This is a genomic window from Streptomyces sp. SCPE 10 (assembly GCF_051980735.1).
In the GTDB taxonomy this organism is placed as follows: domain Bacteria; phylum Actinomycetota; class Actinomycetes; order Streptomycetales; family Streptomycetaceae; genus Streptomyces; species Streptomyces misionensis.
Genome location: NZ_CP197069.1, coordinates 2,878,883 through 2,933,866, shown reverse-complemented (window position 1 = coordinate 2,933,866; position 54,984 = coordinate 2,878,883). Strand labels below are relative to the sequence as shown.

Annotated in this window: 56 protein-coding genes (2 of these 56 only partly in view); 31 read left to right on the top strand and 25 right to left on the bottom strand. The window is 72.0% G+C overall.

All coding sequences use genetic code 11. From position 1 onward, the window contains the following. Both ACSP97_RS13740 and ACSP97_RS13735 read right to left on the bottom strand, forming a co-directional pair. Positions 1-506 carry the beginning of a non-oxidative hydroxyarylic acid decarboxylases subunit C gene (locus tag ACSP97_RS13740; protein WP_355144958.1) on the bottom strand. 925 nt of this gene lie to the left of the window's left edge, so the window shows 506 of its 1,431 coding nt (coding positions 1-506); the start codon lies at positions 504-506; its stop codon lies off the left edge, out of view. Positions 507-582: 76 nt separating this feature from the next. After that, positions 583-1,173, bottom strand: coding sequence for a non-oxidative hydroxyarylic acid decarboxylases subunit B (locus ACSP97_RS13735; protein ID WP_358295739.1), 591 nt, complete (start codon positions 1,171-1,173; stop codon positions 583-585). A 168-nt stretch (positions 1,174-1,341) separates the two neighbouring features. On the opposite strand from ACSP97_RS13735, the gene ACSP97_RS13730 reads away from it, so the two are divergent. Beyond that, a complete protein-coding gene (locus tag ACSP97_RS13730) occupies positions 1,342-2,205 on the top strand; it encodes a helix-turn-helix domain-containing protein (RefSeq protein ID WP_440557716.1) in 864 nt (287 codons plus the stop codon). 18 nt (positions 2,206-2,223) lie between these two features. Here the strand turns inward: ACSP97_RS13730 and ACSP97_RS13725 are convergent, their stop codons facing one another. Genes ACSP97_RS13725 through ACSP97_RS13715 form a run of 3 tightly spaced genes read right to left on the bottom strand, consistent with a single transcriptional unit; the run spans position 2,224 to position 3,501 of the window. After that, on the bottom strand, positions 2,224-2,445 hold the full coding sequence (locus tag ACSP97_RS13725; RefSeq protein ID WP_440557714.1) for a DUF397 domain-containing protein: 222 nt from the start codon (positions 2,443-2,445) through the stop codon (positions 2,224-2,226). Between the two features lie 17 nt (positions 2,446-2,462). Beyond that, positions 2,463-2,690 carry a DUF397 domain-containing protein gene (locus ACSP97_RS13720; protein ID WP_440557712.1) on the bottom strand — a complete coding sequence of 76 codons (228 nt, stop codon included), beginning with the start codon at positions 2,688-2,690 and terminating at the stop codon, positions 2,463-2,465. Then, entirely contained in the window at positions 2,677-3,501 is an 825-nt protein-coding gene (locus ACSP97_RS13715) for a helix-turn-helix domain-containing protein (RefSeq protein WP_440557710.1), read from the bottom strand. Before ACSP97_RS13715 ends, ACSP97_RS13720 begins: the two co-directional genes overlap by 14 nt. 128 nt (positions 3,502-3,629) lie before the next feature. Here ACSP97_RS13715 and ACSP97_RS13710 point away from each other — a divergent pair, with 128 nt between their 5' ends. Further along, complete coding sequence (locus ACSP97_RS13710) at positions 3,630-3,842, top strand: hypothetical protein (RefSeq protein WP_440557708.1); 213 nt, start codon at positions 3,630-3,632, stop codon at positions 3,840-3,842. Then, positions 3,839-4,171 carry a hypothetical protein gene (locus ACSP97_RS13705; RefSeq protein WP_388289216.1) on the top strand — a complete coding sequence of 111 codons (333 nt, stop codon included), beginning with the start codon at positions 3,839-3,841 and terminating at the stop codon, positions 4,169-4,171. The genes ACSP97_RS13710 and ACSP97_RS13705 overlap by 4 nt, the downstream gene beginning before the upstream one ends. A gap of 80 nt (positions 4,172-4,251) precedes the next feature. Here the strand turns inward: ACSP97_RS13705 and rbsD are convergent, their stop codons facing one another. The 5 genes from rbsD to ACSP97_RS13680 all read right to left on the bottom strand — a co-directional run bounded on the left by rbsD (position 4,252) and on the right by ACSP97_RS13680 (position 10,150). Next, entirely contained in the window at positions 4,252-4,632 is a 381-nt protein-coding gene (gene rbsD / locus ACSP97_RS13700; protein WP_355144944.1) for a D-ribose pyranase, read from the bottom strand. Then, complete coding sequence (locus ACSP97_RS13695) at positions 4,629-5,531, bottom strand: ribokinase (protein ID WP_382012457.1); 903 nt, start codon at positions 5,529-5,531, stop codon at positions 4,629-4,631. The genes rbsD and ACSP97_RS13695 overlap by 4 nt, the downstream gene beginning before the upstream one ends. 89 nt (positions 5,532-5,620) lie before the next feature. Beyond that, positions 5,621-7,570 (bottom strand): ABC transporter permease/substrate-binding protein, encoded by a 1,950-nt coding sequence (locus tag ACSP97_RS13690; RefSeq protein WP_355324734.1) that lies wholly within the window; start codon positions 7,568-7,570, stop codon positions 5,621-5,623. Then, positions 7,560-9,080 carry a sugar ABC transporter ATP-binding protein gene (locus tag ACSP97_RS13685; protein WP_391870093.1) on the bottom strand — a complete coding sequence of 507 codons (1,521 nt, stop codon included), beginning with the start codon at positions 9,078-9,080 and terminating at the stop codon, positions 7,560-7,562. Before ACSP97_RS13685 ends, ACSP97_RS13690 begins: the two co-directional genes overlap by 11 nt. Then, on the bottom strand, positions 9,077-10,150 hold the full coding sequence (locus ACSP97_RS13680) for a LacI family DNA-binding transcriptional regulator (protein ID WP_355144936.1): 1,074 nt from the start codon (positions 10,148-10,150) through the stop codon (positions 9,077-9,079). Before ACSP97_RS13680 ends, ACSP97_RS13685 begins: the two co-directional genes overlap by 4 nt. Before the next feature lie 300 nt (positions 10,151-10,450). Between ACSP97_RS13680 and ACSP97_RS13675 the strand changes: the two genes are divergently transcribed. From ACSP97_RS13675 to ACSP97_RS13665, 3 genes are all read left to right on the top strand, one after another. Next, complete coding sequence (locus tag ACSP97_RS13675) at positions 10,451-12,793, top strand: helix-turn-helix domain-containing protein (protein WP_440557704.1); 2,343 nt, start codon at positions 10,451-10,453, stop codon at positions 12,791-12,793. Between the two features lie 45 nt (positions 12,794-12,838). After that, on the top strand, positions 12,839-15,112 hold the full coding sequence (recD2, locus tag ACSP97_RS13670) for an SF1B family DNA helicase RecD2 (RefSeq protein ID WP_440557702.1): 2,274 nt from the start codon (positions 12,839-12,841) through the stop codon (positions 15,110-15,112). A 178-nt stretch (positions 15,113-15,290) separates the two neighbouring features. Continuing rightward, positions 15,291-16,580 carry a citrate synthase gene (locus ACSP97_RS13665; protein ID WP_070027445.1) on the top strand — a complete coding sequence of 430 codons (1,290 nt, stop codon included), beginning with the start codon at positions 15,291-15,293 and terminating at the stop codon, positions 16,578-16,580. Positions 16,581-17,163: 583 nt separating this feature from the next. Here ACSP97_RS13665 and ACSP97_RS13660 read toward each other — a convergent pair. The 3 genes from ACSP97_RS13660 to ACSP97_RS13650 form a co-directional block, all read right to left on the bottom strand. Beyond that, the gene (locus ACSP97_RS13660) at positions 17,164-19,431 is read right to left on the bottom strand and encodes a heavy metal translocating P-type ATPase (protein WP_440557700.1); all 2,268 of its coding nucleotides are present in this window, start codon (positions 19,429-19,431) and stop codon (positions 17,164-17,166) included. Between the two features lie 96 nt (positions 19,432-19,527). Beyond that, complete coding sequence (locus ACSP97_RS13655) at positions 19,528-19,767, bottom strand: heavy-metal-associated domain-containing protein (RefSeq protein WP_364724229.1); 240 nt, start codon at positions 19,765-19,767, stop codon at positions 19,528-19,530. Positions 19,768-19,840: 73 nt separating this feature from the next. Further along, on the bottom strand, positions 19,841-20,779 hold the full coding sequence (locus ACSP97_RS13650; RefSeq protein ID WP_382014134.1) for a PrsW family intramembrane metalloprotease: 939 nt from the start codon (positions 20,777-20,779) through the stop codon (positions 19,841-19,843). A 165-nt stretch (positions 20,780-20,944) separates the two neighbouring features. On the opposite strand from ACSP97_RS13650, the gene ACSP97_RS13645 reads away from it, so the two are divergent. Then, on the top strand, positions 20,945-21,988 hold the full coding sequence (locus tag ACSP97_RS13645; RefSeq protein WP_440557697.1) for a zinc-dependent alcohol dehydrogenase family protein: 1,044 nt from the start codon (positions 20,945-20,947) through the stop codon (positions 21,986-21,988). Positions 21,989-21,996: 8 nt separating this feature from the next. On the opposite strand, the gene ACSP97_RS13640 is transcribed toward ACSP97_RS13645, so the two are convergent. Continuing rightward, positions 21,997-22,197 carry a helix-turn-helix transcriptional regulator gene (locus ACSP97_RS13640; protein ID WP_440557695.1) on the bottom strand — a complete coding sequence of 67 codons (201 nt, stop codon included), beginning with the start codon at positions 22,195-22,197 and terminating at the stop codon, positions 21,997-21,999. A gap of 369 nt (positions 22,198-22,566) precedes the next feature. On the opposite strand from ACSP97_RS13640, the gene iolC reads away from it, so the two are divergent. The 8 genes from iolC to ACSP97_RS13600 all read left to right on the top strand — a co-directional run bounded on the left by iolC (position 22,567) and on the right by ACSP97_RS13600 (position 34,112). Then, on the top strand, positions 22,567-23,517 hold the full coding sequence (gene iolC, locus ACSP97_RS13635; protein WP_355144921.1) for a 5-dehydro-2-deoxygluconokinase: 951 nt from the start codon (positions 22,567-22,569) through the stop codon (positions 23,515-23,517). Positions 23,518-23,543: 26 nt separating this feature from the next. After that, the gene (locus tag ACSP97_RS13630) at positions 23,544-24,428 is read left to right on the top strand and encodes a Cgl0159 family (beta/alpha)8-fold protein (RefSeq protein ID WP_435799088.1); all 885 of its coding nucleotides are present in this window, start codon (positions 23,544-23,546) and stop codon (positions 24,426-24,428) included. A 7-nt stretch (positions 24,429-24,435) separates the two neighbouring features. Then, positions 24,436-25,257, top strand: a complete 822-nt coding sequence (iolB, locus tag ACSP97_RS13625; protein ID WP_440557693.1) for a 5-deoxy-glucuronate isomerase — start codon at positions 24,436-24,438, stop codon at positions 25,255-25,257. Beyond that, positions 25,254-27,122 (top strand): 3D-(3,5/4)-trihydroxycyclohexane-1,2-dione acylhydrolase (decyclizing), encoded by a 1,869-nt coding sequence (gene iolD / locus ACSP97_RS13620; protein ID WP_440557691.1) that lies wholly within the window; start codon positions 25,254-25,256, stop codon positions 27,120-27,122. Before iolB ends, iolD begins: the two co-directional genes overlap by 4 nt. Positions 27,123-27,139: 17 nt before the next feature. Continuing rightward, positions 27,140-28,642 (top strand): CoA-acylating methylmalonate-semialdehyde dehydrogenase, encoded by a 1,503-nt coding sequence (mmsA, locus tag ACSP97_RS13615; RefSeq protein WP_355144913.1) that lies wholly within the window; start codon positions 27,140-27,142, stop codon positions 28,640-28,642. A gap of 395 nt (positions 28,643-29,037) precedes the next feature. Further along, positions 29,038-30,438, top strand: a complete 1,401-nt coding sequence (locus tag ACSP97_RS13610) for an APC family permease (protein WP_355144911.1) — start codon at positions 29,038-29,040, stop codon at positions 30,436-30,438. Between the two features lie 174 nt (positions 30,439-30,612). Further along, on the top strand, positions 30,613-33,264 hold the full coding sequence (locus tag ACSP97_RS13605) for a CocE/NonD family hydrolase (RefSeq protein ID WP_440557688.1): 2,652 nt from the start codon (positions 30,613-30,615) through the stop codon (positions 33,262-33,264). Next, positions 33,261-34,112, top strand: coding sequence for an ABC transporter permease (locus tag ACSP97_RS13600; RefSeq protein ID WP_440557686.1), 852 nt, complete (start codon positions 33,261-33,263; stop codon positions 34,110-34,112). Before ACSP97_RS13605 ends, ACSP97_RS13600 begins: the two co-directional genes overlap by 4 nt. 78 nt (positions 34,113-34,190) lie before the next feature. On the opposite strand, the gene ACSP97_RS13595 is transcribed toward ACSP97_RS13600, so the two are convergent. Together ACSP97_RS13595 and ACSP97_RS13590 are read right to left on the bottom strand one after the other, a co-directional pair. Continuing rightward, positions 34,191-34,598: a rodlin gene (locus ACSP97_RS13595; RefSeq protein ID WP_355527654.1), complete on the bottom strand. Its 408-nt coding sequence runs from the start codon at positions 34,596-34,598 to the stop codon at positions 34,191-34,193. A 209-nt stretch (positions 34,599-34,807) separates the two neighbouring features. Then, positions 34,808-35,218 (bottom strand): rodlin, encoded by a 411-nt coding sequence (locus ACSP97_RS13590; RefSeq protein ID WP_355324702.1) that lies wholly within the window; start codon positions 35,216-35,218, stop codon positions 34,808-34,810. A 237-nt stretch (positions 35,219-35,455) separates the two neighbouring features. On the opposite strand from ACSP97_RS13590, the gene ACSP97_RS13585 reads away from it, so the two are divergent. The 10 genes from ACSP97_RS13585 (at position 35,456) to ACSP97_RS13540 (ending at position 41,981) form a co-directional block, all read left to right on the top strand. After that, entirely contained in the window at positions 35,456-35,866 is a 411-nt protein-coding gene (locus ACSP97_RS13585) for a rodlin (RefSeq protein WP_355324699.1), read from the top strand. 284 nt (positions 35,867-36,150) lie between these two features. Then, positions 36,151-36,378: a chaplin gene (locus ACSP97_RS13580; RefSeq protein ID WP_355144899.1), complete on the top strand. Its 228-nt coding sequence runs from the start codon at positions 36,151-36,153 to the stop codon at positions 36,376-36,378. 161 nt (positions 36,379-36,539) lie between these two features. Then, positions 36,540-37,229, top strand: a complete 690-nt coding sequence (locus tag ACSP97_RS13575) for a chaplin (protein WP_440557683.1) — start codon at positions 36,540-36,542, stop codon at positions 37,227-37,229. A 167-nt stretch (positions 37,230-37,396) separates the two neighbouring features. Next, entirely contained in the window at positions 37,397-37,636 is a 240-nt protein-coding gene (locus ACSP97_RS13570) for a chaplin (RefSeq protein WP_355324693.1), read from the top strand. A gap of 219 nt (positions 37,637-37,855) precedes the next feature. Further along, the gene (locus tag ACSP97_RS13565; RefSeq protein ID WP_440557681.1) at positions 37,856-38,647 is read left to right on the top strand and encodes a hypothetical protein; all 792 of its coding nucleotides are present in this window, start codon (positions 37,856-37,858) and stop codon (positions 38,645-38,647) included. Positions 38,648-38,797: 150 nt separating this feature from the next. Beyond that, entirely contained in the window at positions 38,798-39,088 is a 291-nt protein-coding gene (locus ACSP97_RS13560) for a hypothetical protein (RefSeq protein WP_355145103.1), read from the top strand. A 155-nt stretch (positions 39,089-39,243) separates the two neighbouring features. Continuing rightward, positions 39,244-39,732, top strand: coding sequence for a DUF5949 family protein (locus ACSP97_RS13555; protein ID WP_355144891.1), 489 nt, complete (start codon positions 39,244-39,246; stop codon positions 39,730-39,732). Between the two features lie 222 nt (positions 39,733-39,954). Further along, positions 39,955-40,470: a hypothetical protein gene (locus tag ACSP97_RS13550; protein ID WP_382009373.1), complete on the top strand. Its 516-nt coding sequence runs from the start codon at positions 39,955-39,957 to the stop codon at positions 40,468-40,470. A 148-nt stretch (positions 40,471-40,618) separates the two neighbouring features. Beyond that, positions 40,619-41,131: a tyrosinase family oxidase copper chaperone gene (locus ACSP97_RS13545; protein WP_355144887.1), complete on the top strand. Its 513-nt coding sequence runs from the start codon at positions 40,619-40,621 to the stop codon at positions 41,129-41,131. Beyond that, entirely contained in the window at positions 41,115-41,981 is an 867-nt protein-coding gene (locus ACSP97_RS13540; RefSeq protein ID WP_355324687.1) for a tyrosinase family protein, read from the top strand. The genes ACSP97_RS13545 and ACSP97_RS13540 overlap by 17 nt, the downstream gene beginning before the upstream one ends. A 72-nt stretch (positions 41,982-42,053) precedes the next feature. On the opposite strand, the gene ACSP97_RS13535 is transcribed toward ACSP97_RS13540, so the two are convergent. The 6 genes from ACSP97_RS13535 to ACSP97_RS13510 form a co-directional block, all read right to left on the bottom strand. After that, positions 42,054-42,332: a chaplin gene (locus ACSP97_RS13535; RefSeq protein WP_440557679.1), complete on the bottom strand. Its 279-nt coding sequence runs from the start codon at positions 42,330-42,332 to the stop codon at positions 42,054-42,056. A gap of 123 nt (positions 42,333-42,455) precedes the next feature. Beyond that, the gene (locus ACSP97_RS13530; RefSeq protein WP_440557677.1) at positions 42,456-43,415 is read right to left on the bottom strand and encodes a D-2-hydroxyacid dehydrogenase family protein; all 960 of its coding nucleotides are present in this window, start codon (positions 43,413-43,415) and stop codon (positions 42,456-42,458) included. A gap of 99 nt (positions 43,416-43,514) precedes the next feature. Beyond that, positions 43,515-45,671 carry a tetratricopeptide repeat protein gene (locus ACSP97_RS13525; RefSeq protein ID WP_440557675.1) on the bottom strand — a complete coding sequence of 719 codons (2,157 nt, stop codon included), beginning with the start codon at positions 45,669-45,671 and terminating at the stop codon, positions 43,515-43,517. Then, on the bottom strand, positions 45,668-46,087 hold the full coding sequence (locus ACSP97_RS13520; RefSeq protein WP_355144878.1) for a hypothetical protein: 420 nt from the start codon (positions 46,085-46,087) through the stop codon (positions 45,668-45,670). Before ACSP97_RS13520 ends, ACSP97_RS13525 begins: the two co-directional genes overlap by 4 nt. A gap of 163 nt (positions 46,088-46,250) precedes the next feature. Then, complete coding sequence (locus tag ACSP97_RS13515; RefSeq protein ID WP_358678445.1) at positions 46,251-46,439, bottom strand: hypothetical protein; 189 nt, start codon at positions 46,437-46,439, stop codon at positions 46,251-46,253. A 395-nt stretch (positions 46,440-46,834) separates the two neighbouring features. Continuing rightward, positions 46,835-48,343: a serine/threonine-protein kinase gene (locus tag ACSP97_RS13510; RefSeq protein WP_440557673.1), complete on the bottom strand. Its 1,509-nt coding sequence runs from the start codon at positions 48,341-48,343 to the stop codon at positions 46,835-46,837. Between the two features lie 171 nt (positions 48,344-48,514). On the opposite strand from ACSP97_RS13510, the gene ACSP97_RS13505 reads away from it, so the two are divergent. Further along, on the top strand, positions 48,515-49,270 hold the full coding sequence (locus ACSP97_RS13505; RefSeq protein ID WP_440557671.1) for a hypothetical protein: 756 nt from the start codon (positions 48,515-48,517) through the stop codon (positions 49,268-49,270). Between the two features lie 248 nt (positions 49,271-49,518). On the opposite strand, the gene ACSP97_RS13500 is transcribed toward ACSP97_RS13505, so the two are convergent. Continuing rightward, positions 49,519-49,899: a hypothetical protein gene (locus ACSP97_RS13500; RefSeq protein ID WP_440557670.1), complete on the bottom strand. Its 381-nt coding sequence runs from the start codon at positions 49,897-49,899 to the stop codon at positions 49,519-49,521. 67 nt (positions 49,900-49,966) lie between these two features. Next, positions 49,967-50,344 (bottom strand): hypothetical protein, encoded by a 378-nt coding sequence (locus ACSP97_RS13495; RefSeq protein ID WP_358273968.1) that lies wholly within the window; start codon positions 50,342-50,344, stop codon positions 49,967-49,969. Positions 50,345-50,595: 251 nt separating this feature from the next. Here ACSP97_RS13495 and ACSP97_RS13490 point away from each other — a divergent pair, with 251 nt between their 5' ends. Both ACSP97_RS13490 and ACSP97_RS13485 read left to right on the top strand, forming a co-directional pair. Next, on the top strand, positions 50,596-51,021 hold the full coding sequence (locus ACSP97_RS13490) for a DUF4259 domain-containing protein (protein WP_440557669.1): 426 nt from the start codon (positions 50,596-50,598) through the stop codon (positions 51,019-51,021). 40 nt (positions 51,022-51,061) lie between these two features. Further along, positions 51,062-51,466 (top strand): hypothetical protein, encoded by a 405-nt coding sequence (locus tag ACSP97_RS13485; RefSeq protein WP_388289154.1) that lies wholly within the window; start codon positions 51,062-51,064, stop codon positions 51,464-51,466. Positions 51,467-52,665: 1,199 nt separating this feature from the next. Here ACSP97_RS13485 and ACSP97_RS13480 read toward each other — a convergent pair. Then, positions 52,666-53,421 carry a GntR family transcriptional regulator gene (locus ACSP97_RS13480; RefSeq protein ID WP_440557667.1) on the bottom strand — a complete coding sequence of 252 codons (756 nt, stop codon included), beginning with the start codon at positions 53,419-53,421 and terminating at the stop codon, positions 52,666-52,668. Positions 53,422-53,499: 78 nt separating this feature from the next. Here ACSP97_RS13480 and ACSP97_RS13475 point away from each other — a divergent pair, with 78 nt between their 5' ends. From ACSP97_RS13475 to ACSP97_RS13465, 3 genes are all read left to right on the top strand, one after another. After that, positions 53,500-53,778 (top strand): hypothetical protein, encoded by a 279-nt coding sequence (locus ACSP97_RS13475; protein ID WP_440558422.1) that lies wholly within the window; start codon positions 53,500-53,502, stop codon positions 53,776-53,778. Between the two features lie 523 nt (positions 53,779-54,301). Then, positions 54,302-54,526, top strand: coding sequence for a hypothetical protein (locus ACSP97_RS13470; RefSeq protein ID WP_093676705.1), 225 nt, complete (start codon positions 54,302-54,304; stop codon positions 54,524-54,526). Beyond that, a protein-coding gene (locus tag ACSP97_RS13465; RefSeq protein WP_440557665.1) for a GntR family transcriptional regulator crosses the window boundary here: on the top strand, positions 54,523-54,984 show its 5' portion. Its footprint extends 282 nt past the window's final position; 462 of the gene's 744 nt are visible here — the first part of the coding sequence; it begins with the start codon at positions 54,523-54,525; its stop codon lies beyond the right edge, outside the window. The genes ACSP97_RS13470 and ACSP97_RS13465 overlap by 4 nt, the downstream gene beginning before the upstream one ends.

Genomic DNA, 54,984 nt, shown 5'->3' with positions numbered 1-54,984 from the left:
ACCTCCAGGCGGTAGGTGCCGACGTTCTGCTTGCCGAAGTTCTCGGGGTCCTCCGGGTCGCGGGAGACCACGGCGGCCTTGTCCAGGTAGAAGCCGCCGTCGCCGTCGTTGAGGCGGAACAGCGGGAGGATCGAGAAGAGGTCGACGCCCTCGCCCTCCTGGGTGTTCTCCCGCCAGGGGGCGTCCTCGCGGCGCTCGGGGGCGACGGGGAAGGCGTCCCAGCGGCGGGCGAACTCTTCCACCTGCTCCTTGACCGGGGTGTGCTTGGGCAGGCCGAGGGCGAGCGCGTGGTTGGCCCAGGAGCCGTGCACGTTCAGGGCGATACGGGCGTCGGTGAAGCCCTTGACGTTGTCGAACCAGAGGGCGGGCGCGCCCTCGCCGATGCGGCCGGTGGCGTTGGCGGCCGCGGCGAGGTCCGGTTCCGGGAGGACTTCCTCGCCGATGCGCAGCAGCTGGCCTTCCTTCTCCAGCGTGCCGAGGAAACCGCGCAGGTCGTCGTAGGGCATGGGACTCCTTCGGGGACGTCCGGACGACGGGTCCGGACACGGGGTTGCGGGGGAGGGGGGCGCCGCGGGGCGGGCGTCAGGAGGCGGACCTGAGGTCCCGCGCGGCACGCATGCCCTCCCACCGCTTGGCGGCGGGGGCGGGCAGTTCGAACTGGTCGAGGACGCGGGCGACGATGTGGTCCACGATGTCGTCGACGGACGCCGGGTGGTTGTAGAAGGCGGGCATCGGCGGCACCATCTGCACACCCATGCGGGCCAGCGCGAGCATGTTCTCCAGGTGGATCTCGCTCAGCGGGGTCTCGCGGGGGACGAGGACGAGTTTGCGGCGCTCCTTGAGGACGACGTCCGCCGCGCGGCCGACCAGGCCGTCCGCGTAACCGGCGCGGATCCCGGCGAGGGTCTTCATGGAGCAGGGGACGATCACCATGCCGTCGGTCCTGAAGGACCCCGAGGAGATCGTCGCGCCCTGGTCGTCGGGGTTGTGCACGACGTCCGCCAGCTCGGCGACCTCGCGGGCCGTCCGGCCGGTCTCCAGCTCGATCGTGGTGCGGGCCCACCGGCTGAGCACGAGATGGGTCTCCACCTCGGGAAGCTCCGCGAGGTTCTCCAGGAGCCGCACGCCGAGGACGGCCCCGGTGGCCCCGGTCATCCCTACGACCAGTCTCATACGCGGGCTCCCTCACCTTTTCCGCACGGCTCGTGCACATCGCCGTGCACACCTGTGACCTGCACCGACGTCTCCACGCTAGGAGCGGTCGGGAGGCCGTCGGAGGTAGGCTCGGGACTAGCCATGGGAAGAAACGGACAGCCTTCCGGGCAGCCGGAACCTCGGCCGGTGATCCGGGACCTGGAGTTCCGCCGCACCGCCGGCTCCCCGCCGGGCCTCGAACTGGTCAACCTCGCCGAGCTGGACCGGCGTGCCCGCAACCATGGCAACGACCCGTACGCGCCGCTGCGCCCCGCCTTCCACCAGCTGGTCGCGGTGCGCTCCGGGAGCCTCACGGTGTCCGTGGACTTCACCACGCACACCCTCGACGCGGGTTCCTGGCTGTGGATCCGGCCCGGGCAGGTGCAGCGCTGGGGGCGGGACCTGCCGGTCTCCGACGGAGTGGTGGTCGCCTTCCCGGCGGGCTTCCCGGACGCGACCACGGTCGCGGCGGCCTTCGCGCGCCCGCCGTACGCGCCGGGGCCCGTGCGCCCGGCGGGCACGGACGCGGAAGGTCTGCGCCGGGCGCTCGACCACCTGCGGTACGAGTACGACGCGATGGCCCAGCTGCCGCTGGAGTCCCATGTGCAGGCGCTGCGGCATCTGCTGGCGGTACTGCTGCTGCGGCTGGCCAAGGCGCGGGGCGCGGCCCCGGACGCGCCGGTCTCCAACCAGGCGTTCCGGCGTTTCCACGCGGCCGTCGAGCGGGACTTCGCGGTCACGCGCCGGGTGGAGGACTACGCGGCGGCCCTCGGCTACAGTCCGCGCACGCTCACCCGGGCCACGACGGCGGCCACCGGGATGTCGGCGAAGCGGTACATCGACGAGCGGGTGGTGCTGGAGGCCAAACGGGAACTGGCCCACAGCGGGCTGCCCGCCACCGCTATCGCCGCCCGGCTGGGCTTCACCGACCCCAGCGACTTCACCAAGTTCTTCCGCCAACGCACGGGAACCACCCCGGCGGCGTTCCGCCAGCAGGCCGCCGGGGTGTGAGGCGGCCCGTCACACGGGTCAGGCGAGGCGCCCGCCCTTCACGGCACCGACGAAGGAGGCCCAGCCACCGGGGGAGAAGAGCAGCGCCGGGCCGTCGGCGTTCTTGCTGTCGCGGACGGGGACGGTGGTGTGGCCGGAGGCAACTTCGAGGCAGTCTCCCTGACCCCCGCCGCTGTGGCTGGACTTGAACCAGCCAGTGAGGATGGGTGCGTTGGAGAGGGTGTGGTCATTGCTCGGCATGGCGTGTCCTTCCGCTGTCAGCCCTTGACGTGTCCGTCTTTGATCGCGCCGACGAAGGAGGTCCAGCCGCTCAGGGAGAAGAGGAGCGCTGGGCCGCCGGGGCCCGCTTTGCTGTCGCGGACGGGGACGGTGGTGTGGCCGCGAGCTACTTCCAGGCAGTCGCTTTGACCGCCGCCGCTGTGGCTGGACTTGTACCATCCGGTGAGGGTGGATGCGTAGGAGACAGTGTGTTCATTGCTCAGCATGTGCGTATTCCTCTGCTACCGCTCTGACGAAAGCGAGCGAGTCTTCCCGGGACAGCGCCTCGCTCAGTGCAAGGTCGTAAGCCGTCCGGCACTGTGCCACCAGGGCAGGGTTCTTCATCAAGTTGCCGCTGATGAAACCTTCAACGTAGGCCACAGGGGCAGTGTTCTCGAAGCTCAGGAGCGTGAGCATGCTCTGGGCGAGAGCGTGAGCCCCGGCGCTGTGCGGCAGCACGTGGAACCGAAGGCGCCCCGCCTCGGCCATGTCCGCGATCTTGTGGAGCTGTTCGGCCATGACGCGGTGGCCACCTACGCGGCGTCGCAGCACCCCCTCGTCGAGCAGCGTCCACACAACAGGCTGCGTTGGGCTCTCCAAGATCTGGGCACGCCCTGTTCGGAGGGCAACTGACCTGTCAAGTTCCTCGGCTGCGCAGTGGGATCTGTATCCCTTGAATACGGCACGTGCGTAGTCGGGGGTTTGGAGCATGCCGGGAACGAGCGAGAGCGCGAACTGCTGGATCTGCGTTGCCTTGCGCTCAAGTTCGGCCATGGCGGCAAAATAGCTTGCCCACGTGGAGGTCAGTTCCTTCAGCCAACGCGTGAAGAAGCCGTCCGTGTTCAGTGCCTGATCGATCCGTTGCACGTCGTCGTCACTCGGCAACCGCCTGCCCGCCTCGTAGTGACTGATCAGAGTGGGCGAGCACACAACATGGTGAGCCAGTTCCGCCTGGGTGAGTCCGGCTGCCCTGCGCTGTGACCGAATCTCCTCCCCGAACTCCTCACGCGGTGTTCGAGACCTGTGGTGTCCGCCCATCGACCAACTCCCTTGCATGACAAGTGGGATGTCAACTCGGCACCCCTGGCAAGCCTAGCCACCGCCACCCCACTCTGTGACTGATTCGCCACACACCGCAGTCATCGCAGAAGAAAAGGCAGGTCGGCATGACACGACTTCTCGCCCGGCTGGTCGAGCCCTTGCTGAGGCTCCTCCTGCCCGCCCGTGGGCGCCGCCGGCGCCGCGGGCCGCTGTACCCGTCGTACTCGTGCCCGTACGTCGGCGGTCCCATGGCGTACCGGCAGGGCCAAGCCCCCCTCCGCGGCGAGGACAGTCCTCTCGTCCGCCCCTACCTCGACCTCGTGGAGACCTACGCGTGAACGAACGTCTGCTTCCCTGGACCGGTTCGGAGGGGAAGCCCTGCTACCTCGTCGGCGACGGCACCGGGTACGTCTCCCGGGTCGCCGACCAGGTCGAGCGCGTGCAACTCGGCATGGCGGACGGCTTGTTGGAGCACACCGCCGAACTCCTCGCCGGGCCGGGGCGGAAACTGACCGGTGAGGAACTCCACTACCTGGTCCACCGCCTCGTCGAGTCGCTGAAGGAGGTCAAGCGGATCGCGGACAGCAGGGGCGCCCGGCTGAGGAACGTCCCGGAACCCGTGCCGGAGAATGCCAAGAAGTCCGACGCGGCTCCGACCACCGGGTGAAGGGCCCGGCGGGGGCCCGCGACCACTGCGCGCCGTGAAGGCCCGGTACGCCCGGGCCGGGGCCCTGAGGGTTCCGGGTTCTAGAAGAACACCCCGCAGCGCAGCAGCACATTGGCGTACGGGCTGGCCTCCCCGGTGCGGACGATCAGCCGGGCCCCCGCCGACAGCTCCTTGAGCCGCTCGTGGGGCACGTAGGCCAGGCCGGGCAGCCGCCGCTCCAGCAGCTCCCGATGGGCCCCGCGCAGCTCCCGCGCCGCCGTCGCCCCCTCGACCACCAGCTCGTCCAGCAGTCCGTCCAGGACCTCCGCGAAGGACGGCACCCCGGCCCGGAAGGCGAGGTCCACCACGCGCGGACCGTCCGGGATCGGCATGCCCGCGTCGCACACCAGCACCCCGTCGGTGTGCCCCAACTCGGCCAGCGCACCGGCCAGATGACGATTGAGGATGCCCGACTTCTTCACAGCGCCCGGACCTCCTCGGCCGTCGGGTACGACTCCTGCGCCCCCGGCTTCGTCACGGCCGCCGCGCCGACGCGCGCCGCGTACCCGGCCGCCTCCGCGAGGCTCGCGCTCGTGCCCAGCCGCCACGCCAGCGCGGCCGTGAACGCGTCGCCCGCGCCCGTGGTGTCCACCGCGTCGACCTTCACCGACGCCACCCGGGTCGCGCCCGAGCCGTCGTGCACCAGCGCGCCCTCGGCGCCGAGCGTCACCACCACCGAGCGCGGGCCCAGGGCCAGCAGCCCCCGCGCCCAGTCCTCGGGCTCCTCGCCCGCCCCGGCCCCGCCCAGCAGCACCCGCGCCTCGTGCTCGTTGACGATCAGCGGGTCGCAGGCGGCCAGCACCTCGGCGGGCAGCGGGCGCGGCGGGGACGGGTTCAGCACGAACCGGGTGCCGGACGGCAGGGCGCGCACCACCTCCTCGACCGTCTCCAGCGGGATCTCCAGCTGGGCGGAGACCACGCGGGAGGCGCGCAGCAGGCCCTCGGCCGCCCGCACGTCCGCGGGGGTGAGGCGGGCGTTGGCACCCGGCGAGACCACGATGCTGTTGTCCCCGGACGGGTCGACGGTGATCAGCGCGACGCCGGTCGGCGCCCCGCCGGCCAGTACGCCCGCCGGGTCCACCCCGGCCGAGCGCAGGGAGTCGAGCAGCAGCCGGCCGTGGCCGTCGTCGCCGACCCGGGCCAGCAGGGCCGTACGGGCCCCGAGCCGGGCGGCGGCCACCGCCTGGTTGGCGCCCTTGCCGCCGGGGTGCACGGACAGGTCCCCGCCGAGCACCGTCTCCCCGGCACCCGGCCGCCGTTCGACACCGATCACCAGGTCGGCGTTGGCCGAGCCCACGACCAACAGGTCGTAGTCGTACATCACTTGACTCCCATGAGAGAGGAACCGGGGCGGACGGCCGCCACCTGTGGTGTACGACCGCCCGCCCGAGTCTTCCGCGTCTTCTTCCGTCAGCCGCTGAAGCCGGCCACGTTGTCCTTCGTGACCACCTTCACCGGCACCTTCACCATCTGCTCCACCTTCTTGCCCTGGGTCGCCTTGAGCGCGTTGTCCACGGCGATCCGGCCGAGCTGGGTCGGCTGCTGGGCGACGGAGGCGTAGAGCGTGCCCGCCTTGACCGCCTTCAGGCCGTCGGGGGTGCCGTCGAAGCCGACCACCGGCACCGACGTACCGGCCTTGGAACCCAGGGCCTTGATCGCGCCGAGCGCCATCTCGTCGTTGGCGGCGATCACGCCCTGCACGTCCGGGTGGGCCTGGAGCAGGTTGGACATCACGTCGAGGCCCTTGGTGCGGTCGAAGTCGGCCGGCTGCTGCGCCACCACCTTGATGCCCGGGTAGGCCTTGAGGCCGTTGGCGAAGCCCTGCGCGCGCTCCCGCGCCGCCGAGGTGCCCGCCTGACCCTGGAGGATCACGATCTTGCCCTTGCCGCCCAGCTTCTCGGCGATCGTCTTGGCCGCCTGCTCGCCACCGGCGATGTTGTCCGAGGCCACCAGGGCGTTCACGGTCGCCTTGTTGACGCCGCGGTCGACCGCGATGACCGGGATGTTCGCCTTGTCGGCGGCCTTGACCGAGTTGCTCGCCGCATCCGAGTCCACCGGGTTGACGATGATCGCGCCCAGGTGCGAACTGGTGAAGTTCTGGAGCTGGTTGGCCTGCTGCGAGGCGTCGTTCTGCGCGTCGGTCACCGTCAGGTCCACGCCCAGCTTCTTCGCCTCGGCCTGCGCACCGGAGCGGATCTGCACGAAGAACGGGTTGTTGAGGGTGGACAGCGACAGACCCATCTTCGGCTTGTCCGACGCCGAGGAGCCGTTGTGCAGGAAGGAGGTCGCGCCGACGATCGCCACCGTCACCACGGCCGCGAGCCCGTACGTCGCCGCCTGCTTGCCCTTGTTGCCGCCGCCACCGGTGGTCACCGGCGTGGCGCCCGCCTTGCGGCGCACCGTGTCGAGCAGCACCGCCAGCGCGATGACCACACCGATCACGACCTGCTGCCAGAACGCCGAGACGTTGAGCAGGTTGAGGCCGTTGCGCAGCACCGCGAGGATCAGCGCGCCGACCAGGGTGCCCGACGCCTTGCCGGTGCCGCCCGCGAGCGAGGCACCGCCGATCACGACCGCGGCGATCGCGTCCAGCTCGTAACCGTCGGCGGCCTGCGGCTGCGCGGAGGACAGCCGGGAGGCCAGCACGATGCCGGCCACGGCCGCGAACACACCGGACAGCGCGTAGATCGCGAGCTTCTGCTTCTTCACCCGCAGGCCCGACAGGCGCGCGGCCTCCTCGTTGCCGCCGATCGCGTACATCGAGCGGCCGATGTAGGTGCGGCCGAGCACGAACGCGGCCAGCAGCCCCATCACGATCATGACCAGCACCGGCACCGGCAGCCAGTCGCCGAGGGTGTCACCGAGGTGCGAGACCGAGTCCGGGAACGGGATCGGCACACCGCCGGAGATCACCAGCGCCAGACCGCGGCCCACCGACAGCATCGCCAGCGTCGCGATGAACGGCGGCAGCTTGCCGTAGGCGATCAGGAAGCCGTTCACCAGACCGGCCGCCACACCCGTGGCGACCGCCAGGACGACGGCCAGCGCGACCGGCACCCCGTGCTGGGTGGCGCTCCAGGCCAGCACGGTCGCCGACAGCGCGGCCACCGAGCCCACGGACAGGTCGATGCCCGCCGCGACGATCACGAACGTCACACCGAAGGCCAGGATGGCGGTCACGGCCGCCTGGACGCCGATGTTCAGCAGGTTGTCCGTCGTCAGGAAGTCGCCGGACAGCGCCGACAGGGCGATGACCAGGACGATCAGCGCGGTCAGCGCGCCGTTGTCGAGCAGCAGCCGGCGCAGGCCGCCCGGGGCGCCACTCGCGCCCGTCGTGCTCTTGAGCGTGTCAGCGGCCACGGGTGGCCTCCTTCTCAGCGGTGGGGGTGGAAACGGCGAGCGCCATCACGGCGTCCTGGGTGGCCTCGTCGGCCGCGAGTTCTCCGGCGATCCGGCCCTGGGCCATCACCAGCACCCGGTCGCTCATGCCGAGCACCTCGGGCAGGTCGCTGGAGATCATCAGCACGGCGGCGCCGGCCGCGGTCAGCTCGTTGATCAGCTGGTAGATCTCGACCTTGGCGCCGACGTCGATACCGCGCGTCGGCTCGTCGAGGATCAGCACCTTGGTGTCGGCCAGCAGCCACTTGCCGATGACGACCTTCTGCTGGTTGCCGCCGGACAGCGTGCGCACGTGCTGGCCGAGCCCGGCCATCCGCACGCCGAGCTGCCCGGCGATCCGCTCGGCCGCCGCGTGCTGCGCCTTGCGGTCGACCAGCCCCGCCCGGGACGCCGAGCGCATGGTCACCAGACCCAGGTTCTCCTCGACGGAGGCGTCGAGCACGAGCCCCTGCCCCTTGCGGTCCTCGGGCACGAGCCCGATCCCGGCCGCCATCGCGGCGTTCACGTCGAAGCGCCGCAGCGCGTTGCCGCCGACCCTCACGGTGCCGTCGTCGTACGGGTCCGCGCCAAACACGGCCCGCACGACCTCGGTCCGCCCGGCGCCCACGAGCCCGGCGATGCCGACGACCTCGCCGGCGTGCACCTCGAAACTCACGTCGTGGAAGACACCGTCGCGGGTGAGCCCCTCGACGCTGAGCAACGCGGCGCCCTTCTCGGGGCGTCGGCGCGGGTACTGCTGCTCGATGGAGCGCCCGACCATGAGCCGCACCAGCTCGTCCTCGGGGGTGGTGGCGGGCACCTGCCCGACGCTCCTCCCGTCCCGGATGACGGTGACGCGGTCGCCGAGGGCGGCGATCTCGTCGAGGTGGTGGGTGATGAACACGATGCCCACCCCGTCCGCGCGCAGCTGCCGCACGATGGCGAACAGCTTCTCGACCTCCTCCGAGGTCAGCACGGCGGTCGGCTCGTCCATGATCAGGACTCGCGCGTCCAGGCTCAGCGCCTTGGCGATCTCCACCATCTGGAGCCGGGCGATGCCGAGTTCGCGCACCCGGGTACGCGGCGAGACCTGCACGCCGACCCGTTCGAGCAGCTCGGCGGCGTCGGCCTCCATGCGCCCACGGTCGATCATCCCGAACCGGCGCGGCTGGCGGCCGAGGAAGATGTTCTCGGCGACCGTCAGGTCCGGGACGAGGTTGAACTCCTGGTAGATGGTGGCGATCCCGAGCCGCTCGGAGTCCTGCGCACCATGGATGCGCACCTCCTCACCGCCCACGAGGATCCGCCCCGAGTCGGGCGTATAGGCACCGGAGAGCATCTTGATGAGCGTGCTCTTGCCGGCGCCGTTCTCACCGAGCAGCACATGCACCTCGCCACGGCGCAGGTCGAAGTCGACACCGTCGAGCGCGACCACGCCGGGAAAGGTCTTGCGTATGCCCTCGATGCGCAGCAACTCGTCCGGGTTGCTCACGGCGTGCTCCTTTGCACTGGGGGGAGGGGCGGGGTGGGGAAAGCGGGGGCCGGAACCGGCCGGGGGCCGGCCGGTTCGGCGGTCTCACCGCAGGAGCGGCGGACGACGAGCCGGGCGGCGAGGGTGACGGACGCGGCGGTCCGCCCCTCGATCCGGTCCACCAGGGCCCGTACGGCGGCCCGGCCCAGCTCGCCCGTGGGCTGGGCGATCGCGGTGACCGGAGGATCGGTGTGCACGAACCACGGGATGTCGTCGAACGCGGCGAGCGCGATGTCGTCCGGCACCCGCAGCCCGCGGGCGCGGACGGCGTCGAGGGCGCCGAGCGCCATCAGGTTGTCGGCCGCGAAGACGGCGTCCGGCGGCTCGGGCAGGTCGAGGAACCCCTCGGTGACCCGGCGCCCGCTGGCCGCCTGGAAGTCGCCCTGGCCGGTGTGGACGTCGGGAAGGGACAGCCCGTACTCGGCCAGCGCGGCCCGGAACGCCTCGACCCGCTCGCTGCCGGTCGTGGTCGCCGCCGGTCCCGCGATGATCGCGACCCGGCGGTGGCCCAGCCGGTACAGGTGCGCCACGAGGTCCCGCACGGCGGCCCGTCCGTCGGCGCGTACGACGGGGACGTCGACGCCGGGGATCCAGCGGTCCACGAAGACCATGGGGGTGCCGGCCCGCGCCGCGTCCAGCATCAGCGGCGAGCCGCCGTCGGTGGGGGACACCAGCAGCCCGTCGATCCGCCGGTCCAGCAGATTGCGCACGTGGTGGTCCTGGAGGTCGGGCCGCTCGTCGGCGTTGCCGATGATCACGCTGTACCCGAGCGCCCGGGCCTCTTCCTCCACGGAGCGGGCCAGCTCGGTGAAGTACGGGTTCAGCACGTCGCTGATGACGAGGCCGAGGGTGTGCGTCTGGTCGGTGCGCAGCGAACGGGCGACGGCGTTCGGCCGGTACCCGAGCGCCTCGACGGCGGCCAGCACGCGGCCGCGGGCGTCCGCACTGACCGACGGATGCGCGTTCAGCACACGCGAGACCGTCGCGACGGACACGCCCGCCGCGGCGGCGACATCCTTGATGCTCGCCACCTCCGGCCCACCTCCTTGTGAACTCGTGACGCTTGGAATCGATTACATCGAGACGCGAGAAACGATTGGAATCGATTACACAGGCAGTGACAAGAGGGTGTGGGTTGGCCGAAACGCAATCGTGACCTGGCGGGAAAATGATGGCTCGTCACGGCCGGGGCGGGCGGGCGGCGCGGCGGAGCGGTCATGCCGTGGGCAGGATCCGGCATACGGTGCGATGTGGGATGCTTCGGTGGAAGCTTCACCCAACGTGATGGGCAGCGGACCACCGGCGAGATCGCGGAGCGACGGGAACAGGGCATGGGTGAGGCGGTGGAAACCGGCGGCGGATCGCCGGCCGGCCGGATGGTCCGGGAGGCGCGGCAGGGCCTCGGTCTGACGATCGAGGAACTGGCCGAGGCGTCCGGCGTATCGGTGCGCACGATCAGCGACGTGGAGCGGGGCCGGAGCCAGCGCCCCCAGCGCGGGACGCTCACCGCGCTCGCCCAGGGCCTCGGCCTGGACGAGGCGGCCCGTGCCGCACTGCTGGCCGTCGTCCGCGCGGGCCGTCCGGCGGCCGGCACCCCCGCCCGGGGCAAGACGTCCCCCTGCACCCTGCCCAGGGGCGTGCGGGACTTCGTCGGGCGGCACGCGGAACTGTCCGCGCTGCGCGCCCTGGCGCAGCGGGCCGCCGAGGGGCGGGGCCCGGACCGGGACGTGCCGCCGGTGGCGGTGGTGTCCGGTCCGCCGGGCAGCGGGAAGACGACCCTCGCGCTCCGGCTCGCCGAGGAGTTCGCGCCCTCTTTCCCCGACGGAGAATTCCTGCTCGACATGCGGGGGTTGGAGGATCAGCCGCTCTCGGCGCAGGAGGCGGTGCTGCGCCTGCTGGGGGCGTGGGACGTCGAGGTGGCCCAACTGGGCGCCGAGGAGCGGCTGGCGCGCTACCACGCGCGGGCGGCCCGGCTGCGGGCGGTGCTGATCCTGGACAACGCGGCCGACGAGGCCCAGGTCAGACCGCTGCTGCCGCGGGAGGGCGGGGTGTTGGTGGTGGTGACCAGCCGGCGCACCCTGGCCGGTCTGGAAGGGGTGTGCCGGGTGCCGCTGGGCGCGCTGAGCGAGGACGAGTCGACCGCCTTGCTGCGGGCCATCGTCAGCGACGGGCGCGTGGACGCGGAACCGGACGCGGTGCGTTCGGTGAGCGAGCTGTGCGGGCACCTCCCCCTGGCGTTGCGGGTGGCGGGCAACTGGGCGGCCACCCGGACGAACTGGAGCCTGCGGCGACTGGCCGGCCGGCTCGCCGACGAGGACCGCCGGCTGGACTCGCTCAGCGCCGGTGACCTGCGGGTGAACTCGGCTTTCTCGCTTTCCTATTCACGTCTCGCTCCCGCGGCCGCCCGGATGTTCCGGCTGCTGTCCCTGGTTCCGGGGCCCGATTTCGGCGCGGCGCCGGCCGCCGTCCTCACGGGCACGTCACTGCCGTACGCGGAGGACCTGCTGGACGACCTGCTGGACGCCGGACTGCTGATGACCTCGCCGGCGGACCGCTACCGCTTCCACGACCTGCTGCGCCTGTACGCGCGCTCCCGGCTGCGCGCGGAGGAGGGCGAGGAGGGGGCGGCCGAGGCCGGTGCCCGCCTGCGCTCCTGGCTGCTGGACACCGCGGTGCTGGCCGGCCGCTGGTACGAGCCGGACCACGGCGCGCCGCCGCCGGACCCCGGCCGCCTGGCCGCCCTCGACGACCGGGAGCAGGCACTGCGCTGGCTCAAGGCGGAGAGCGACAACTGGCTGGCCGCCTTCCGTGAGGCCGCCGCGCGCGGCGAGCACGCCAGGGTCACGGACGTCGCCCGGGCCATGAACTGGTTCTCCGACCTGTGGGTCTCCTGGGGCCACTGGGCCGAGGTCTTCCAGAGTGCCGCGCGGTCCGCGGCGGCGCTGGGCGACGCCGGACTGGAGGCCACCCACCGCAACCACCTCGCCTGGGCCCACTGGGTGGGCGGCCGTCACGACGAGGCCGCCGCCTGCGCCGCACACGCGCTGCGTCTCGCCACGGCCGGCGACGACATCGCCCAGCAGGGCTGGGCGCACTTCTACCTCGGCTGGCTCCGGAACGTGGCCGGCGACGACGCGCCCGCGACCGCCGACCTCCTGCGCGCCAAGGAACTGTTCGTCCGGGCCGGCGACATCAGGGGCCACCTCCACGCGGCCATCGCCGGCATCAACCTGCTGGAGAGGGCGGGCCGCGCGCGGGAGGCCGTCGAGACCCACCGGGAGGTCCTGGACGCCCTCGCCGACCCCCGCAACCACGAGCGCATCCCGTCGAACGTACGCGACACCAACGTCCTGACCGCCAACTACCAGGTGGGCTTCGTCCATCTCGGACAAGGCCACTGGGCGGACGCGGTCGGCGCCCTGCGTCCCATCCGCGGGCAGTTCGACGCCCGCGGGTTCCACACGCCCGGCGCCGAGGTCCATCTCAACCTGGCCCACGCCCTCGCCCGCCTCGGGGAGGACGACGAGGCCGCCGCCGGGTACCGCGCCGTCCTCGCGCTGGACGGCCTCATCCCGCCGGCCATGGTGGACGAGGCCCGCGCGGGCCTGAACGCCCTCGCCCCCGGCGGACCGCCCCTGGAGGAGCCGGCCCGGCTCAAGGCACGGCGCCCCTGATCCACCCCTTCACCCCCTGTCACCCCCCACCGGTACCGTCGGACCATGGCTCGACAGGCGGGGACCCAGGCCGGTGAGCGGCGGACGGCCGTGCTCGAAGGCGTGCTGGAACGGATCACGTACGCCAACGAGGAGAGCGGGTACACCGTCGCCCGGGTGGACACCGGAAGAGGCGGCGCGGAACTGCTCACCGTCGTCGGCGCGTTGCTCGGCGCCCAGGTCGGGGAGTCCCTGCGGATGGAGGGGCGCTGGGGCACGCACCCGCAGTACGGCAAGCAGTTCCTGGTCGAGAACTACTCGACCCTGCTGCCCGCCACCGTGCAGGGGATGCGGCGGTACCTCGGGTCGGGGCTGGTCAAGGGGATCGGGCCGGTCTTCGCGGACCGGATCACCCAGCACTTCGGCCTGGACACCCTGCGCATCATCGAGGAGGAGCCCGAGCGGCTGATCGAGGTGCCGGGACTTGGACCCAAGCGGACCAGGAAGATCGCCGACGCCTGGGAGGAACAGAAGGCGATCAAGGAGGTCATGCTCTTCCTCCAGACCGTCGAGGTGTCCACCTCCATCGCCGTGCGGATCTACAAGAAGTACGGCGACGGCTCGATCGAGGTCGTACGGAAGAACCCCTACCGGCTCGCCGCCGACGTCTGGGGCATCGGCTTCCTCACCGCCGACAAGATCGCCCGGTCCGTCGGCATCCCCCACGACAGCCCGGAGCGCGTCAAGGCCGGTCTCCAGTACGCCCTGTCGCAATCCGCCGACCAGGGCAACTGCTTCCTGCCCGAGGAGCGGCTGATCGCCGACGCCGTCAAGCTGCTCCAGGTCGACACCGGGCTCGTCATCGAGTGCCTCGCCGAACTGGCCCGGGAGCCGGAGGACGGCACCGACCCCGGTGTCGTGCGCGAGAAGGTGCCCGGACCCGACGGCACCGAACCGGTCACCGCCGTCTACCTCGTGCCCTTCCACCGCGCCGAGATCTCCCTCTCCGCCCAGCTGCTGCGCCTCCTGCGCACCGACCAGGACCGCATGCCCGGCTTCCAGGACGTGGACTGGGCCAAGGCCCTCGGCTGGCTGAGGACCCGCACCAGGGCGGACCTCGCGCCCGAGCAGGAAGCGGCGGTCCGGCTGGCGCTCACCAGGAAGGTCGCCGTGCTCACCGGCGGCCCCGGCTGCGGCAAGTCCTTCACCGTGCGCTCGATCGTGGAGCTGGCCCGGGCCAAGCGGGCCAAGGTGCTGCTCGCCGCGCCGACCGGGCGGGCCGCCAAGCGGCTGGCCGAGCTGACCGGCGCGGAGGCGTCCACCGTGCACCGGCTGCTGGAGCTGAAGCCCGGGGGAGACGCGGCGTACGACCGGGACCGGCCGCTCGACGCGGACCTCGTCGTCGTGGACGAGGCGTCCATGCTGGACCTGCTGCTCGCCAACAAGCTCGTCAAGGCCGTGCCGCCCGGCGCGCACCTCCTCTTCGTCGGGGACGTCGACCAGCTGCCCAGCGTCGGCGCCGGCGAGGTGCTGCGGGACATGCTCGCCGACGGCAGCCCCGTCCCCGCCGTCCGGCTCACCCGGGTCTTCCGGCAGGCCCAGCAGTCCGGTGTGGTCACCAACGCGCACCGGATCAACGCCGGGCGGCCTCCCCTCACCGACGGGCTGAAGGACTTCTTCCTCTTCGTGGAGGACGACACGGAGGAGGCCGGACGGCTCACCGTGGACGTGGCGGCGCGCCGGATCCCGGCGAGGTTCGGGCTCGATCCGCGGCGCGACGTGCAGGTGCTCGCGCCGATGCACCGGGGGCCCGCCGGGGCCGGCACCCTCAACGGGCTGCTCCAGCAGGCCATCACCCCCGGGCGGCCCGACGTGCCCGAGAAGCGCTTCGGCGGCCGGGTCTTCCGCGTCGGCGACAAGGTGACCCAGATCCGGAACAATTACGAAAAAGGGAAGAACGGTGTGTTCAACGGCACCGTGGGCGTCGTCACCTCGCTCGATCCGGTCGACCAGCGCCTGACGGTGCTGACCGACGAGGACGAGGAGGTTCCGTATGAATACGACGAACTGGATGAACTGGCGCACGCGTACGCGGTGACCATCCATCGCTCGCAGGGAAGTGAATATCCCGCCGTGGTGATTCCCGTCACCACGGGAGCATGGATGATGCTTCAGCGGAACCTGCTCTACACCGCCGTCACCCGGGCGAAACAGCTGGTCGTGCTGGTCGGTTCGCGCCGGGCGATCGGCCAGGCGGTGCGCACGGTGTCGGCCGGACGGCGGTGCACGGCCCTGGATTTCAGGCTCGTTTCGAAAAATGATCGATCATATGAGTCGTGAAGGTCACAGAGCACTTCCAGATGCCTCTCCGAGGGGGCAGGATGAGCAGGTTGGCGGCACTGAGTGCCGTCAATAGGCCCAATGGTCGACCCCGAGTGCACTCTCCTGAGCCAAATGGGGGATGGTAGAGACAGTCAGGGCACCTCGAAGATGAGGCACTACGTCGGTGAGGGAAGACGTGAGCGACAACTCTGTAGTACTGCGGTACGGCGACGGCGAGTACACCTACCCGGTGGTCGACAGCACCGTCGGCGACAAGGGCTTCGACATCGGGAAGCTGCGCGCCCAGACCGGGCTGGTGACCCTGGACAGCGGGTACGGCAACACCGCCGCCTACAAATCCGCGGTCACCTACCTCGACGGCGAGGCGGGCATCCTCCGCTACCGCGGCTACCCCATCGAGCAGCTGGCAGAGCGCTCCACCTTCCTGGAGGTGGCGTACCTGCTGATCAACGGCGAGCTGCCCACCGTTGACGAGCTGACGACGTTCAAGGACGACATCACGCGGCACACGCTGCTGCACGAGGACGTCAAGAACTTCTACAAGGGCTTCCCGCGCGACGCCCACCCGATGGCCATGCTGTCCTCGGTCGTGTCGGCGCTGTCCACCTTCTACCAGGACAGCCACAACCCGTTCGACGAGAAGCAGCGCAACCTCTCCACGATCCGGCTGCTCGCCAAGCTGCCGACGATCGCCGCGTACGCGTACAAGAAGTCGATCGGTCACCCGTTCGTCTACCCGCGCAACGACCTCGGCTACGTCGAGAACTTCCTGCGCATGACCTTCTCGGTGCCGGCCGACGAGTACGAGCTGGACCCGGTCGTCGTCTCCGCGCTGGACAAGCTGCTGATCCTGCACGCGGACCACGAGCAGAACTGCTCGACCTCCACGGTCCGTCTGGTCGGCTCCTCGCAGGCCAACATGTTCGCGTCGATCTCGGCCGGCATCAACGCGCTGTGGGGCCCGCTGCACGGCGGCGCCAACCAGTCCGTGCTGGAGATGCTCGAAGGCATCCGCGACTCGGGCTCCGACGTCGACACCTTCATCCGCAAGGTGAAGAACAAGGAGGACGGCGTCCGCCTGATGGGCTTCGGCCACCGGGTCTACAAGAACTTCGACCCGCGCGCCCGCATCATCAAGGCCGCCGCGCACGACGTCCTCTCCGCGCTGGGCAAGTCGGACGAGCTGCTCGACATCGCCCTCAAGCTGGAGGAGCACGCGCTCTCCGACGACTACTTCGTCGAGCGCAAGCTGTACCCGAACGTGGACTTCTACACCGGTCTGATCTACCGCGCCATGGGCTTCCCGACCGAGATGTTCACGGTCCTGTTCGCCCTCGGCCGCCTGCCGGGCTGGATCGCCCAGTGGACCGAGATGATCAAGGAGCCGGGCTCCCGCATCGGCCGTCCGCGCCAGATCTACACGGGCGTCGTCGAGCGCGACTTCGTCCCGGTCGAGGAGCGCTGACACCCGCCGCCGGGGAGCGCTGAGCGCACCGACCCACAGGGCCTGCCCGCGAGGGCGGGCCCTGAAGTGTTCCGGTGGTCCTGACGCCACCGGTGCCCGGCGCGCGCACGGGCACAAGCAGAAGGCGCCCTGAGACGCCGGTCCCCCCACGGGCCGGCGACCAGGGCGCCTTCCCATGTCCCGGTGCGGATTCCCCCCACGGGATCCGGGCCGGGCGCTCGAGAGGACAGCGCCTGAATCGCTGTCGGTGCGGTCTGCCGGGACATCGCACGCCGGGAGGGCCGCTCAAAGCTTCCCGGTGTACGTGCCCCGGCAACGCATCTCCGGGGAAGTCCCCCAAGACATCCCCAGATGCCGGGTCAGCGCCCCCCAAGACGCCGATCCGACATCGCCAACTTAGACCTTCGAACCCCTTCGATGGTTACGTTCACATCACTGTGATCTGCGTCTCTTGCATATGTCCTTTTGCTGCGCAAGAGCCCCGTTACGGCGAACGGAGCCCTTGCGTAAGGAAGATGCGCGAGCCTTGTGAAGAGCTTATGTGAGGCTCGCGCCCGTCTCTAGGGGGGCTTGCGGCCCAACTTCAGCGGAAGCGGCGCAGCCGCAGGCTGTTGGTCACCACGAACACCGAGGAGAAGGCCATCGCCGCGCCCGCGATCATCGGGTTCAGCAGCCCGGCCGCGGCCAGCGGCAGCGCGGCCACGTTGTAACCGAAGGCCCACACCAGGTTGCCCTTGATCGTGGCCAGCGTGCGCCGGGAGAGCCGGATCGCGTCCGCCGCCGTGCGCAGATCGCCCCGCACCAGGGTGAGGTCGCCGGCCTCGATCGCCGCGTCCGTGCCGGTGCCCATGGCGAGGCCCAGATCGGCGGTGGCGAGGGCGGCCGCGTCGTTGACGCCGTCGCCGACCATGGCCACCGCGCGCCCCTCGCGCCGCAGCCGTCGTACGACGTCCACCTTGTCCTCGGGCAGCACCTGCGCGTACACGTGCTCCGCGTCGATGCCGACGGCCTTCGCGACCGACTCGGCGACCGTCCGGTTGTCCCCGGTCAGCAGCACCGGCGTGAGCCCGAGGGCGCGCAGTTCGCGGATCGCCTCGGCGCTGGTCTCCTTGATCGCGTCGGCGACCGCGAGGACCCCGCGGGCCCGCCCGTCCCAGCCCGCCAGGACGGCCGTACGGCCCTCCCGCTCGGCCTCGCGCGCCGCGCGGGCCAGGTCCTCGGGAACGTCCTCGTACAGGCGCCCCACGGCCACCTCGCGGCCGTCCACGCGCCCGCGCACACCCCGCCCGGGTACGTTCTCGAAGTGCTCGACCGCCGGGAGGGCGCCGGCGCGTTCCTCGGCGCCCGCCGCGACGGCGCGGGCGATGGGGTGCTCGGAGGCGTGCTCCAGGGCGCCCGCGAGGCGCAGCAGCTCCTTCTCGTCCTCGCCGTCCGCGGTGTACACCGCCTGGAGGGTCATCCGGCCGGTGGTGACGGTGCCGGTCTTGTCCAGCACGACGGTGTCGACGCGGCGGGTGGACTCCAGGACCTCGGGGCCCTTGATCAGGATGCCGAGCTGGGCGCCGCGCCCGGTGCCGACCATCAGCGCGGTCGGCGTGGCGAGGCCCAGCGCGCACGGGCAGGCGATGATCAGCACGGCGACGGCGGCGGTGAACGCGGAGACCGCGTCCCCGGTGACGCCGAGCCAGACGCCGAAGGTGGCGAGCGCGATCAGGATGACCACGGGCACGAACACGGCGGAGACCCGGTCGGCGAGCCGCTGCACCTCGGCCTTGCCGTTCTGCGCGTCCTCCACCAGCTTCGCCATCCGGGCGAGCTGGGTGTCGGCGCCGACCCGGGTGGCCGCCACGACGAGCCGGCCGCCCGCGTTGACCGTGGCACCGGTGACCTTGTCGCCGGGGCCGACGTCCACCGGCACCGACTCGCCGGTCAGCATGGCGGCGTCGACCGCGGAGACGCCCTCGACCACGGTGCCGTCGGTGGCGATCTTCTCGCCGGGCCGTACGACGAACCGGTCGCCGACCGCCAGGGAGGAGACGGGCACGCGCACCTCGCGGCCCTCCCGCAGTACCGCCACGTCCTTGGCGCCCAGCTCCATCAGCGCCTTCAGGGCCGCGCCCGCGCGCCGCTTGGAGCGGGCCTCCAGGTAGCGGCCGAGCAGGATCAGCGCGACGACGCCGGAGGCGACCTCCAGGTAGATGGTGGAGGAGCCGTCCATCCGGGAGACGGTGAGGCGGAACTCGTCGTGCATGCCGGTCATCCCGGCGTGTCCGAAGAACAGCGCCCACAGCGACCAGCCGAACGCGGCCAGGGTGCCGACCGAGACCAGGGTGTCCATGGTGGCCGCGCCGTGCCGGGCGTTGGTCCAGGCGGCGCGGTGGAAGGGTGCGCCGCCCCAGACGACGACGGGCGCGGCGAGGGTCAGGGACAGCCACTGCCAGTTGTCGAACTGGAGGGCCGGGATCATCGCGAGCAGCACGACGGGGGCCGCGAGCAGCGCGGAGACGAGCAGCCGATGGCGCAGGGCGCCCAGTTCGGAGTCGGGCCCGGGGGCCGTCTCCTCGGCCGTCGCCTCGGGTTCGGCCCGCGGGGGCGCGGGCTCCTCGGCGGTGTAGCCCGTCTTGACGACGGTGGCGATCAGGTCGGCGACCTCGACGCCCGCGCCGTAGCTGACCTTCGCCTTCTCGGTGGCGAAGTTGACGGTGGCGCTGACGCCTTCCATCCGGTTGAGCTTCTTCTCCACCCGGGCGGCGCAGGAGGCGCAGGTCATCCCGCCGATGAGCAGTTCGACCTCGGACGCCGGGGCCGTGTCACCCGGGGCCATGGGTGTCTGCGCGGTGGTGCTGGTCATGTCCGGACTCCAGACATCGGACCGGACCGCACGGAGCCAGTATCAGCTGGTCGGTACGGCCCGGTCGGGGAAAGTAGGAGGTGGTGCGGGTGGTGCTCAGGCCTTGCCGGCCAGCTCGAAACCGGCCTCGTCGACGGCGGCGCGGACGGCCTCGTCGTCCAGCGGGGCCTCGGAGACGACGGTGACCTCGCCGCTCGACGCGACGGCCTTCACCGAGGTGACACCGGGGATCTGGGAGATCTCAGCGGAGACGGATCCCTCGCAGTGGCCGCAGCTCATACCGGTCACCTTGTAGACGGTGGTGACGGAGGCCGGGGTGTCGGTCTGGGCGCTCATGTCGTTGCTCCTCGTCGTGGCATGGGGGGCTCGGGGTTCCAGAGGGGTTCCCCACCTTCTTCAGGTTATACCCCTAGGGGGTATTTTTCCACTGGGAGTTCCTTCGGACGAGTGACAGTGCCCAGCCCACCCCGACCAGCGTGACAAGGGCCGGGCCGACGGCGGACACCAGGGTGAGCAGATGCTGCTGCCCGGCGCTCGGCTGGGGCGGGTACCCCGAAGCGAACAGACCCGGCTCCACGCCCCGGCCGGTCAGCCGGACGACCAGCCAGGGCGAGACGGCGCGCAGGGCGTCCGCCAGCGCGTGCAGCAGGGAGACCCCCATGCAGGCGGCGACGACGGGCGGGGCGTACCGGAAACGTCCGTCCGGGCGGCGCAGCGCCAGCAGCGCGCCGCCGGTGACCGCGGTCCACAGGCCCTGCCCGAAGGGCGCGAGCAGTCCGCGCAGCAGCTCCGGCTCCAGCCTGCCCCAGGGAGTGTCGAGCGCCGCGGCGAGGGCGTACCCGGTGCTTTCCACCGCGGCGAACCCGACGCCGACGGCCGCGCCGAGCACCAGTCCGGCCCGGGTGCCGCGGATGCCCGGCTGCCGGCGCAGCGCGAACACCAGCGCCCCCAGCTTGGCGGCCTCCTCGGCCAGGGCGACGGTCAGCAGCCAGTCGGGGGAGGGGTGCGGCACGGAGGAGCCGGCGAGCGCGGCGCCGAGCACGCCGAGCGCGCCGCCGGCCAGGAAGCAGCCGAGGACCGCGCTGACCCCGAGGTCGCGGCCGTGCCGCTCGTACGCCCACAGCACGAGGACCACCGGCACCAGGAAGGCGCCGAGCAGCACCAGCGCGGGCAGCGGGGCGGTGCTCCCGGTCGCCCAGGTCACGCACGCGGTCGCCGCCCACACCGCGAGCCCGCCGCCCAGGCAGCGCCGCCACAGCCCCGCGCCGATCCGGGGGAACGGCGGCAGGGGCTGCTGCGGACCGGGGATGCGGGCCCTGGGGGCGCCGGGCGGCGGCGGGTGGCTCACGGGGTCGTCCCCTCGGGCTGGGCGGAACGCGGATCGGCCGGGGATCGGCAGGGGGATTCCTCCGCACTGTAGGCAGATGTCCCGGGCCGCCGCCGTTCTCGTGCGCCGTACGCGTGACGCGGACCGACCGGGGGCGGTGCCGGCCGGCGTGAAAGGGTGAGGGGCATGAGAGCGGTGCTGTTCGAGGAGTTCGGAAAGCCGGCCCAGGTGCGGGAGGTGCCCGACCCGGCGCCCGCGGAGCACGGGGTCGTGGTGCGGGTCGAGGCGACCGGGCTGTGCCGCAGCGACTGGCACGGCTGGATGGGCCACGACCCGGACATCGTGCTGCCGCACGTGCCCGGCCACGAACTCGCCGGGGTGGTCGAGGCGGTGGGCGCCCGGGTGACCGGCCCGCGGCCCGGCGACCGGGTCACCGTGCCCTTCGTCTGCGCCTGCGGCACCTGCGCGGCCTGCGCGGCGGGCGACCAGCAGGTGTGCGAGCGGCAGACCCAGCCCGGTTTCAGCCACTGGGGCTCCTTCGCCCAGTACGTCGCCCTCGACCACGCCGACGTCAACCTCGTGGCGATCCCGGACGGCATGGCGTACGCCACCGCCGCCGGCCTCGGCTGCCGCTTCGCCACCGCCTTCCGCGCCGTGGTGCAGCAGGGGCGGGTCGCGGCCGGGCAGTGGGTCGCGGTGCACGGCTGCGGCGGGGTCGGGCTGTCCGCGGTGATGATCGCGGTGGCGGCCGGGGCGCGGGTCGTCGCCGTCGACATCTCGCCCGGCGCCCTGGAACTCGCGCGCCGGTTCGGCGCCGCGCACTGCCTGGACGCGCGCATGGTGCCGGACCCGGCGGCGGCGGTCCGCGAGCTGACCGGCGGCGGCGCCCACCTCTCGCTGGACGCCCTCGGCTCGCCCGTCACCTGCGCCGCCTCGGTGAACTCCCTGCGCCGCCGCGGCCGGCACGTGCAGGTGGGCCTGCTGCCCTCGGCGGACGGCACCACCCCCGTCCCGATGGCCCGCGCCATCGCCCTGGAGCTGGAACTCCTCGGCAGCCACGGCATGGCCGCCCACACCTACCCCGGCATGCTGGAACTGGTCCGCTCCGGCGCCCTGCGCCCGGACCTGCTGGTCACCTCCGTCATCGGTCTGGACGCGGCCCCGGCGGCGCTCGCCGCGATGGCGGACGCGCCGGGCGCCGGAGTCACGGTCGTCGAACCCTGGGCGTGAGAGGGGCCCTAGTCGGCCCTGCGGCTTCTGCTCCCCGGCCGGGAGGCGACCCAGGCGCGGACGGTGTCGGCGTACCAGTAGGGCTTGCCGCGCTCCACGTGGTCGGGCGGCGGCAGCAGCCCGTGCTTGCGGTACGACCGTACGGTGTCCGGCTGCACCTTGATGTGCGCCGCGATGTCCTTGTAGGACCAGAGCCTGCGGTCGGTCATGAGTTGCACCTCCCTGCGCGCGCCACGGCGGCGGCCGGGGGCGGCCGTCGGGGGGCCGGGCGCTGCGCTGGCGATCACCAAGCCTGCGCCCGGACAACGACGCACCGTGACCAACCGTCAGCCCCTGTCGAGCCCATGTGACGCCCCAGCCGCGTACACGCGACATGTGTGACGGAAGGCGGGTGTTCGTTACACGGCCGGCACAAAGCCGACGGCGAGCGCGCGCATGGACGGGCACGGACCGGGCAAGGGCGCGCGATCGGCCCCGGCACACCGTTCACCGCATCGTCCGAATGTCCGGACAAAACATTGACAGGGCTCGGTGCGCAGGACTACAAAGCCGGGGAGGCCCGTGACGAAGGGGAGTCGATGGCGTACGACCTGATCACCATGGGGCGGATCGGGGTGGACCTCTATCCGCTCCAGGCCGGCGTCCCGCTCGCCCGGGTGACGACCTTCGGCAAGTTCCTCGGCGGGTCGGCGACGAACGTGGCGGTCGCCGCGGCCCGGCTCGGCCGCACCGCCGCCGTGATCAGCCGCACCGGCGACGACCCCTTCGGCACCTACGCGCACGAGGCGCTGCGCGGTTTCGGCGTGGCCGACCACTGGGTCACCCCGGTCGCCGGACTGCCCACCCCGGTGACCTTCTGCGAGATCTTCCCGCCGGACGACTTCCCGCTGTACTTCTACCGCCGCCCCAAGGCCCCCGACCTGGAGATCCACCCCCACGAGCTGGACCTGGACGCCGTCCGCGCGGCCCGGATCTTCTGGGTGACCGGCACCGGGCTCAGCGAGGAGCCCAGCCGCACGGCCACCCTCGCCGCCCTCGCGCACCGGGGCAGGGCCGGCACCACCGTCTTCGACCTCGACTGGCGGCCGATGTTCTGGCACGACCCGGACACGGCCCGCCCCTTCTACGCCGAGGCCCTGCGCCACACCACCGTCGCCGTCGGCAACCTGGACGAGGTGGAGATCGCCACCGGGGAGCGCGAACCGCACGCCGCCGCACGGGCGTTGCTGGCCGCGGGCGTCGAACTCGCGGTGGTGAAACAGGGACCCAAGGGCGTCCTCGCGGTCAGCGCGCGCGGCGAGTGCGCCGAGGTGCCGCCGCTGCCCGTCACCGTGCTCAACGGCCTCGGCGCCGGGGACGCGTTCGGCGGCTCCCTGTGCCACGGACTGCTGGCCGGCTGGGACCTGGAGACCACGATGCGGCACGCCAACGCGGCCGGCGCCATCGTCGCCTCCCGCCTGGAGTGCTCCTCCGCGATGCCCACCCCCGACGAGGTGGCCGCCGCGCTGGCCGCGGGAGCGGTGCGGTGAGAGCCGGCACTCCGCGGCAACGGCGCGTGGACGTCGGCGAACTGGTGCGCCTGCGCACCCGGCACCCCGAGGCCGTCGCCGAGGCCGCCGCCCGCCGGGTGCGGCGCCCGCTGCTGAACGAGAACGGCCGGCTGGTGATCGTCGCCGCCGACCACCCCGCCCGGGGCGCGCTCGGCGTCGGGGGCCGCGGGCTCGCCATGGCCAACCGCGCCGACCTGCTGGAGCGCCTGTGCCTCGCACTGTCCCGGCCCGGTGTGGACGGCGTGCTCGCCACCGCCGACATCCTGGACGACCTGCTGCTGCTCGGCGCCCTGGACGACAAGGTGGTCATGGGCTCGATGAACCGGGGCGGGCTGCAAGGGGCCAGCTTCGAGCTGGACGACCGGTTCACCGGCTACCGCCCCGAGGACATCGCCCGCCTCGGCTTCGACGCGGGCAAGCTGCTGCTGCGCCTCGACTACACCGACCCCGGCTCGCTGACCACCCTGGAGTCCGCCGCCCGCGCCGTCGACGCCATGGCGGAGCGCGCGCTCCCGGTCTTCGTCGAGCCGTTCATCTGCCGCCGCACCCCCGAGGGCCGGCTCGTCAACGACCTCTCCGCCGAGGCGGTCACCCGCTCCATCGCCATCGCCTCCGGGCTCGGCGGCACTTCGGCCTACACCTGGCTGAAGGTGCCGGTCACCGCGGACCCCGACGACATGGCCGAGGTGATGGCGACCTCCACGCTGCCCGCCGTGCTGCTCGGCGGCGACATAGGCGACTCGCCCGAAGGACGGCTCGCCGCCTACGAGAAGTGGCGCGGCGCGCTCCGACTGCCCACCGTGCGCGGCCTGGTGGCCGGCCGCTCGCTGCTGTACCCGGCGGACGGCGATGTGGCCACCGCCGTGGACACCGCCGTAGGACTGCTGTGAGGGCCGCATGACCAGCACCGACCTGTATCTGCCGCGGGGCACCGCCGCGAGCGCCGAGTACGCCGTCGACATCGGCCCGAAGCGGGCCGGGTGGACGTACGGCGCACTGCGCGTCGTCGAACTGCCCCCGGCTGGTGGCCATACGTTCATCACCGGGGACAGTGAGTACATCGTGCTTCCGCTGGAAGGCGGATGTACCGTTCGAATCGAGGAAAGCGAGTTCCAACTCCTGGGCCGGGACAGCGTGTTCGCGGGGGCCACCGACTTCGCGTACGCACCCCGGGACGCCCGGGTCCAGATCGCCTCCGGCGCGGGAGGCCGCTTCGCCCTGGCAGGAGCGAAGTGCGAGCGACGACTCCCCGCCCGCTACGGCCCCGCGCCGGAGGTCCCCGTCGAACAGCGTGGCAGCGGCGGCTGCGCCCGCCAGGTGCGCAACTTCGCCGCCGCCGACACCTTCGCGTGCGACCGGCTGATCGCCGTCGAGGTGCTCACCCCCGGCGGCAACTGGTCCTCGTACCCGCCGCACAAGCACGACGAGCACCGGCCGGGCGAGGAGTGCGAGCTGGAGGAGATCTACTACTTCGAGATCGAGGGGGGCGGCCTCGGCTACCAGCGGGTGTTCCCGTCCCGCGCGGGCGGCGCCGACGTCCTCGCCGAGGTCCGTTCCGGCGACGTGGTGCTCGTCCCCGACGGCTGGCACGGCCCCTCCATCGCCCAGCCGGGGCACGCCATGTACTACCTGAACGTCATGGCCGGGCCCGGCGAGACACGGGAGTGGCGGATCCGGTTCCACCCCGACCACACCGAGACCACCGGGGGCTACCGATGACGATCCGGCTCACCGTCGCCCAGGCGCTCGTCCGCTTCCTCGCCGCCCAGCACACCGAACGCGACGGCGAGCGGCGGCGGCTGATCGGCGCCACCTGGGGCATCTTCGGCCACGGCAACGTCGCGGGCATCGGCCAGGCGCTGGTCGAGTACGCGGACGTGATGCCGTTCCACCAGGGCCGCAACGAGCAGTCCATGGTGCACGCGGCCGTCGGCTACGCCCGCCAGTCGGGCCGCCTGTCCACGCACGCGGTGACCACCTCCATCGGGCCCGGCGCCACCAACCTGGTCACCGGCGCCGCCCTCGCCACCGTCAACCACCTCCCCGTCCTGCTGCTCCCCGGCGACGTCTTCGCCACCCGCCCCGCCGACCCGGTGCTCCAGCAGCTGGAGGTGCCCCACGCGGGCGACGTCTCGGTCAACGACGCGCTGCGCCCGGTCTCCCGCTACTTCGACCGGATCACCCGCCCGGAGGCCCTGATCCCGGCCGCGCTCCAGGCCGCGCGGGTGCTCACCGACCCGGTGGAGACCGGCGCCGTCACCCTCGCCCTGCCCCAGGACGTGCAGGCGGAGGCGTACGACTGGCCGGAGGAGTTCTTCGCCGAGCGGGTGTGGACCGTACGGCGGCCGGGCGCGGACCCGGCCGAACTGGCCCGCGCGGCCGAGGCGGTCCGCGCGGCGCGCCGGCCCCTGCTGGTGGCGGGCGGCGGCGTCCACCACAGCCGCGCCGAGGCGGCCCTCGCCGCGTTCGCGTCGGCGACCGGCATCCCGGTGGCCTCCACCCAGGTCGGCAAGGGCTCGCTGCGGTACGACCACCCGCAGGACGTCGGCGGGATCGGCCACACCGGCACCGCGACCGCCGACGAGCTGGCGCGCACCGCGGACCTGGTGATCGGCGTGGGCACCCGCTTCACCGACTTCACCACCGCCTCCGGCACCCTCTTCGCCCGCCCGGACGTCCGCTTCCTGAGCCTCAACATCGCCCCCCACGACGGCCACAAGCTGGGCGCGCTGCCCCTGGTGGCGGACGCCCGCGGCGCCCTGGAGCAGCTGACCGCGGAACTGGCCGCGCACCGGGCCGACGCCGCGTACGTCGAGGAGTACACGGCGGGCAAGGAGCGCTGGGAGCGGATCGTCGACGCCTGTTTCGCGGCGGACCCGGCCGCCCAGCCGACCCAGCCGCAGGTCATCGGGGCGCTCGACGCCGTGGTGGACGAGTCGGACATCGTGATCAACGCGGCCGGATCGCTCCCCGGGGACCTGCACAAGCTGTGGCGGGCCCGCTCGCACGACCAGTACCACCTGGAGTACGGCTACTCCTGCATGGGCTACGAGATCCCGGCCGCGCTCGGCGTGAAGCTGGCCGCGCCCGAGCGGAACGTGTGGGCGCTGGTCGGCGACGGTACGTATCTGATGATGCCGACCGAGATCGTGACCGCCGTGCAGGAGGGCGTCGCGATCAAGGTGGTGCTGGTGCAGAACCACGGGTACGCGTCGATCGGCGGGCTGTCGGAGTCGGTGGGCGGCGAGCGGTTCGGCACCGCGTACCGGTTCCCGACGAAGGAAGGGACGTACACGGGCGCCCCGCTGCCCGTCGATCTCGCCGCCAACGCGGCGAGCCTCGGCATGCGGGTGCTGCGGGCCCGGACGGTGGGGGAGCTGCGCACGGCGCTCGCCGAGGCGCGCGCCGCCGACACTCCCACATGTGTCTACGTCGAGACCAAAACGTCCGACACTGTGTCGGGCGCGCCCGAGGCGCAGGCCTGGTGGGATGTTCCCGTGGCCGCGACCGCGACCCGGTCGGCCGCGGTCAGGGCACGTGAGCGGTACGAACGGCACGTCTCGACCCGACGCCGCCATCTGTGAGTAAGGAGTCTGTCGGCATGACGAAGATCGTCAACCACTGGATCGGCGGGAAGACCGTCGAGGGCGCGTCGGGTACGTACGGGCCGGTCACCGACCCGGCGACCGGCGCGGTGACCACGAAGGTCGCGTTCGCCACGGTCGAGGAGGTGGACGCGGCGGTCGCCGCCGCGAAGGACGCCTTCGCGACCTGGGGCACGTCCTCCCTCGCGCAGCGCACCACCATCCTCTTCAAGTTCCGGGCGCTGCTGGACGCGCACCGGGACGAGATCGCGGAGCTGATCACCGCCGAGCACGGCAAGGTGCACTCCGACGCGCTCGGCGAGGTCGCCCGCGGCCTGGAGATCGTTGACCTGGCCTGCGGCATCAACGTGCAGCTCAAGGGCGAGCTGTCCACCGAGGTGGCCGGCCGCGTGGACGTGGCCTCGATCCGCCAGCCGCTGGGTGTCGTCGCGGGCATCACGCCGTTCAACTTCCCGGCGATGGTCCCGATGTGGATGTTCCCGATCGCGATCGCGACCGGCAACACCTTCGTGCTCAAGCCGAGCGAGAAGGACCCGTCGGCCTCGATCCGCCTCGCCGAGCTGCTGGCCGAGGCCGGGCTCCCGGACGGCGTGTTCAACGTGGTGCACGGCGACAAGGTGGCCGTGGACCGCCTCCTGGAGCACCCGGACGTGCGGGCCGTCTCCTTCGTCGGCTCCACCCCGATCGCCCGGTACATCCACGCCACCGCCTCCGCCAACGGCAAGCGCGTGCAGGCCCTCGGCGGCGCCAAGAACCACATGCTGGTGCTGCCGGACGCCGACCTGGACGCGGCGGCCGACGCGGCCGTCTCCGCCGCCTACGGCTCCGCCGGCGAGCGCTGCATGGCCGTCTCGGCCCTGGTCGCGGTCGGCTCCATCGGCGACGAGCTGGTGGCGAAGATCCGCGAACGCGCCGAGAAGATCAAGATCGGTCCGGGCAACGACCCGTCCTCCGAGATGGGCCCGCTGATCACCGCCGCCCACCGCGACAAGGTCGCCTCCTACGTCGCGAACGCGGCCGCCGAGGGCGCCGAGGTGGTCCTCGACGGCACCGGCTACACCGTGGAGGGCTACGAGGACGGTCACTGGATCGGCATCTCGCTGCTGGACAAGGTGCCCACGACCGCCAAGGCCTACCAGGACGAGATCTTCGGCCCGGTGCTGTGCGTGCTGCGCGTGGACACCTACGAGGAGGGCGTGGCGCTGATGAACGCCTCGCCGTTCGGCAACGGCACCGCGATCTTCACCCGGGACGGCGGCGCCGCCCGCCGCTTCCAGCTGGAGATCGAGGCCGGCATGGTCGGCGTCAACGTGCCGATCCCGGTGCCGGTGGGCTACCACTCCTTCGGCGGCTGGAAGGACTCGCTCTTCGGCGACCACCACATCTACGGCAACGACGGCACGCGCTTCTACACCCGCGGCAAGGTCGTCACCACCCGCTGGCCCGACCCGGCGGACGCGCCCGCGGGCGTCGACCTCGGGTTCCCGCGCAACCACTGAGCGTACGCAGACACCCCCGTCGCAGCCCCGTCAGGCCGTCCGGATACCGGACGGCCTGACATTTTTTTGACACGTTCGCTGCGGTTCCCGTTCATGAGGATGAAACGGGTGACGAAGGGGTTAACAGAGAATGACCTTGGAAAGCAAGGTCAGGACGTGCACAGGCTTGGTGGATACACCAACAGGGCCTTGTTGCCTGCGAATCTGATGCCGGGTAAGGGTCATCCATGGTGCGGATTCCGAAGGCAAACAGCCATTGACGTGGTGGTTTTCGTCGGGGTTCCCTATGGGCGCCGGGAGCGGACGAGACGAACGTACGACGACGATCCGCCGGAGGCGATAGCGCTCCCGGACCCCCCAACCCTCACTCGCACGAGTCGATCGGATTCCGCCGTATGACCGACACGCTCCGCCCTGTCGAGACGAGCCTTTCAGAGGCCACGAACAGCCCGCAGAAGCTCAAGCGATCCATCGGCGTGGTCGGCGGCACCCTGCTCACCCTCTCGTGCGTCACGCCGGCCTCCACGCTCTTCGTCATCGTGCCCGACCTGTTCTCCAGCCTGGGCACGGCGACGGCGCTCTGTCTCGCCATCGGCGCGCTGCTGTGCATCCCGGTCGCCTTCTGCTACTCCGAGCTGGGCACCCTGATCCCCAGCGCGGGCGGCGAGTACGCCATGGTGTCCACCCTGGCCGGACGGCTGGCCGGCTGGCTCGCCTTCGTGATGTCGCTGCTCGTCGTGATGATCGTCCCCCCGGTCATCGCGATGGGCACCGCCGACTACCTCGCCCCGATCGTCCACCTCGACCCGTCCTGGACCGGCGCCGGCGTGATGATCGCGGCCACCCTCGCGGGCCTGCTCGACCTGCGCGCCAACGCCTGGATCACCGGCATCTTCCTGGTCCTGGAGGTCGTCGCGGCCGGCGTCGTCGCCCTGCTCGGCTTCGCCCACGCGCACCGCGGGGTCGGCGCCCTCACCTCCTTCCAGATCGCTGGCGAGAACGCCCACGTCAACCCCGTCACCGCGATGATGGTCCTGTCCGGGCTCGCCATCGCGCTCTTCGCCACCCAGGGCTTCTCCACCGCCGTCTACCTCTCCGAGGAGCTGGAGGACCCGCGCCGCAACGTCGCCCGCACCGTCCTCGCCACCCTGGTCATCTCCAGCGTCGTCATCCTGGTGCCGGTCACGGCGATCACCCTGGGCGCCGGCGACCTCAAGTCCCTGACCGCGGGCAACATCAGCAGCATGGTCATCGCCTGGAGCAACTCGGCGGTCGGCACCTTCGTCAGCCTCTGCGTGGCCCTCGCCATCATCAACGCGGGCATCGTGATGGTCATCCAGAACTCCCGCGTCCTGTTCGCCTCCGCCCGCGACAAGGCCTGGCCCTCGCCGGTCAACAACGCCCTCGCCAAGCTGGGCCGGTTCGGCTCCCCCTGGGTCGCCACCCTCGTCGTGGGCGTCCCCGGCGCCTTCCTCTGCTTCGTCAACCTGGACACGCTCTACGGCGTCACCGGCGTCGCCGTCACCGCCCTCTACCTGCTGGTCGCCGTCGCCGCCCTGCTCGCCCGGCGCGGCGGGCACGCCACCCGCAAGGCCTGGCGGATGCCGCTGTGGCCGGCCATGCCGGTCCTGCTGATCGCGATCCTGGTCTACATCCTGGTCGAGCAGGAGGTCTCCTACCTGATCTGGACCGGCGGCATCACCGTCGTGGCCACCCTCTACTGGGCCTTCTACCTCCGCCCCCGCCAGGAGACCCGCTGGCTGGTCTCCATCCCCGAGGACGCCCAGGAAGCCTGACCCACGCGGCGCCCGGCCCCCGGTACCCCTCACCTCCGGTACCGGGGGCCGGCCCGTGTCCGGGCGGCTACCGCGGACGAAGTAGACGGCGGCGGGCCCTACTCCCGTGGAAGGGGCCCGGGTTCAGCCCAGGGGGGCAGGGCGGATGTCCGAGGCGGACCGTACCGTTGAGCCATGGATCTTCGTGTCCCCGCGTGGCGAGGGCTGATCGAGGGGCCGCGGCGGCTGGTGGCCGCCGCGGCCGCCGTCGTGGTGCTCGCCGCCGCCGGAACCTGGACCGCCGCCGCCTCCGGCGGCGAGACGCCGGTGCACCGCAGCGACCGGATGATGAGCATGCCGGGCGGCGTGCGGCTGGACACCTCGTACTTCACCGCGGGCGGTGGCGGCCGGCGCCCCGCCGTGCTGCTGGCGCACGGCTTCGGCGGCAGCAAGGACGACATGCGCGCCCAGGCCCAGGACCTCGCCCGCGACGGGTACGCGGTGCTGACCTGGTCCGCGCGCGGCTTCGGCCGGTCCACCGGCAAGATCGGCCTGAACGACCCCAAGTACGAGGTCGCCGACGTCTCCCGGCTCATCGACTGGCTGGCGAAGCAGCCCCAGGTGCGCCTCGACAGGCCCGGCGACCCCCGCGTGGGCATGGCCGGCGGCTCCTACGGCGGCGCGATCTCCCTGCTCGCCGCCGGCTACGACCACCGGGTGGACGCCATCGCCCCGGCCGTCACCTACTGGAACCTCGCCGACGCCCTGTTCCCCGACGGCGTGTTCAAGAAGCTGTGGGCCGGGGTCTTCTTCGGCGAGGGCGGCGGCTGCGCCCGCTTCGAGGCCGACCTGTGCCGGATGTACGACCGGGTCGCCGAGTCCGGCACCCCGGACGCCGCCGCCCGCAGGCTCCTCGAACAGCGCTCGCCGTCCGCCGTCGGCTCCCGCATCAAGGTGCCCACCCTGCTGGTGCAGGGCCAGACCGACTCCCTCTTCCCGCTCGGCCAGGCCGACGCCGCCGCGCGGGCCGTCAAGGCCAACGGCGCCCCCGTCGACGTCGACTGGATCGCGGGCGGACACGACGGCGGCGACCTGGAGACCGGCCGCGTCCAGGACCGGGTGCGCTCCTGGTTCGACCGGTACCTGAAGGGCGACAAGGGCGCCGACACCGGACCCGCCTTCCGGATCACCCGCACCGGCGGCGTGAACTCCACCGACGGCACCGCCCAGCTGCGCGGGGCGAGCGCGAACACCTACCCGGGCCTGCGCGCCGGCCGGCACGACGTGCCCCTGACCGGCGGCGAGCAGCGCGTGGCCAACCCGGCCGGGGCCGGCCCGCCCGCCGTCTCCGCGGTGCCCGGACTCGGCGGCGCGAGCGGCCTCGGACAGCTGTCCTCGCTCGGCCTCGGCGTCTCCCTCGACTTCCCCGGCCAGTACGCCCGCTTCGACTCCGCGCCGCTGACCCACGACCTCCGGATCACCGGCACCCCGACCGCCCGGCTCCACCTCCGCTCGACCAACGACGCCGCCGTGCTGTTCGGCAAGGTCTACGACGTCGGCCCCGACGGCGGTCAGCAGGTGCTGCCCGCCCAGCTCGTCGCCCCCTTCCGGGTGACCGGGGCCAAGGCCGGCAAGGACGTCACCGTCACCCTCCCCGCGATCGACCACGAGGTGCGCAAGGGCCACCGGCTCCGCCTGGTCCTCGCCGCCACCGACCTCGGCTACGCCTCCCCGGTCGCCCCGGCCACCTACACGGTCTCCCTCGAGAGCCCGCTCAGCGTCCCGACGGCACCCGCCGTCACCACCGCCGCGGCCCCGCTGCCCTCCTGGGTGTGGTGGCTGCCCCTGGCCGGCGCCGCCCTCGCCGCCGTCCTGCTGCTGACCGGCCGCCGCCGGACGACCGCCCCCGCCCCCGACCCGGAACTGGCCGAGGTCCCCCTGGTCATCGACGGCCTGAGCAAGCGCTACGCCAGGTCCGCCGACCGGTACGCGGTGCGCGAGCTGTCCTTCCGCGTCGAGCGCGGCCAGGTGCTCGGCCTGCTCGGACCCAACGGCGCGGGCAAGACCACCACCCTGCGCATGCTGATGGGCCTGATCACCCCGGACGACGGCGAGATCCGCGTCTTCGGGCACGCCGTCCGCCCCGGCGCCAAGGTGCTGTCCCGGGTCGGCGCCTTCGTGGAGGGCGCGGGCTTCCTGCCGCACCTGTCGGGCCGGGAGAACCTGGAGCTGTACTGGCGGGCCACCGGCCGCCCGGAACAGGACGCCCACCTGGACGAGGCCCTGGAGATCGCCGGACTCGGCGACGCGCTCGCCCGCGCGGTGCGCACCTACTCCCAGGGCATGCGCCAGCGGCTGGCCATCGCCCAGGCCATGCTCGGCCTGCCCGACCTGCTGATCCTGGACGAGCCCACCAACGGCCTCGACCCGCCGCAGATCCGGGAGATGCGCGAGGTGATGATCCGGTACGCGGCCGGCGGGCGCACCGTGATCGTCTCCAGCCACCTCCTCTCCGAGGTCGAGCAGTCCTGCACCCACCTGGTGGTGATGGACCGCGGCCGGCTCGTCCAGGCCGGTCCGGTGCGGGAGATCATCGGCTCCGGCGACACCCTGCTCGTCGGCACCGCCACGCCCGTGGAGGAGCCGGTGGTGGAGAAGGTGGCCGCCCTGGACGCCGTGGCCTCCGCCGTGCGCACCGACGACGGGCTGCTGATCCGCCTCGAACCCGGCGGCACCGCCGAGTGGCTGGTCGCGGAGCTGGTGCGGCTGTCGGTGCCGGTCGCCTCGGTCGGCCCGCACCGCCGCCTGGAGGACGCCTTCCTCACCCTGATCGGAGGTTCCGCATGAGCGCGCTCACCGAGGTGGCCTCCGGCTACCGCACCCGGCGCACCCTGCCCCTGCGGGTGGAGCTGGTCCGCCAGCTCAAGCGGCGCCGCACCCTGGTCATGGGCGCGCTCCTCGCCGTCCTGCCGTTCGTGCTGGTGATCGCCTTCGCCGTCGGCCACCCCTCGGGGCGCGACGGCCAGGTCACCCTGATGGACACGGCCACCGCGTCCGGGGCCAACTTCGCCGCGGTGAACCTGTTCGTCTCGGCGGGCTTCCTGCTGGTCGTGCCGGTCGCCCTGTTCTGCGGGGACACCGTGGCCTCGGAGGCCAACTGGTCCTCCCTGCGCTATCTGCTGGCCGCGCCCGTGCCCCGGGCCCGGCTGCTGTGGTCCAAGCTGGTCGTGGCGCTCGGGCTGAGCCTCGCCGCGATGGTGCTGCTGCCGGTCGTCGCGCTCGCCGTCGGCACCGTCGCCTACGGCTGGGGGCCGCTCCACATACCCACCGGCGGCGAGCTGGACACCGGCACGGCGGTGCAGCGGCTCGCGGTGGCGGTGGCGTACGTCTTCGTGTCCCAGCTGGTCACCGCCGCTCTGGCGTTCTGGCTGTCGACCCGGACGGACGCTCCGCTCGGCGCGGTCGGCGGCGCGGTCGGCCTGACCATCGTCGGCAATGTGCTGGACGCCGTCACCGCCCTCGGCCACTGGCGCGACTTCCTGCCCGCGCACTGGCAGTTCGCCTGGGCCGACGCCCTCCAGCCGCACGCCGGGTGGTCCGGCATGCTCCAGGGCGCCTCCCTCTCACTCACCTGCGCCCTGGTGCTGTTCGCCCTGGCCTTCCGGGGCTTCGCCCGCAAGGACGTCGTCTCCTAGGGCCCCGCCCGGTCCGTACACGACGAAGCGGCGGGCCACCGGGGGGACCGGTGACCCGCCGCCGCGGGAGTCGGCTGCTCAGCTGCCGACGGCGCCGTTGCCCGAGAGCGCGGAGATGTCGTCCAGGATGTGCGAGAGCGGCTCGTCGCCCTTCGCCTCCGTGGAGTTCTCCGTGCACTGCTGGGTCTGCGGCGAGGACAGGACCGGGATGTCCTGGACCCCGACGTTGACCAGCGCGACCAGCGACTGGGCGTCGATCTTCGCCGGCAGGCCGATGCAGGGCTTGTTGAGCGAACCCTCGACCAGCGAGAGCTGCGGGCTCATGCTGCCGGCGGTGGCCGAGTTGCCGAAGGACGACGTGGCGCCGTTGCCGCTGAGCGACGTGGTGCCGTGGTCGTTGCCGATGGCGAGGGCCTGGGGGGCCGCCGCACCGGCGAGACCGGCGACGGAGGCGGCAACGGCCGCGGTTGCCCACAGCTTCTTCATGTTCGTTCCCTTTCGAAAGGCGGACTCCGGGGAGGAGCTGCGTGACCGTCAACTGCCTCGACGGAGCCGTGGTTGCGGCTTTTGCCCCGTTTGGAGCAGTGTGGTCGGATGAATGGATGAACGCCCTCCGGGCGAACCGGCGCCCGGACAGCGAAACGGCGGGCCAACGGAGGGAAATCCGGTGGCCCGCCGCCGCGCGGAGCGACCGCTCAGCTGCCGGCGGCGCCGTTGCCGGACAGGGCGGAGATGTCGTCCAGGATGTGCGACAGGGCCTCGTCGCCCTTCGCCTGCGTGGAGTTCTCCGTGCACTGCTGGGTCTGCGGCGAGGACAGGATCGGGATGTCCTGGACGCCGATGTTGAGCAGTCCGACCACCGACTGGAGGTCGGCCTTCGCCGGCAGGCCGATGCAGGGCTTGTTGAACGAGCCCTGGATGAGCGCCATCTGCGGGCTCATGTTGCCGTAGGTGGCCGAGTTGCCGTACGTCTGCGCGGCGCCGTTGCCGCTGTAGGTCGTCGTACCGGTGTCGTTGCCGATGGCCAGGGCCGGTGCCGCGACGGCGGCGGAGACACCGACGACGGAGGCGGCGACCGAGGCGGTGGCCAGAACCTTCTTGATCACTTGCTGATTCCCTTCTGAAGACACCCCGTCCACCGGAGCGATCTGGTTCAACGGGACCGGGCGCCCACGGTTGCCCTCCTTCACTCCAATGGCGCACATTTCGCGGGTGCCGGCGCATGGGCGGTGAATACGGCCGGACGATCCGATCGGGTGATCCCCCGCAACCAAACGGCCCCGGCCCGGTTGATGCGAGGGCAGGAACATGCGTCTTGGTGAAAGCCAGGGAAGGAAAGCGAAATGCTGAAGAAGGCAATGGCCGCGGCGGCGGTCGCCGCGTCTTTCATCGGTGTGTCTGCGGCGGCGGCCCCTCAGGCGCTTGCCATCGGCAACGACCACGGCACCACGTCGGCCAGCGGCAACGGCGCCCATGAGTCGTTCGGGAACGCGGTGACCCGCGGCAACCTGAGCCCGCAGGCCACCCTGGTGGGCGGCTCGCTCAACGACCTGTGCGTCGGCCTGCCGGTGAAGGCGGACGTCCAGTCGGTGCTCGCGCTGGTCAACGTCGGTGTCCAGGACATCCCCGTGCTGTCCTCGCAGCAGATCCAGCAGTGCGCCGAGAACTCGACGCAGGCCAAGGACGACGAGCCGCTCTCGCACGTCGCGGACGACATCTCCGTCCTGGCGGGCAACGGCGCCGTCGGCAGCTGAGCAGGCCCCACCCCGAGTGCCGTCCGGGCGCCGCACCGTGTTTTCGGTGCGGCGCCCGGATGTTTTTGTCCTTCTTCGCAAAGAAGCACCTATCCGTTAATCGTCCAAGGTGCCAATTCTACTGGGGCGTTCGAGTGAATTAGGGGGCCGGGTGCGTTCCAGAGTTTCCCGGGTTGTCTATTCCTCGTTCTAGAACCTGCCGGTCATGGTGCGAGCCGTTCAAGGCCGTGCTCGCTCGGTTTCGACCGCTCATAGGGGCATGACCGTCAGAGAAGGGAAAACTTATGAAGAAGAGCGCTGCAGTCATCGCCGGTGCCCTCCTGGCGCTGGGCGGGGCCGCCCCCGCTTTCGCCGACGCCGGGGCCGGGGCCGCCGCCGCGAACTCTCCGGGCGTGCTGTCCGGCAACGCGATCCAGATCCCGGTGCACGTCCCGATCAACCTGTGCGGCGACTCCGTGGACGTCATCGGTCTGCTGAACCCCGCGTTCGGCGACACCTGCGCCAACGGCTGACGTTCGGTACCCACCGCACGCCAGCCCGCCGGCTGCGTTCAGGCCGGTCTCGGACCGTCGATCCATAGATCTCCAGGCCCGAGGCCGGCCTTCCCACATCTTCGAGCAGTTCGAGCAGGAAGACTACGAGATTGCGACAGACCCTCAGCAAGGGCGCAGTCGTGGCCGCAGCTGCCGCGACCGGCGTGCTTTCGTTGTACGGCACCGCCGCGCTCGCCGACTCCAACGCGCAGGCGGCGGCCCATGGTTCACCAGGCGTGCTGTCCGGCAACAGCGTCCAGGTCCCGGTGCACATTCCGGTGAACGTCTGCGGCGACTCCGTGGACGTGGCCGCGGCGCTGAACCCGGCGTTCGGCAACTTCTGCGCCAACGCCGGTCACAAGCACCACTCGGCCCCGCCCACGGGTTACGGCGACGACGACTCGGGCGGCTATGGCAGCTCCGAGACCACCGCGCCGTCGTCGTACGGGCACGAGCCGAGCCCGTCGCCGTCGTACGGGAGTTCCGAGTCGACGCCGCCGTCGTCCTACGGACACGAGCCGACCCCGTCGCCGTCGTACGGCGACGAGACCACTCCGCCGCCCTCGTACGGGAACGAGACGACTTCGCCGCCGTCGTACGGCGACGAGTCCACCCCGTCGCCGTCGTACGGCGACGACACCACCCCGCCCCCGTACGGCGGTGGTGAGACCACGTCTCCGCCCGAGACCACCCCGCCCCCGGGCCACCCTTCGCTGCCGCACACCGGTGGCAACGCCCGTGCGATGATCGCGACTTCGGCCGCCAGCGCCGCGCTGATCGCGGCCGGTGCGGTGCTGTACCGCCGCGGCCGGAGCACCGCCCGCCGCTGACGCCCGGGAGGACCCCCGCACGCGCCCGTGCGGGGGTCTTCGCGTGGGCGAGCGGCCAGTTGAGCGAGGATCACCCCTTTGGCGGCACAACCCGCGAGCGCGGGGCGCGTTGACACAACGCCGGGTATTCGCCCGGGTGTTGTGTCGATCCCAAGGAGCACCTTTCCATGTCGCGTATCGCGAAGGGTCTGATCCTGACCTCCGCCGCCGTCGCGGCCGTCGCCGGCACCGCCGGTATCGCCGCCGCCGACTCGGGCGCAGGCAGCGTCGCCGCCAACTCGCCGGGCGTCGTGTCGGGCAATGCCATCGAGGTCCCGATCCACGTGCCGGTCAACCTCTGCGGCGACAGCGTCGACGTCATCGGCCTGCTGAACCCGGCGTTCGGCGACACCTGCGTCAACGGCTGACGTCCGCCGCGGTTCGCCGACCGGCCGTCCGTCCCCGCATCCGTCGTGGGGTGGGCGGCCGGTTCGCCGTTCCGGGGCAACGTGGCCCGGCACGTCCGTTACGGCGGACGGGGCAGCGTGTGGCCCGGACGGGGCAGGTGGCGTAGCGAGCGGTTGCGGGGCGCGGGCGGCGAACGGACGGTGGCTTCGGATCCCGAAACCCGTCCGAAAGGAATCCCCATGCGTGCTCTGCCCGCGCGGCGCCTCGCCTCCACCGTCGTCGGCGCCGCCGTCCTGGCCGCCGTCACCGGCCCGGTCGCCGTCGCCGTCTCCGCCGACTCGACGGGAGACCGTGCCGACACCGGGACCTCCCGGGCCTCCCTGCCCGGCGCCGCGAAACTGCTCGCCCAGGTCAGGGCCATGGACCGCAGCGGCTCCGTGCCCAAGCAGGTCGTCACCCTGCTGGACCGGTCGCTGACCGAGGGCAGACTGCCGGCGGCCGAGGCCAGACGGCTGGGCGACGAGGCGAAGAAGGCCCTCGAACGGGCGGCGGCGGCCGGGACACTCGCCACGCCGACGGCCCCCGCGGCCACGCCCGCCACGCCCACCGCCCCCGCGGCCACGCCGACGGCCCCCGCTCAGCCCGCGGCCACGCCCACCGCCCCCGCCGCCACCCCGACGGCCCCCGCCACCCCCGCTCAGCCCGCCACGCCCTCCGCGCCCGCCGTCGCCCCCTCGGGTTCCGAGTCGCAGTCGGCGATGCCCAAGCCGGCCGCCTCCGCCGCAAAGCACGGCGCCACGCGGGCCGTGCCCGCCGCCCGCGATCTCCTCGGCGATGTGCTCGCCGCGGTGGACGCCCTGGTCAACGCGGTCGTCTCCCAGGTCGACCAGGTGGTCTCCAACGCCAAGAACCTCGTCGACCTGCTGCTCGCGTCCCTCAGCCCGACCCCCACCGCGACCCCCGCCGCGACCTCCACCCCGGCCGCCACGCCGAGCCTGCCCGCGCTGCCGAGCCTGCCCGCGACCGGGTGAGCGCCTGAGGCCCGGACGCGGGCCGGGTCGCCGTACGAGGCATGTTCATATGTCTTCAGGGCCACGGGGTTTCGGTCCGGCGCGGCGGTCGTTAGGCACGGCGTCCGACATCCCCTGGGCGGCGTCGAGCCGCCCGAAGAGAGGAACATGATGAAGTCCCTGAAGGCTGCCGTCGTCGTTGCCGGTTCCGTGGCCCTCGCCGGCGTCACCGCGCCCGCGTTCGCCTACAACGCCTCCGACCTGACGCCCACCAGCCTCAACGGTGCCGTCAACCAGCTCGCCAAGGGCCCCATCACCCTGCGCGACATGATGCCGATCCAGCACCAGTCGGACGCGCTCGACACCGAGAACAAGGACTCCCTGCTGCACACCGTCAAGGGCGCCACCACCGCGCTGAACCAGCACAACCCGCTGCTCGGCGGCCTGCCCCTGCAGAGCTGACACCCCCCGCGCCCCGGGGCCGGTACCGCATTCGCGGCACCGGCCCCGACCCGTTCCGGGCCACTTCCCTCGATCGTGTGGAGCCCCCCGGACCACTGGTCCGGACGGGTGAGAAGCCGCCGGACCGCCCCCGGCCCCGTCGATAAGGTCGCGCGGTGACCTCAACCCCCACCGCACCACACCCCGCCGACCTCGGCACGCTCGTCGTGCTGCCCTGGAGCGGCGCGGCCCCCGACGGCACCGACATGCCCTATCTGCTGGCCTACTCCCTCGGGGACGCGCCGGGCGGCCCGGACACCACCGCCGCCGCGGTCGAGCACCTGCTGGTGAGCAACGGGCTGCCGGTCGGCGGCGACCTGGTCGACGGCACGTACCGGCCCAGCCTGCCCATCAGCCTGCTGGTGGAGGCCGGGCAGGCGGTCGTCCGGATGCCGCGGCTGATCGCCCAGGCCCCCGCACCGCCGGAGTGGCTCGCCGCCGTCCGCGCCCGCGGCTACGCCTACCTCGTCTTCACCACCCGCGCCTGGCCCGAGGGCGCCCCCGGCACCATCGTGTCGCCCGCCGCGCTCGCCGCGTTCGCCGGCGCCCAGGAGACCCTGAACGCGGCCGCGCACGTCGTACTGCCCGTCACCAGGCTGCGCTGATACGGCCAACGCGAGCCACACCGAGTCGACTTGGGGTGCCGCCGACGGCCGGTGGCCGTACCGGGTCGGCCGACGACGGGACTCGCGGACCGGCCCCGGCACGACCAGCCCACTATTACGGCAGCCGGGGGAAAAGCGTGCCGACGCCGTTTTCCCGCTCCGGCGGCGCCAGTTACGCGGTACGGACGTCAACTCCGCATCCGTGAAGGGACCGTAGCCGAGATGAAGCCGACCACCCGAGGAAACCTTGCCGCCGTCGTCACCGGCGCCCTGGCCACCGCCCTGGCCGCCGCCACCCCCGCCGCCGCGGCCGGCTCGGTCCCCGTCCCGGTACCGCTGGGCGGCGTCTCCCAGTCCCTCGGCATCCCGGTGCCCGAGGCCTCCCTGGACGTGCCGCTGCCGACCCCGGGCACCCCCGACGGCCCGCGCTACACCACCGGCCGGCTGCTGCCCGAGGGCATCCTGCCCCAGGTCCCGGTCGGCGGCGCCCTGCCCGGCGCCGGCCTGCACGCGCCGCTGCCGCGGCTGCTCGGCGAGGGCTTCGACCACCTCGACGTCGACGCCCCCGCCTCCGGCCTGCACACCCTCGGCCCCGGCCTGGACCTGGACGCGCCCCTCACCCAGCCCGACCCGCACGACTTCGGCCTGCCCGGCCTCAAGGCCCCCGAGGCCGGCCTCCTCGCCCCGGCCGTGCGCACCGTCGCCGACGCCGGCCTCGGCGCCGACTCCGGCCGGTAACCCGCACGGCCTCCCGCCGGCGCCGTTCGGCCGTACCCGGGTGACCCGCACGGCTCCCTTGTCCGCGCGTTCGGCCGTATCCCGGTGACCGGGGCCGCCCCCGGCCGGTTACCGGCTGCGACAACCGACCCCGGACGAGGAGGGTGCGATGACCGACGGCGAAGCGGTGGCCGCGAAGGAGCGGACCGGAGCGGATACGACGGCCGGGCCGACACGGAGACGGGTGGCGCGGGGACTGCTGTCCTGTGTCGCCGCCCTCTCCCTCACCCCGGTCGTCGCCGCCGCCCGGCCGGTGCCGCCGGCCGCGGGCCCCGGCGGCGACTCCTTCGACGAGACCTACCGGGGCCGGCACATCCAGGGCGTGCGGATGCCCGAGGAGGGGCGCAGCGGCGCCGACGCCGACTGGCGGATCACCGTCGACGACCGTCCGCTGCATCTGATGCGGCGCGCCGACGGCACCTGGCTGAGCATGGTCGACCACTACACCTCGTACCGGACGCCGCAGGAGGCCGCCCGCGCCGCGGTGGACGAACTCGGCCCCGGCCAGCGGCTGCGCGACCTGGCCCCCGCCCCGCTGGGCGACGCACGGCCCGGCAGCGTCCTGGACCTGCTGGAACACCTGGGCCTGGAGTGGGGGGACCGGCATGGCGTACGTGCGTAAGAACGTTCGCGCCCTCACCGCCGGCGAGCGGCGGCGGTTCGTCAACGCCCTGCTGGAAGTCAAACGGCGTGGCGAGTACGACGAATTCGTGCGCATCCACATCGCGTACTACGCCGCCGACGGCGAGACCGGTCTGCGCACCGCCCACATGGCGCCCTCCTTCCTCCCCTGGCACCGCCGGTTCCTGCTGGAACTGGAGGGGGCGCTGCGCCGCGTCGACTCCTCGGTGACCGTGCCGTACTGGGACTGGACCCGGGACCGCTCGGCGACCTCCGTGCCCTGGACCGCCGATCTGCTCGGCGGCAACGGGCGCCGCTCCGACCAGCAGGTGACGACCGGGCCGTTCGCCTACGCGGCGGGCCACTGGACCATCCGGGAGGGCGTCACCGACGGCCGCTACCTCACCCGGGACCTGGGCCGCGCCGCCTCCCCCCTCCAACTGCCCACGCAGGGCGACGTGGACTGGGCGCTGAACGACACGGCGTACGACGTACACCCCTGGGACTCGACCGTCACCCGGGGCTTCCGCAACAAACTGGAGGGCTGGGGGACCGGCAGCGGCAGTGCCTCCTGGCACAACCACAACCGGGTGCACCGCTGGGTGGGCGGGGCGATGCTCGGCGCCGCGTCCGTCAACGACCCCGTGTTCTGGCTGCACCACGCCTTCCTGGACATGCTGTGGGAGCGCTGGCAGCGGGCGCACAAGAGCCACCGCTATCTGCCGGCCGAGCCGCCCGGCGCCGGTGACGCGCAACGCGGCCGGGTCGTCGCCCGGCACCAGAAGCTGCCGCCGTGGGACGAAACCCCGGACCAGCTGGAGGACGTGAGCCGGATCTACCGGTACGCCTGACGGCCGTCGCGGCGCACGCGAAGAGCCCCGGCGCTCGGAGGTGCCGGGGCTCTTCGCTGGTCACGGCGTGGATCAGTTGCCGTAGTCGCCGCCCTGCTGGGCGAAGCCGCCGCCCGGGTTGGCGCAGGTGTTGCCGAAGCCCGGGTTCAGCAGGCCGATCACGTCGATCGTGTCCCCGCAGAGGTTCACGGGGATGTTGACCGGGACCTGGAGGGCGTTGCCCGACAGCACGCCGGGGGAGCCGACGGCCGCGCCCTGGGCACCCGCGTCGGCCAGGGCCAGACCGGCTCCGCTGATCACCACGGCACCGGTGCCGAGGGCTACGGCGGCTGCCTTCGCGATGCGAGACATCACGTTCTCCTTTGTCGCTCGGGAAGTGCGACGGCAGGACCAGCCGCCGCACTCCCCGTTCAACGCCGTCGCTCTGGGGTGGTCACGGTGATCACCCGGGGATCACTCGTTCAACAGGCACGTTCACGGCAGCCTGCGTATCGGGGCGCCCGCCAGGTACGCCCGGATGTCCTCCACCGCCTGCGTGTAGTAGGTGCGGTAGTTGGCGCGGGAGACGTAGCCGAGGTGGGGTGTGGCGAGCAGCCGGGGCGCGGTGCGCATCGGGTGACCGGCGGGCAGCGGCTCGATGTCGAAGACGTCGACGCCGGCGCCCGCGATCCGGCCCTCGTGCAGCACGGCCAGCAGCGCGTCCTGGTCCACCACGGAGGCGCGGGAGGTGTTGACGAGGTAGGCGGTGGGCTTCAGCAGGGCGAGCTCGGCCGCGCCGATCAGGCCCCGGGTGCGCTCGCCGCCCGGCACGTGCACGGTGACGAAGTCGCTGCCGGCGAGCAACTCCTCCTTGGAGGCCGCCGCTTCGACCCCGGCCGCCGCGGCCCGCTCCTCGGTCAGGTTCGGGCTCCAGGCGCTCACCCGCATCCCGAAGGCGAGCCCCACCCGGGCGACCCGGCCGCCGATCCGGCCGAGCCCGAGCACACCAAGGCGGGCACCGTCGAGATCGGCGCCGACCGTGGACTGCCAGGGGCCGCCACCGCGCAGCGCGGTGTTCTCCTGGACGATCCCGCGGGCCAGGCCCAGCAGCAACGCCCAGGTCAGCTCCACCGGCGGAGTGCCGGAACTCTGCGTGCCGCACACGGTGACGCCCCGCACCTCGGCGGCCGCGTAGTCGATCACGGTGTTGCGCATCCCGGTCGCCACGATCAGCCTCAGCCGGGGCAGCCGGGCGAGCAGCGAACCCGGGAAGGCGACGCGCTCGCGCAGGGTGACGACGATGTCGTACTCCGCGAGCGCCGCGGCGAGGGCGTCCTCATCCTCCAGGTGCCGGCGCAGTGCGACGACCTCCACCGCGTCCTCGATCAGCGACCAGTCGGCCGACTCGGCGGCCACCCCCTGGAAGTCGTCCAGCACCGCACAACGAAGCCGCACGCTTTCTCCCCTCTCGATCCTCCGGGTCCGCAGTATGGCGGACGGCGCGATCGGGCCCGCCGGGGGCGGCGCCCTTGGCCCCGGGCCGCGCGGGGGCCGTCAGGGGTTCGTCGAGTCAGGTCGCCGCGCGGCTCGGGCGGCACGGAGCGCGTCGGCGAGGTTGTCGCGGCTGATGAGGGTGTGGGGGTGGGTTTCGCCCAGGACGCGTTCGCGTTGGGCGAGAGTGGTCTCGTACAGGGGGACGGCACGGGCGAGGTCGCCTGCGGCCCGGTAGGCGTTGGCGAGGTTGTGGCGGGAGTTCAGGGTGTGGGGGTGGGTTTCGCCCAGGACGCGTTCGCGCTGTCCGAGAGTGGCCTTGTACAGCGGGATGGCACGGGTGAGATCCCCTGCGGCCTTGTAGGCGCCGGCGAGGTTGTTGCGGCTGATCAGGGTGTCCGGGTGAGTGACACCCAAAGTCTCCTCCGACTGCCTGAGGGTGGTCTCGTACAGGGGGATCGCGCGGGCGAGGTCGCCGGCGGCCTTGTAGGCGTTGGCGAGGTTGTTGCGGTGGATCAGGGTGTGGGCATGGATGTCGCCCAGGAGTTTCTCGGACCGGGCGAGGGTGGCTTCCAGCAGGGGGACGGCGCGGGCCGGGTTCCCCGCGTCGGTGTAGGCGTTGGCGAGGTCGTTGCGGCCGGCCAGGGTACGGGGATGGGCGTCGCCCAGGGTCTCCTCGCACAGTGCGAGGGCGGCCTCGTACAGGGGGATCGCCCGGTCCGGGTCACCGGCGTCCTGATACGCGCCGGCGAGACCCTGGCGGCTGGTCAGGGTCTGCGGATGGCTGTCGCCGAGGAGTTGCTCGTAGTGCGCGAGTGCGGCTGTTCGCAGGCCGACGGTGTGCGCGTTGCGGCCCTCGCGGTCCTGGTACTCGGCAAGGGCCTGCAACACGTTGGCGGTCTCGATGGACGCCGGAGTCCCCGGTGGCGTCGACTCGGTGATGGCGATCGCATGGGGGAGGAGCCGCTCCCACGGCGGGCTGCCGGTGTCGTCGTCGGCGGCCCGCTGGAGGAGTCGTTCGGCATCCTGCCGACCAGGGGGATACCCGCCCGATTCCTTGCCGGGCGGCCGGCTGCGCAGGACGGTCTGCACGAGGCGGTGCACGCTCACGCTTCGGCGGTCGGCGCTGTAGGCGATCATGTTGTAGGCGTGGAGCGCGCCCAGTGCCTCGCCGAGGGTGCGCGCGTCGGGGCAGAGCGGGGCGAGCAGCGTGCGCGGGATGACATCGGGGGCCAGCCAGGCCATGGCGTCGAGCAGCGTGATGGCCTGCGGGTTCCGGCGTTCGATGACGGTCAGGGTGTGGCGCCAGACGGCGGCGATGGTGCGCTCGGGGTCGATACCGCCCACGGTCGTGTCGATGACCTGCCCGAGCATCGCCCGGTACTCGCCCAGCGGGGTGCCGGTCTCGAAGAGATAGGCGCCCGCCTGCTCCAACGCCAAGGGCAGGTAGCCCAGTTCGGCGGCAAGGGCGGCCGCGTCGCGGCGCTGCCGTGGTGTGGGTGCGCACTCCGCTCCGAGGGCGAGGGTGCACAGCAGTCCGGTGGCGGCATCGGGGTCCAGCAGCCCCAGGGGCATGGTGGGGGCGACGGCGTGCCAGCCGGTCGCGGTGCGGCTGGTGGCCAGGTGATGACCGTCCGGGAGCATGCCCAGGTAGTGGCGCAGATCGGCGGGGTTCTCGACGTTGTCGAAGACCAGCAGCCAGCCGGGATGCCACTGCAACCACCTGATGGCCCACGCCGCCCGTTCCTGTACGCCCGTGGTGGTCGCCCAGTGCGGGCACAGCCGGGTGGCGATGCCGGCCAGGCCGGCGACGATCTGCTTGGTGCTCGTGGCGTTGATCCACCAGACCAGCGTGTAGGTGCGCCGGAAGGTGTGGGCGTAGTGCAGGGCGAGGGTGGTCTTGCCGATCCCGCCCAGCCCGTGGATCACCCGCGTCCCGGCCACCCGTGTGACCGCGGCCTCTCCCGCCCCGGTCAGGAGCCGGCGCAGCTCGGCGAGCTCGGCCGCACGCCCGACGAAGACCCCGGACGCGGGCCCGGGAAGGTTGCCCTCCCCGGGTGGCGCCTCAACCTCCTTGGCCCAGCGCACCGTTTCGGCGGGCAGCATCACCACCTCGGCACCGTCGCCGGTGATCGCCACGCTGACGCTGCCGCCCACCGAGAGGGACCGCTCGCCTGTCGCCCGGGGCCCGCCGCCCCCGGATCCGGGACCGTCCGTCATGGGCGGATCGTCGTGTGGTCCCCGGTGACGGCCGTGCCGATGCTCTTGGCGGCGATGGACCGTTCGCCCGACGCCGTCACGTTCACCGTCTCACCGGCCGTGGGCAGCATCCGGGCCAACTCGGACAGCAGCTCGGCATCCTCGCGCAGCGCCCGCTTGATCTGCTGGCGCACGGCGGCCGCCGCGTCCGCGTCCCCCGGCGCGTCGGCCGCTTCCCGCACCGAGGCTTCCAGCTCCGCCCGGCCCTGGTCGTCGCGGCTGCGCCACACCGCTCGCAGGATCCGCCGCCCCACGTTCGCCGTGGCGTCCACGGCCGCGCTCTCCGCCCGGGCGAACACCGCCGTCCCGTACGCACTCACCGCAGTGGTCAGGTACGGCCCGGCCGACTCCACCAACTGCGCGACTTCGCCGCTCACTTGACCCCCAGTGCTCACGACTTCCGGGGCCAAGCCTAGGAACGGAGCCCCCCTCGCACCAGCCGAACGCCCTGAACGGAACGGGCGCGCCCGCCCGATGTGCGCTGCCACGCGGGTGAACTGCCGTGGGTGCTTCGGCTTTGCCGCGCCGGCCCAAACGGTTTCACGCTTCTTCGAGGGCTTCCCCGAACTCGCGCAGCACTTTGCCGTGACGACTGCGGGCCAGTTCGTGCCCGACCCCGATGGCGAGCGCGACCGGCCATTCGACGAGTTCGAGCGCCGTCAGGACGCCGAGGCCCGCGAGGAACGCGAGCTGGTCCCCGGGCGGCAGATCGACTCGCAGGCCGCCCATGCGGACAGTGATCGAATTGCCCCTGACGACCTGCTCGGCCGCGGCACCGGGCCCCTGGGGCTTCGTGATCGGAACCGGCCCACCGGACGGCGCCGTCCCGGCACCGGAGTCTGTCCTGCTTGCTTGCACGGTCATGGCTCACCCGCTTCATCGCAACGGTGCCGGGCATCCGCTCGACGTCCCCCTCCTTCCACGCTAACTCCGCACGGCAGGGGTCTCGGCCCGGGGGAAAGACCCCTCCTCGGGGAAGGACCCGGGCCCCGCAGCACCGTCCGTGGATCGTGGCCGTGGCGCCTGCTGTCCGGACAGCACGGCCAGGGCCTCTCGTTTGGATCGTGCCGGGCTCGCGGGGTCTGGCACCGCTCCCTGATCCGGCCTGATCCAAACGAAAGACCCTAGTCGTCGCGTGTGCAGCGGCCCTTCGGGTCGGGGGCCGGGGGACGGCACTGGAGGGGGAAGTCGGCGCGGCTGGTGCTCAGGTAGCGGCCGATGCAGGTGTTCGCGGTGGTGCGGCCGTGCCTGGCGCAGTAGGCGAGCGCGGCACGGCCGTCGGGGAAGGGGCCCGGCGCGTAGATCACCCAGTAGCCGGGGCGCAGCGAGGCGTAGTCGTCGCTGCGCAGGTAGAGCGCTTCGGGCACGGAGGCGCGGATGCGTTCGAGGCGCTGGTCGCGGGCGGCGGCGCCCGAGGAGACGGGCTCGGAGTACAGCTGCGCGATCCAACGGCCGCCGTCTGCCGGGGCCGATGACCGCCGAGACGCGCTCGGCGCGGGGGAGGAGGACGTGCTCGGCGCCGGGTCCGGGCTGTGCTCCGGACCGGGGCTCGCCGGCCGCGTGTGAGGGGCGGAGGTGAGCGAGGCGGGCGTGGTCGTGGCGACGGCCGTCCCGGCGGTCGGTCCGCTGTCCTTGCCCGTGCGCAGGGTCAGTACCAGCGCGGCCGCCGTGACCACGGCCAGGACGGCGGTCGCGGCGAGGAGCGCCGGTGCACGGCGGCGGGTCGGGGCCGGCGTCCCGGGCCCGGGGACGTCCTGCTGCGTGGGGGTCGCCTGGAGGACCGGGGCCGGCGTGCGGGCCGCCGTCAGCGTCGGCTGGGCCCAGCTGGGCGTGGTGCCGGCCTCGACCTGGGCGAGCATCGCGTCCAGCCGACCTGCGTCGGGGCGGGCCGCCGGGTCCCGCACGAGGAGGGACCGCAGGACGGGGGCCAGGGGCCCGGAGCGTACGGGCGGGGGGACCGGCTCTTCGAGGACCGCGGCCAGGGTGGCGGGCGTGGTCGCGCGGCGCAGCGGGCTCGCGCCCTCCGTGCACAGGTACAGAACCAGCCCGAGGGACCACAGGTCGGAGGCCGGGTCGTCGTCGCGGCCGCGGATGCGTTCGGGAGCCATGTACTCCGGGGTGCCGACGAATTCACCGGTCGCGGTCAGTGCCGTCGTGCCCTGGAGGGCGGCGATGCCGAAGTCGGTGAGGGCGGCGGTGCCGTCGGGGCGGATCAGGATGTTCGCGGGTTTCACGTCCCGGTGCCGGATGCCGGCGGCGTGCGCGGCGCGCAGGGCGGAGAGGATCTGCCGGCCGATGCGGGCCGTCTCCGCCGGACTCAGCGGCCCCGCGTCGACGCGCTGTTGGAGCGAGGTGCCGGGCACCAGCTCCATCACGATCCACGGGTGCGGCTCCGCCTCGACGACCTCGTACACCGTCACCACGTGCGGGTGGCTGAGCCGGGCCAGCGCCCTGGCCTCCCGTAAGACCCGCTCCCGCACGGTGTGCGAGGCGTCCGCGTCCTGGCGCACCGCCTTGAGGGCCACCTCACGGTCCAGCAGCGTGTCCCTGGCACGCCACACGGTCCCCATCCCCCCGCTGCCGAGCCGCTCGATCAGCTCGAAGCGCCCGCCGACCCTGTCCCCCGGTGTCATGCCGGTCAGGCTAGGCCAACCGATGACGACCCGGAAGGCGGCCGACCACGGGACGGCGGCCCCAACGGCTTGCCCCGGCCGGCGGCTCCGCCAGACCGGACACGCCCGACCGGCACGACGTCCACGGCAATCGGCAGGCCGGCGAACGCACGGTCGCGGAGGTTTGCTTGGATGCCCAAGATGACGACGAACTCCCCTGGGCCCCGCACGGACGACGCCGACTCCGGCCGTCTGAAGGTCCTGCTGGAACGCGCCGCAGGCGGACGGGACGACCAGGCCTGGAGCGACCTCTGGACGGAGCTGTACCACAACGGATCGCTGGACGTCGCCCATCCGCTGGTGCTGCCGACGCTGGCGGACATGGCGGACGCCGGCAACGCCGACACGGCGGCTTCGGCCCTGCACCTGGCCGGTGCCCTTCTCGTCCAGGCCGACCAGCGGCACGAGACCCGGAACCTGCGGCGCCGGTACGCGCCGGACGTCACCCGACTCCTGGGCGCCGCGAACCGGTGGCGGCAGGCCACCGCCGACCGGAACGACTACTGCCACCTGCTCGAAGCCGTCCTGAACCTGGAGGGCGACATCCACTGGGCGGAGGACTTGATCTGGGGTGTCGTCAGCGAGGAGTACGAACTCGAATGCCCCGATCCCGACGGGTGCGCGACCCTGTGGGTGATCATCGGAGAGCGGGGCTTCTTCAGCGCGGTGGGGGACCACGCCCGCTGCGATGACACCGAGACCTTCCCCCTCCAACCGGCCGATCCCCGCACCCTGCAAGGTCTCGGCCGCCGCCTCCACGACCTCGCCCTGACCGACGGCCACGAAGACGTCGCGCGAGCCCTGACGTACGCCTTCGGCGAGGCGACCTGCCCGGAGTGCGAGCAGCGCTTCTCCATCGCCGAGCAGATCGCCGCGCGTTCCAACTGAGAACCGCGCGGGGGCCGACGGGCAGCGACGGCCGGACAACCCCGGAGTCCACGAGAGGGGCGTCCGGGCTGACGAGAAGCCCTCCCGAGGGGAGGATGCGGACGGCGCCCCGGGAGGACTCGAACCGGCGGCCAAGCGCATAGAAGGCGCCTGGTGTGTCGACCGGCGCACCCTTGATTACCTGCACCTCTTCTCGTTCCTGGCATACGGTGCCGGGCATTCGACAGTGCTCAGACCCCGCGTGCTACTCAGTCGCCGGCGAACCGTACATAACTGCCTGCGGTGTTGACGCACTCCCGCAGCACCGCCGCGAGATCATCCAGCGCTGCGCGCTGCCGTTCGTCCGTGCACTGCTCCCGCAAACCGGGCACTTCGGCGAGGGCGGCTTCGGCCTCCTGCTCGTTCATCACCGTGTCCCCGTAGAGGTCGACAGCGGTGAGTCGACCAGGGACACCGAGATAGTGAAGCGCCCCCAAAGCGTCGGCCAACGCATCGGCGTGCCCGTGGGACCCGCGCAAGAACGTCGCGCGAGACTTCTCCCAGTTGCGAGCCGGCCGAGCAGAGTGCAGTTCCACATCGATCCCCACGCCGGTCATCATGCATGCCGCAATGAGGTGTTGCAGATCCACCCTTGTCGACCACTGCTGACTCTTGCATCTGGCACGGCCGCCTCTTCGTCCGCAGGCCACTGAGACCTCAGTCCGGCAGGCAGGAGCGGAATCGGTGGAGCAGTTCAAGTGCCGCAGGGCTGTCTGCGTCGAAGGTCCGGCCTCGTTGTTCGACAGGAAGACCCGGCCCCCAGATACGGGCACCGTGACAGCGGAAGCAGAAGGCGATCTCGAAGAGCTGATCGGTGGAACTGTGCGCCCGGATTCCCCAGCCCGGGAGGAAACAGCGGTACAGCTCACTTCCTGGTAGGTCGGCGATCAGGGACAGGGCCTGCCGGGCTTGGTCTCCCTCCCAGATCGCGGCAGTGTCGCCGGCCAGGTCCTCCGAACGGATATGCCTGACGGGGTCGCTGATGCGGACGACCTCGATGAGCTCGGTCTTCCCCTGGGTGAGCGGTAGCAGCATGCCCCCCAGACTCTCCGATCGTGACATCGCTGACCAGGGACGGCCGCAGCGGGTACGACGATGGCGGCGCCGGCGTTGGGTGTCAGCGGAACAACCCGGGCATCGGGCAGGCCTCCGACGGCTCCTCCGGCCGGTCGGCCCAGCGCCACCAGACGTGCCCCCGTGCTGGTTCCGGGGGCGCAACGGCGACGCCGTTGTCAGTGGCTCCCATCAGAATGTCGCGGACAGATATGGCGATGCAGGAGTGACGTATGGGTACCTGGGATGTCGGTCCCTTTGACAACGACACAGCAGCGGATTTCTGCGGGGACCTTGATGAGGCGGCCGTAGGCGAACGCGAGGGCATTGTCCGCAGCACTCTCATACGCGTGATCGAAAACGCGGGTTACCTCGAAGCACCTGACTCCGAGGAAGCCGTAGCTGCGGCCGCTCTTGTCGCCGCGCAGTGCCCTGGGGGTGAACCTGCCGATCCCATTTACGGGACTGAAGAGCCTCTTCCTGATCTCACCGGCCTGCGCGATCTCGCGCTCCAGGCCATCGACCGTGTCATGACCGAGCCTTCCGAGCTGATGGACCTGTGGGCCGAATCGGATGGCGGCCCCTGGCGCGCGAACATCCGGCGCCTGCAGAACGTGCTCCTGCCGCAACCGTCCGCAGAACAGCTCAGCCTGATCTGAGTGACCGTGACGCTCCTCAACCCTTGCCAGGAAGGCCGCAATGAGCTGGGACGTACTCCTCCTCCGCCTGCCCGACGACCTCACCTCCGTGCAGGAGATCCCCGCCGACCACACCCCGGACTCGCTCGGCCGACGACGTGACGTGCTCGCCGCTGTCACCCAGGCCTGTCCCGAAGCAGATCTCTCGGACCCCGCGTGGGGCGAAGTTTCCGGTCCCACTTGGTCCATCGAGCTCAACATCGGCTCAGAAGACCCCGTGGGATCGATCATGCTCCATATCCGGGGCTCCGGTGACGACGCGCTGACGCCTGTCTTCCGCCTTGCCGAGGCTCTGCGGTGCAAGGTGCTCGACTGCGCGGAAGGAGACCTGATCGCTCCGGGACAAACGTCAGGCTGGCACACTTTCCAGCAGTTCCGCGATCGAGTGGTCGGACCCTCGCAGTGATGTCTCCCAGTCGCAGCACCGCATCCGTCCCATGCACCTGAAGCCTGTTTGTGCCTTGAGGGCCTCCTTCCGCCTGGTCGGATGATCACGTCTGGCGAAGGCGACGGAGACGCACAGCTGTGGGAGTGCGGAACTCGGGCAGATCAGACACGGATCCAGCAGTACAGCCGTTCCCCGCGCCGCTGAGCCCCTCGGGCGAGTTCCGCCAACTCATACAGCAGGCCACCGAGCACGTCGGTGTCGCCAGATCCCTGCTCTTCGACCCAACGCCGCGCCGCCGCAAGTCAATTCAGCGGCCTCCATCGGTCCCGTTTGAAGATCGTGCACCGTTCTGAACGAGACGGGAACTGCTCGGCAGCTCATCACCACGCGCCGTGAGCTGGACAGCCGTACCCGGACCGGTGCCTGGGGGCCCGGGCCCGCATGTTCGGGTCCGCGGGTACTTCTGGGAGATCCGTAAGCGGCGGGACCTCAAGGGCCGTGCTGCGGGCGAGACGCGCGCGGTGCCGGGGCACAGAACAGCGTCGCCGTGCTTCCGGCCACCTACGTCCGCTGTGTCGACGGGCAGCTGCCCGCTCTGAAGAGGCGGCTCGAAGCGGCTGAAGATCTTCGCTAGGAGTTCCCAGGAGCCGGCCCCCGACCGACCCTGCGGCACGGAAACCTCGACACGTAGTCGACACGGCCACCCGCGAGAACCCGGTGACAGCCGGCAGCCCCGGGGGCCACGAGAAGGGCGTCCGGGGCTGACGCGCGCCCGGCCGTACCTGCCCTGACCAGCAAAAAGCCCTCCCCGAGGGGAGGGCTTCGGAAGGCGCCCCCGGCAGGACTCGAACCTGCGGCCAAGCGCTTAGAAGGCGCTTGGCGGGTCGCGTATCGCACCCTCCCTGACTTGCCCGTCTTCGCGTGCTCGGCGTCTCGTGGACCAGCCTTCGACACGCATTCGACTGGCGGCGGCCAAGGATCCGGTAGAGACCGGATCGAGGCATCAAGATCACAAAAAGCCTCTTTTACGAGGCTGACTTCCCCCCTCGCGGCGCGCACTGTAGCTGTAGCGAGGCCGGGATCGATCGGCAGGGCGGACCGCGTGGACGCGACCACTCGGGCACTGACTCCGGCCCTCGTACGCGAAATTCTGACGGAGCCACTCGGGTACGGGAGGCGTGATGGATAGTCACTGGGAGGGCAACGGCCCAGAACCGTCACCGATTGATCGGAATCTCATAGACGATCTCGCAGTGGGCGGCGGGCACCACGATGTCCGCCGTCTCGACGGGTAGCCCTTGATCGCTGTAGTACGTCCGTCGGATGTGCGTGACGAGCGAGGCCTTCTGGATGCCGAGTATCGACGCCTCCTCGGCGGTCGCCTGCCTGGGCTCGGGCTGCTCGACGGCGTGGCTGACGGTGATGCCGATCGCGGCCATGCGGTTCACGACACCTTCCCCGGCGTGCGGCCCTCCCTCGGGTAGGACGACGAGGGTGCCAGCGGTGAGGTCGTACGGCTCCCAGCTCGTGGACAGCTGCACAGGCCTGCCGTCGCCCAGGAACTCGTACGTCGTCCGGACGCAGAGATCACCTTCGGCGATACCGAGCCGTGCCGCGATGTCCGCCGGAGCCGGCACCTTGGCGTCGGTCCGACTCTCCCAATCCCCTTGCCTGCCCACGGCCTTCATGTCCGCCCGGAACGGCGACCCGTCGGGCCGCTCCCGTGCGGACGACCGGACCATGCGCACCCGTTGCCGTGGCTCGGCGACGTACGTGCCGGAACCGGCGCGCCCCTCCAGCACTCCTTGGGAGATCAGCAGCTCCTGAGCCCGGCGGACGACGTTCTCGCCGACCCCGCACTCCTGGCCGATCTGGGCGCGGGACGGCAGGCGGTCTCCGGGCTCCCATACGTGCTCCGCGATCCGCCGCCGGAGTTCGTCGGCGATGCGGAGATAGGGCGGCTGCTCAGGCATATGGAAAATCTAGTCCACTAGCTCTAATCTAGTTAACTAGCTTCACTGAAAGTGATCGCCGGTGACGGAGGCTGCCCTGTGCCCGCTTCGGGAGTTCGCGCGGCAGCCATCGCTGCCCGGCTGTCGGCCCTCGGGCTCCCCGCACGCCTGGAGGAGCACGACCGGTCGTGGTCGGTCGAGGCAGAGGTGCCGGAATCGCTTCCGGACGAGTCCTGGCGGGAGGTCTTGGAAGCCGTGGCGGAGGCCGATCGGTTCGGGCTTCTCGCCACCAGCCTGAACGGCCGCACCCTCTGGGCGGCCGTACGCAAAGCGGTCCCCACGACGGGCAATGTCGGGGGACCGAGCCATCAGCGATAGGAGCTGAACAGCGTGCTCAACCGTATCCGCCGCGCCGCCTCACTCACCAGAGCGCGGTACGCCCGCAAGGGCAGGCATCGCCGCCCCTTAGCGCCCTCTCGGCCGCAGGCTGCCCATGTCCTGCCCGTCCCTGCCGATGCTCCGACGGCGGTCCTGAGCCGGACTACCGAAGCCGCAAACCACCGCGTCCCACTCGCGGGGGAGGAAAACGCGCTCGTCCGCCCGTACGTGCTGGCCTGGGAGCAACGAGTACGGCGGCGCGCGCTGGTGGTCACCTCTCACATGCCGGCTGAGGCGTGGTCGTCTCTCGCGGGAGGTTGCTAATGCTTCCTCCCAAGCGGCCCCCCATCACCGAGACGTCGGCCATTCCGTACCGCTCGGCCGTGTGCTGCATCGGCATACACCTTGCTTGCGTCGAGTCCTCGTCGGTCTCCGCACCGGTCGACCTGCCGCTTGTGTACGAGACGTGCGCCTGCCCGTGCCACACGGTGCCTCCCCACTCTATGAAGGCGGAGGCGGAGCGGTGAGCGGCCGGGCACTCGGCGGCGCGCTGGTCTCCAACGTCGAGGTCACCGCGGCCACCGTGCAACGAGGCGACGTCATCCAACTCGGGGGCCTGCCCTGTCGGGTTGCCGACCTCTTCCAACTCCCTCAAGGCGCCAAGCAGCTCCTCTTTGAGTCTGGCGAACTGCTGACGATGCACGCGCGAACCCGACTTGTCGCCGTTCGCATGCTGAGAAGGCGGTGAACCGGCCCGTGCGTGCACGCCATCACGAGATCGCCGACGATCTCCGGCAGCAGATCACGAGCGGCCGCATCAAGCCCGGCGAACGCCTCCCCTCTGAGGCTGGCCTCGCCGTCCGCTACAAGGTCAGCACGGTGACCCTGCGGAACGCCCTCGCGGTCCTCCAGGCCGAGGGCCTGGTCGAGAAGATCCACGGCAAGGGCAACTTCGTCCGCCGTCGGCCTCGCAAGACCGTGTACGTCGGCGGCTGGGGGACGTTGGATCCGTGGACCGCCGGAGAAGCAGCCCTGAACATCACGGTCAGCACCACCACAGTTGCAGCACACGGACATCTGACGACCTTGCTCAAGGTGCCGGCGGGCAGCCCACTCACCGAGTTCTTCTGCCTCAGCCGTCAGGGAGAGTCCCCGCGGGGGCTGGCCCGTATTTACATCCCGCCCGACCTGACCCCAGCCGGAGTC

What these genes read in the sequence shown, in the direction of transcription:
- ACSP97_RS13735 (WP_358295739.1), bottom strand. Translation starts at nt 1,173, where the DNA reads ATGAGACTGGTCGTAGGGATGACCGGGGCCACCGGGGCCGTCCTCGGC.
- ACSP97_RS13725 (WP_440557714.1), bottom strand. Translation starts at nt 2,445, where the DNA reads ATGCCGAGCAATGACCACACCCTCTCCAACGCACCCATCCTCACTGGC.
- ACSP97_RS13720 (WP_440557712.1), bottom strand. Translation starts at nt 2,690, where the DNA reads ATGCTGAGCAATGAACACACTGTCTCCTACGCATCCACCCTCACCGGA.
- ACSP97_RS13715 (WP_440557710.1), bottom strand. Translation starts at nt 3,501, where the DNA reads ATGGGCGGACACCACAGGTCTCGAACACCGCGTGAGGAGTTCGGGGAG.
- ACSP97_RS13710 (WP_440557708.1), top strand. Translation starts at nt 3,630, where the DNA reads ATGACACGACTTCTCGCCCGGCTGGTCGAGCCCTTGCTGAGGCTCCTC.
- ACSP97_RS13695 (WP_382012457.1), bottom strand. Translation starts at nt 5,531, where the DNA reads ATGTACGACTACGACCTGTTGGTCGTGGGCTCGGCCAACGCCGACCTG.
- ACSP97_RS13675 (WP_440557704.1), top strand. Translation starts at nt 10,451, where the DNA reads ATGGGTGAGGCGGTGGAAACCGGCGGCGGATCGCCGGCCGGCCGGATG.
- recD2 (WP_440557702.1), top strand. Translation starts at nt 12,839, where the DNA reads ATGGCTCGACAGGCGGGGACCCAGGCCGGTGAGCGGCGGACGGCCGTG.
- ACSP97_RS13660 (WP_440557700.1), bottom strand. Translation starts at nt 19,431, where the DNA reads ATGACCAGCACCACCGCGCAGACACCCATGGCCCCGGGTGACACGGCC.
- ACSP97_RS13655 (WP_364724229.1), bottom strand. Translation starts at nt 19,767, where the DNA reads ATGAGCGCCCAGACCGACACCCCGGCCTCCGTCACCACCGTCTACAAG.
- ACSP97_RS13645 (WP_440557697.1), top strand. Translation starts at nt 20,945, where the DNA reads ATGAGAGCGGTGCTGTTCGAGGAGTTCGGAAAGCCGGCCCAGGTGCGG.
- ACSP97_RS13640 (WP_440557695.1), bottom strand. Translation starts at nt 22,197, where the DNA reads ATGACCGACCGCAGGCTCTGGTCCTACAAGGACATCGCGGCGCACATC.
- iolC (WP_355144921.1), top strand. Translation starts at nt 22,567, where the DNA reads ATGGCGTACGACCTGATCACCATGGGGCGGATCGGGGTGGACCTCTAT.
- iolB (WP_440557693.1), top strand. Translation starts at nt 24,436, where the DNA reads ATGACCAGCACCGACCTGTATCTGCCGCGGGGCACCGCCGCGAGCGCC.
- iolD (WP_440557691.1), top strand. Translation starts at nt 25,254, where the DNA reads ATGACGATCCGGCTCACCGTCGCCCAGGCGCTCGTCCGCTTCCTCGCC.
- mmsA (WP_355144913.1), top strand. Translation starts at nt 27,140, where the DNA reads ATGACGAAGATCGTCAACCACTGGATCGGCGGGAAGACCGTCGAGGGC.
- ACSP97_RS13610 (WP_355144911.1), top strand. Translation starts at nt 29,038, where the DNA reads ATGACCGACACGCTCCGCCCTGTCGAGACGAGCCTTTCAGAGGCCACG.
- ACSP97_RS13605 (WP_440557688.1), top strand. Translation starts at nt 30,613, where the DNA reads ATGGATCTTCGTGTCCCCGCGTGGCGAGGGCTGATCGAGGGGCCGCGG.
- ACSP97_RS13600 (WP_440557686.1), top strand. Translation starts at nt 33,261, where the DNA reads ATGAGCGCGCTCACCGAGGTGGCCTCCGGCTACCGCACCCGGCGCACC.
- ACSP97_RS13595 (WP_355527654.1), bottom strand. Translation starts at nt 34,598, where the DNA reads ATGAAGAAGCTGTGGGCAACCGCGGCCGTTGCCGCCTCCGTCGCCGGT.
- ACSP97_RS13585 (WP_355324699.1), top strand. Translation starts at nt 35,456, where the DNA reads ATGCTGAAGAAGGCAATGGCCGCGGCGGCGGTCGCCGCGTCTTTCATC.
- ACSP97_RS13580 (WP_355144899.1), top strand. Translation starts at nt 36,151, where the DNA reads ATGAAGAAGAGCGCTGCAGTCATCGCCGGTGCCCTCCTGGCGCTGGGC.
- ACSP97_RS13570 (WP_355324693.1), top strand. Translation starts at nt 37,397, where the DNA reads ATGTCGCGTATCGCGAAGGGTCTGATCCTGACCTCCGCCGCCGTCGCG.
- ACSP97_RS13565 (WP_440557681.1), top strand. Translation starts at nt 37,856, where the DNA reads ATGCGTGCTCTGCCCGCGCGGCGCCTCGCCTCCACCGTCGTCGGCGCC.
- ACSP97_RS13560 (WP_355145103.1), top strand. Translation starts at nt 38,798, where the DNA reads ATGAAGTCCCTGAAGGCTGCCGTCGTCGTTGCCGGTTCCGTGGCCCTC.
- ACSP97_RS13550 (WP_382009373.1), top strand. Translation starts at nt 39,955, where the DNA reads ATGAAGCCGACCACCCGAGGAAACCTTGCCGCCGTCGTCACCGGCGCC.
- ACSP97_RS13545 (WP_355144887.1), top strand. Translation starts at nt 40,619, where the DNA reads ATGACCGACGGCGAAGCGGTGGCCGCGAAGGAGCGGACCGGAGCGGAT.
- ACSP97_RS13540 (WP_355324687.1), top strand. Translation starts at nt 41,115, where the DNA reads ATGGCGTACGTGCGTAAGAACGTTCGCGCCCTCACCGCCGGCGAGCGG.
- ACSP97_RS13535 (WP_440557679.1), bottom strand. Translation starts at nt 42,332, where the DNA reads ATGTCTCGCATCGCGAAGGCAGCCGCCGTAGCCCTCGGCACCGGTGCC.
- ACSP97_RS13525 (WP_440557675.1), bottom strand. Translation starts at nt 45,671, where the DNA reads ATGACGGACGGTCCCGGATCCGGGGGCGGCGGGCCCCGGGCGACAGGC.
- ACSP97_RS13515 (WP_358678445.1), bottom strand. Translation starts at nt 46,439, where the DNA reads ATGGGCGGCCTGCGAGTCGATCTGCCGCCCGGGGACCAGCTCGCGTTC.
- ACSP97_RS13510 (WP_440557673.1), bottom strand. Translation starts at nt 48,343, where the DNA reads ATGACACCGGGGGACAGGGTCGGCGGGCGCTTCGAGCTGATCGAGCGG.
- ACSP97_RS13505 (WP_440557671.1), top strand. Translation starts at nt 48,515, where the DNA reads ATGCCCAAGATGACGACGAACTCCCCTGGGCCCCGCACGGACGACGCC.
- ACSP97_RS13495 (WP_358273968.1), bottom strand. Translation starts at nt 50,344, where the DNA reads ATGCTGCTACCGCTCACCCAGGGGAAGACCGAGCTCATCGAGGTCGTC.
- ACSP97_RS13490 (WP_440557669.1), top strand. Translation starts at nt 50,596, where the DNA reads ATGGGTACCTGGGATGTCGGTCCCTTTGACAACGACACAGCAGCGGAT.
- ACSP97_RS13485 (WP_388289154.1), top strand. Translation starts at nt 51,062, where the DNA reads ATGAGCTGGGACGTACTCCTCCTCCGCCTGCCCGACGACCTCACCTCC.
- ACSP97_RS13480 (WP_440557667.1), bottom strand. Translation starts at nt 53,421, where the DNA reads ATGCCTGAGCAGCCGCCCTATCTCCGCATCGCCGACGAACTCCGGCGG.